58 protein-coding genes and 1 riboswitch (2 of these 59 running past the window's edge) are annotated in these 54634 nt (G+C 70.9%); of the genes, 27 read left to right on the forward strand and 31 right to left on the reverse strand.

Annotation, left to right across the window (positions count from 1 at the left end; genetic code table 11):
• The 4 genes in view from VHD82_RS01855 to VHD82_RS01870 are tightly spaced (at most 2 nt apart) and all read left to right on the forward strand, a layout consistent with a single transcriptional unit that may run on beyond the window.
• A protein-coding gene (locus VHD82_RS01855; protein ID WP_325696266.1) for an AMP-binding protein crosses the window boundary here: on the forward strand, window positions 1-840 show its 3' portion. 774 nt of this gene lie to the left of the window's left edge; 840 of the gene's 1614 nt are visible here — the last part of the coding sequence; its start codon lies off the left edge, out of view; its stop codon occupies window positions 838-840.
• The gene (locus tag VHD82_RS01860; RefSeq protein ID WP_325696268.1) at window positions 837-2273 is read left to right on the forward strand and encodes a helix-turn-helix domain-containing protein; all 1437 of its coding nucleotides are present in this window, start codon (window positions 837-839) and stop codon (window positions 2271-2273) included. Before VHD82_RS01855 ends, VHD82_RS01860 begins: the two co-directional genes overlap by 4 nt.
• Window positions 2270-2980 (forward strand): SDR family NAD(P)-dependent oxidoreductase, encoded by a 711-nt coding sequence (locus tag VHD82_RS01865; protein ID WP_325696270.1) that lies wholly within the window; start codon window positions 2270-2272, stop codon window positions 2978-2980. The genes VHD82_RS01860 and VHD82_RS01865 overlap by 4 nt, the downstream gene beginning before the upstream one ends.
• Before the next feature lie 2 nt (window positions 2981-2982).
• Window positions 2983-3960, forward strand: a complete 978-nt coding sequence (locus tag VHD82_RS01870) for an NADPH:quinone oxidoreductase family protein (RefSeq protein ID WP_325696272.1) — start codon at window positions 2983-2985, stop codon at window positions 3958-3960.
• A 1-nt stretch (window position 3961) separates the two neighbouring features.
• On the opposite strand, the gene VHD82_RS01875 is transcribed toward VHD82_RS01870, so the two are convergent.
• Window positions 3962-4933, reverse strand: a complete 972-nt coding sequence (locus VHD82_RS01875) for an alpha/beta hydrolase (protein WP_325696274.1) — start codon at window positions 4931-4933, stop codon at window positions 3962-3964.
• Entirely contained in the window at window positions 4930-5904 is a 975-nt protein-coding gene (locus tag VHD82_RS01880) for an amidohydrolase family protein (RefSeq protein WP_325696276.1), read from the reverse strand. Before VHD82_RS01880 ends, VHD82_RS01875 begins: the two co-directional genes overlap by 4 nt.
• 123 nt (window positions 5905-6027) lie before the next feature.
• Between VHD82_RS01880 and VHD82_RS01885 the strand changes: the two genes are divergently transcribed.
• The gene (locus tag VHD82_RS01885) at window positions 6028-6822 is read left to right on the forward strand and encodes an IclR family transcriptional regulator (RefSeq protein ID WP_325696278.1); all 795 of its coding nucleotides are present in this window, start codon (window positions 6028-6030) and stop codon (window positions 6820-6822) included.
• On the opposite strand, the gene VHD82_RS01890 is transcribed toward VHD82_RS01885, so the two are convergent.
• On the reverse strand, window positions 6819-7880 hold the full coding sequence (locus tag VHD82_RS01890; protein WP_325696280.1) for an extradiol ring-cleavage dioxygenase: 1062 nt from the start codon (window positions 7878-7880) through the stop codon (window positions 6819-6821). The two genes, VHD82_RS01885 and VHD82_RS01890, sit on opposite strands and share 4 nt — an antisense overlap.
• Window positions 7880-8212, reverse strand: a complete 333-nt coding sequence (locus tag VHD82_RS01895) for a hypothetical protein (protein WP_325696282.1) — start codon at window positions 8210-8212, stop codon at window positions 7880-7882. Before VHD82_RS01895 ends, VHD82_RS01890 begins: the two co-directional genes overlap by 1 nt.
• On the opposite strand from VHD82_RS01895, the gene VHD82_RS01900 reads away from it, so the two are divergent.
• From VHD82_RS01900 to VHD82_RS01920, 5 genes are read left to right on the forward strand one after another with little or no spacing between them, the layout of a single operon-like run.
• The gene (locus VHD82_RS01900; protein ID WP_325696284.1) at window positions 8211-9521 is read left to right on the forward strand and encodes an aromatic ring-hydroxylating dioxygenase subunit alpha; all 1311 of its coding nucleotides are present in this window, start codon (window positions 8211-8213) and stop codon (window positions 9519-9521) included. The genes VHD82_RS01895 and VHD82_RS01900 overlap by 2 nt on opposite strands.
• Window position 9522: 1 nt before the next feature.
• A complete protein-coding gene (locus VHD82_RS01905; protein ID WP_325696286.1) occupies window positions 9523-10005 on the forward strand; it encodes an aromatic-ring-hydroxylating dioxygenase subunit beta in 483 nt (160 codons plus the stop codon).
• Window positions 10006-10017: 12 nt separating this feature from the next.
• Window positions 10018-10338: a non-heme iron oxygenase ferredoxin subunit gene (locus VHD82_RS01910; RefSeq protein ID WP_325696883.1), complete on the forward strand. Its 321-nt coding sequence runs from the start codon at window positions 10018-10020 to the stop codon at window positions 10336-10338.
• A complete protein-coding gene (locus tag VHD82_RS01915) occupies window positions 10331-11086 on the forward strand; it encodes an SDR family oxidoreductase (RefSeq protein WP_325696288.1) in 756 nt (251 codons plus the stop codon). The genes VHD82_RS01910 and VHD82_RS01915 overlap by 8 nt, the downstream gene beginning before the upstream one ends.
• A gap of 24 nt (window positions 11087-11110) precedes the next feature.
• Window positions 11111-12295, forward strand: a complete 1185-nt coding sequence (locus VHD82_RS01920) for an NAD(P)/FAD-dependent oxidoreductase (RefSeq protein ID WP_325696290.1) — start codon at window positions 11111-11113, stop codon at window positions 12293-12295.
• A gap of 34 nt (window positions 12296-12329) precedes the next feature.
• Here VHD82_RS01920 and VHD82_RS01925 read toward each other — a convergent pair whose 3' ends face one another.
• The 4 genes from VHD82_RS01925 to ligD all read right to left on the reverse strand — a co-directional run bounded on the left by VHD82_RS01925 (window position 12330) and on the right by ligD (window position 15952).
• A complete protein-coding gene (locus tag VHD82_RS01925; protein WP_325696292.1) occupies window positions 12330-13214 on the reverse strand; it encodes an oxidoreductase in 885 nt (294 codons plus the stop codon).
• Window positions 13211-13582, reverse strand: coding sequence for a hypothetical protein (locus tag VHD82_RS01930; protein ID WP_325696294.1), 372 nt, complete (start codon window positions 13580-13582; stop codon window positions 13211-13213). Before VHD82_RS01930 ends, VHD82_RS01925 begins: the two co-directional genes overlap by 4 nt.
• 38 nt (window positions 13583-13620) lie before the next feature.
• Window positions 13621-14283, reverse strand: a complete 663-nt coding sequence (locus VHD82_RS01935) for an SRPBCC family protein (protein ID WP_325696296.1) — start codon at window positions 14281-14283, stop codon at window positions 13621-13623.
• A gap of 82 nt (window positions 14284-14365) precedes the next feature.
• Window positions 14366-15952 (reverse strand): non-homologous end-joining DNA ligase, encoded by a 1587-nt coding sequence (gene ligD, locus VHD82_RS01940; protein ID WP_325696298.1) that lies wholly within the window; start codon window positions 15950-15952, stop codon window positions 14366-14368.
• 105 nt (window positions 15953-16057) lie between these two features.
• Between ligD and VHD82_RS01945 the strand changes: the two genes are divergently transcribed.
• Window positions 16058-17764: a hypothetical protein gene (locus VHD82_RS01945; protein ID WP_325696300.1), complete on the forward strand. Its 1707-nt coding sequence runs from the start codon at window positions 16058-16060 to the stop codon at window positions 17762-17764.
• Between the two features lie 18 nt (window positions 17765-17782).
• On the opposite strand, the gene VHD82_RS01950 is transcribed toward VHD82_RS01945, so the two are convergent.
• The 3 genes from VHD82_RS01950 to VHD82_RS01960 all read right to left on the reverse strand — a co-directional run bounded on the left by VHD82_RS01950 (window position 17783) and on the right by VHD82_RS01960 (window position 19036).
• On the reverse strand, window positions 17783-18040 hold the full coding sequence (locus VHD82_RS01950) for a hypothetical protein (RefSeq protein WP_325696302.1): 258 nt from the start codon (window positions 18038-18040) through the stop codon (window positions 17783-17785).
• Window positions 18031-18486 (reverse strand): DUF6292 family protein, encoded by a 456-nt coding sequence (locus VHD82_RS01955; RefSeq protein ID WP_325696304.1) that lies wholly within the window; start codon window positions 18484-18486, stop codon window positions 18031-18033. Before VHD82_RS01955 ends, VHD82_RS01950 begins: the two co-directional genes overlap by 10 nt.
• Window positions 18487-18595: 109 nt before the next feature.
• Window positions 18596-19036, reverse strand: a complete 441-nt coding sequence (locus VHD82_RS01960; protein ID WP_325696306.1) for an Hsp20/alpha crystallin family protein — start codon at window positions 19034-19036, stop codon at window positions 18596-18598.
• A gap of 106 nt (window positions 19037-19142) precedes the next feature.
• On the opposite strand from VHD82_RS01960, the gene VHD82_RS01965 reads away from it, so the two are divergent.
• The gene (locus tag VHD82_RS01965) at window positions 19143-19748 is read left to right on the forward strand and encodes an HSP18 transcriptional regulator (protein WP_325696308.1); all 606 of its coding nucleotides are present in this window, start codon (window positions 19143-19145) and stop codon (window positions 19746-19748) included.
• On the opposite strand, the gene VHD82_RS01970 is transcribed toward VHD82_RS01965, so the two are convergent.
• Complete coding sequence (locus VHD82_RS01970; protein ID WP_325696310.1) at window positions 19745-21988, reverse strand: heavy metal translocating P-type ATPase; 2244 nt, start codon at window positions 21986-21988, stop codon at window positions 19745-19747. The genes VHD82_RS01965 and VHD82_RS01970 overlap by 4 nt on opposite strands.
• Window positions 21989-22121: 133 nt before the next feature.
• On the opposite strand from VHD82_RS01970, the gene VHD82_RS01975 reads away from it, so the two are divergent.
• The 3 genes from VHD82_RS01975 to VHD82_RS01985 all read left to right on the forward strand — a co-directional run bounded on the left by VHD82_RS01975 (window position 22122) and on the right by VHD82_RS01985 (window position 25114).
• A complete protein-coding gene (locus tag VHD82_RS01975; RefSeq protein WP_325696312.1) occupies window positions 22122-23087 on the forward strand; it encodes a cytochrome c oxidase assembly protein in 966 nt (321 codons plus the stop codon).
• A gap of 63 nt (window positions 23088-23150) precedes the next feature.
• Window positions 23151-24509 carry a PepSY-associated TM helix domain-containing protein gene (locus tag VHD82_RS01980; RefSeq protein ID WP_325696314.1) on the forward strand — a complete coding sequence of 453 codons (1359 nt, stop codon included), beginning with the start codon at window positions 23151-23153 and terminating at the stop codon, window positions 24507-24509.
• Window positions 24506-25114 carry a DUF5134 domain-containing protein gene (locus tag VHD82_RS01985; RefSeq protein WP_325696316.1) on the forward strand — a complete coding sequence of 203 codons (609 nt, stop codon included), beginning with the start codon at window positions 24506-24508 and terminating at the stop codon, window positions 25112-25114. The genes VHD82_RS01980 and VHD82_RS01985 overlap by 4 nt, the downstream gene beginning before the upstream one ends.
• Window positions 25115-25133: 19 nt before the next feature.
• Here VHD82_RS01985 and VHD82_RS01990 read toward each other — a convergent pair whose 3' ends face one another.
• The gene (locus tag VHD82_RS01990; protein ID WP_325696885.1) at window positions 25134-26216 is read right to left on the reverse strand and encodes a HoxN/HupN/NixA family nickel/cobalt transporter; all 1083 of its coding nucleotides are present in this window, start codon (window positions 26214-26216) and stop codon (window positions 25134-25136) included.
• A gap of 44 nt (window positions 26217-26260) precedes the next feature.
• A riboswitch (cobalamin riboswitch) is annotated at window positions 26261-26434 on the reverse strand.
• 34 nt (window positions 26435-26468) lie between these two features.
• Window positions 26469-27254, reverse strand: a complete 786-nt coding sequence (locus tag VHD82_RS01995; RefSeq protein WP_325696318.1) for an IclR family transcriptional regulator domain-containing protein — start codon at window positions 27252-27254, stop codon at window positions 26469-26471.
• Between the two features lie 200 nt (window positions 27255-27454).
• Between VHD82_RS01995 and VHD82_RS02000 the strand changes: the two genes are divergently transcribed.
• From VHD82_RS02000 to VHD82_RS02045, 10 genes are read left to right on the forward strand one after another with little or no spacing between them, the layout of a single operon-like run.
• On the forward strand, window positions 27455-28468 hold the full coding sequence (locus VHD82_RS02000; protein WP_325696320.1) for an ABC transporter substrate-binding protein: 1014 nt from the start codon (window positions 27455-27457) through the stop codon (window positions 28466-28468).
• 2 nt (window positions 28469-28470) lie between these two features.
• Window positions 28471-30183 (forward strand): dihydroxy-acid dehydratase, encoded by a 1713-nt coding sequence (locus VHD82_RS02005; protein ID WP_325696322.1) that lies wholly within the window; start codon window positions 28471-28473, stop codon window positions 30181-30183.
• A complete protein-coding gene (locus tag VHD82_RS02010; RefSeq protein ID WP_325696324.1) occupies window positions 30180-31010 on the forward strand; it encodes an ABC transporter permease in 831 nt (276 codons plus the stop codon). The genes VHD82_RS02005 and VHD82_RS02010 overlap by 4 nt, the downstream gene beginning before the upstream one ends.
• Window positions 31007-31783, forward strand: a complete 777-nt coding sequence (locus VHD82_RS02015) for an ABC transporter permease (RefSeq protein WP_325696326.1) — start codon at window positions 31007-31009, stop codon at window positions 31781-31783. Before VHD82_RS02010 ends, VHD82_RS02015 begins: the two co-directional genes overlap by 4 nt.
• An 8-nt stretch (window positions 31784-31791) precedes the next feature.
• Window positions 31792-32583 (forward strand): ABC transporter ATP-binding protein, encoded by a 792-nt coding sequence (locus tag VHD82_RS02020; RefSeq protein ID WP_325696887.1) that lies wholly within the window; start codon window positions 31792-31794, stop codon window positions 32581-32583.
• Entirely contained in the window at window positions 32580-33353 is a 774-nt protein-coding gene (locus VHD82_RS02025; RefSeq protein WP_325696328.1) for an alpha/beta fold hydrolase, read from the forward strand. The genes VHD82_RS02020 and VHD82_RS02025 overlap by 4 nt, the downstream gene beginning before the upstream one ends.
• On the forward strand, window positions 33350-34696 hold the full coding sequence (locus VHD82_RS02030; protein WP_325696330.1) for an FAD-dependent oxidoreductase: 1347 nt from the start codon (window positions 33350-33352) through the stop codon (window positions 34694-34696). Before VHD82_RS02025 ends, VHD82_RS02030 begins: the two co-directional genes overlap by 4 nt.
• Entirely contained in the window at window positions 34678-35958 is a 1281-nt protein-coding gene (locus VHD82_RS02035) for an aconitase X catalytic domain-containing protein (protein WP_325696332.1), read from the forward strand. The genes VHD82_RS02030 and VHD82_RS02035 overlap by 19 nt, the downstream gene beginning before the upstream one ends.
• Window positions 35951-36358, forward strand: coding sequence for an aconitase X swivel domain-containing protein (locus tag VHD82_RS02040; RefSeq protein WP_325696334.1), 408 nt, complete (start codon window positions 35951-35953; stop codon window positions 36356-36358). Before VHD82_RS02035 ends, VHD82_RS02040 begins: the two co-directional genes overlap by 8 nt.
• A gap of 4 nt (window positions 36359-36362) precedes the next feature.
• Window positions 36363-37163, forward strand: a complete 801-nt coding sequence (locus VHD82_RS02045; protein WP_325696336.1) for an SDR family NAD(P)-dependent oxidoreductase — start codon at window positions 36363-36365, stop codon at window positions 37161-37163.
• Window positions 37164-37166: 3 nt separating this feature from the next.
• Here VHD82_RS02045 and VHD82_RS02050 read toward each other — a convergent pair whose 3' ends face one another.
• Together VHD82_RS02050 and VHD82_RS02055 are read right to left on the reverse strand one after the other, a co-directional pair.
• Window positions 37167-38054, reverse strand: a complete 888-nt coding sequence (locus tag VHD82_RS02050) for a 3-keto-5-aminohexanoate cleavage protein (RefSeq protein ID WP_325696338.1) — start codon at window positions 38052-38054, stop codon at window positions 37167-37169.
• A 24-nt stretch (window positions 38055-38078) separates the two neighbouring features.
• A complete protein-coding gene (locus tag VHD82_RS02055; RefSeq protein WP_325696340.1) occupies window positions 38079-38678 on the reverse strand; it encodes a TetR/AcrR family transcriptional regulator in 600 nt (199 codons plus the stop codon).
• A gap of 149 nt (window positions 38679-38827) precedes the next feature.
• Here VHD82_RS02055 and VHD82_RS02060 point away from each other — a divergent pair, with 149 nt between their 5' ends.
• Complete coding sequence (locus tag VHD82_RS02060; protein ID WP_325696342.1) at window positions 38828-40351, forward strand: aldehyde dehydrogenase family protein; 1524 nt, start codon at window positions 38828-38830, stop codon at window positions 40349-40351.
• A gap of 27 nt (window positions 40352-40378) precedes the next feature.
• Entirely contained in the window at window positions 40379-41245 is an 867-nt protein-coding gene (locus tag VHD82_RS02065) for a mycofactocin-coupled SDR family oxidoreductase (protein ID WP_325696344.1), read from the forward strand.
• A gap of 53 nt (window positions 41246-41298) precedes the next feature.
• Here the strand turns inward: VHD82_RS02065 and VHD82_RS02070 are convergent, their stop codons facing one another.
• The 15 genes from VHD82_RS02070 to VHD82_RS02140 all read right to left on the reverse strand — a co-directional run.
• Window positions 41299-42813 (reverse strand): fatty acid--CoA ligase family protein, encoded by a 1515-nt coding sequence (locus VHD82_RS02070; protein ID WP_325696346.1) that lies wholly within the window; start codon window positions 42811-42813, stop codon window positions 41299-41301.
• 28 nt (window positions 42814-42841) lie between these two features.
• The gene (locus VHD82_RS02075; RefSeq protein WP_325696348.1) at window positions 42842-43612 is read right to left on the reverse strand and encodes an SDR family NAD(P)-dependent oxidoreductase; all 771 of its coding nucleotides are present in this window, start codon (window positions 43610-43612) and stop codon (window positions 42842-42844) included.
• Between the two features lie 120 nt (window positions 43613-43732).
• A complete protein-coding gene (locus VHD82_RS02080; RefSeq protein WP_325696350.1) occupies window positions 43733-44878 on the reverse strand; it encodes a thiolase family protein in 1146 nt (381 codons plus the stop codon).
• A gap of 36 nt (window positions 44879-44914) precedes the next feature.
• Entirely contained in the window at window positions 44915-45667 is a 753-nt protein-coding gene (locus VHD82_RS02085; RefSeq protein ID WP_325696352.1) for a crotonase/enoyl-CoA hydratase family protein, read from the reverse strand.
• Window positions 45668-45763: 96 nt separating this feature from the next.
• Window positions 45764-46819: an alpha/beta hydrolase gene (locus tag VHD82_RS02090; protein ID WP_325696354.1), complete on the reverse strand. Its 1056-nt coding sequence runs from the start codon at window positions 46817-46819 to the stop codon at window positions 45764-45766.
• Between the two features lie 152 nt (window positions 46820-46971).
• On the reverse strand, window positions 46972-47688 hold the full coding sequence (locus VHD82_RS02095; protein ID WP_325696356.1) for a TetR/AcrR family transcriptional regulator: 717 nt from the start codon (window positions 47686-47688) through the stop codon (window positions 46972-46974).
• Window positions 47689-47822: 134 nt separating this feature from the next.
• Complete coding sequence (locus VHD82_RS02100) at window positions 47823-48407, reverse strand: CoA pyrophosphatase (RefSeq protein ID WP_325696358.1); 585 nt, start codon at window positions 48405-48407, stop codon at window positions 47823-47825.
• Window positions 48408-48707 carry a hypothetical protein gene (locus VHD82_RS02105; protein WP_325696360.1) on the reverse strand — a complete coding sequence of 100 codons (300 nt, stop codon included), beginning with the start codon at window positions 48705-48707 and terminating at the stop codon, window positions 48408-48410.
• The gene (locus VHD82_RS02110; RefSeq protein WP_325696362.1) at window positions 48704-49897 is read right to left on the reverse strand and encodes an NAD(P)/FAD-dependent oxidoreductase; all 1194 of its coding nucleotides are present in this window, start codon (window positions 49895-49897) and stop codon (window positions 48704-48706) included. The genes VHD82_RS02105 and VHD82_RS02110 overlap by 4 nt, the downstream gene beginning before the upstream one ends.
• The gene (locus VHD82_RS02115; protein WP_325696363.1) at window positions 49894-50091 is read right to left on the reverse strand and encodes a ferredoxin; all 198 of its coding nucleotides are present in this window, start codon (window positions 50089-50091) and stop codon (window positions 49894-49896) included. Before VHD82_RS02115 ends, VHD82_RS02110 begins: the two co-directional genes overlap by 4 nt.
• A complete protein-coding gene (locus VHD82_RS02120) occupies window positions 50091-51011 on the reverse strand; it encodes an SDR family NAD(P)-dependent oxidoreductase (protein ID WP_325696365.1) in 921 nt (306 codons plus the stop codon). The genes VHD82_RS02115 and VHD82_RS02120 overlap by 1 nt, the downstream gene beginning before the upstream one ends.
• The gene (locus tag VHD82_RS02125; RefSeq protein ID WP_325696367.1) at window positions 51008-51433 is read right to left on the reverse strand and encodes a Zn-ribbon domain-containing OB-fold protein; all 426 of its coding nucleotides are present in this window, start codon (window positions 51431-51433) and stop codon (window positions 51008-51010) included. Before VHD82_RS02125 ends, VHD82_RS02120 begins: the two co-directional genes overlap by 4 nt.
• 11 nt (window positions 51434-51444) lie before the next feature.
• On the reverse strand, window positions 51445-52236 hold the full coding sequence (locus VHD82_RS02130) for an enoyl-CoA hydratase/isomerase family protein (RefSeq protein ID WP_325696369.1): 792 nt from the start codon (window positions 52234-52236) through the stop codon (window positions 51445-51447).
• The gene (locus VHD82_RS02135; RefSeq protein ID WP_325696371.1) at window positions 52233-53501 is read right to left on the reverse strand and encodes a cytochrome P450; all 1269 of its coding nucleotides are present in this window, start codon (window positions 53499-53501) and stop codon (window positions 52233-52235) included. Before VHD82_RS02135 ends, VHD82_RS02130 begins: the two co-directional genes overlap by 4 nt.
• 13 nt (window positions 53502-53514) lie before the next feature.
• A protein-coding gene (locus tag VHD82_RS02140) for an NDMA-dependent alcohol dehydrogenase (protein ID WP_325696373.1) crosses the window boundary here: on the reverse strand, window positions 53515-54634 show its 3' portion. The gene runs 2 nt beyond the window's last position; only the last 1120 of its 1122 coding nucleotides appear in the window; its start codon straddles the right edge of the window (only 1 of its three bases is visible, at window position 54634); its stop codon occupies window positions 53515-53517.

The raw sequence follows: 54634 nt of genomic DNA on the forward strand, positions 1-54634 counted from the left end.
TGGCAGCCGGAAGAGGGCCTGCAGCGCATCGCCAAACACGGCTGCACGGCGGCGGTGACCGCCACACCGTTCCTCCAGATGCTGACCGCGGCGCACGATCCCGACCGGCACGACGCGAGCAGTCTGCGGCTGTGGGTGTGCGCGGGCTCGCCGATCCCCGGCACCATCGTCCGCCGTGCCGCCGAAAAGTTCGCGGGCTGCCGGGTGCTGAGCCTCTACGGCCGCTCCGAGAACTTCCTGACCACACTGTGCACCGTGGACGATCCGCCGGAGCGTTCGGCGACCTCCGACGGCAGCGCCGTCGCGGGCGCCTCGGTCAAGATCGTGGACGAGACCGGCGCCGAGGTGCCACGCGGCACCGAAGGGGACATCGCGTACCACGGGCCGAGCCACATGCTGGAGTACTACCGCGATCCGGAGCAGACCGCGGCCCTGTTCACGGCCGAAGGCTATTCCCGCTCCGGCGATCTCGGCGTCATGGACGAGGACGGGTTCGTCCGGGTCACCGGCAGGCTCAAGGACATCGTGATCCGCGGCGGGCTCAACATCAGCGCGCGGGAACTGGAAGATTTGCTGATCGAACATCCCGCCGTCGCCGCGGTGGCGGTGGTCGGGATGCCGGACGAGCGCCTCGGCGAACGCGTCTGTGCCTACGTCGTCCCGGCTCCCGGTGCCGAACCCACGCTGGCCGACCTGACCGGCTACCTCCGCGAGCACGACGTCGCCACGCCGAAACTCCCAGAGCGCCTCGAACTGCTCACCGAACTCCCGATGACCGCCACCGGGAAGGTGCGCAAGCACGTGCTACGCGGCGACATCAAGACCAAACTCGCCCGGTGAGCACGCGGATCCGGGAAGCGGTACTGGCACAGGCACCGGTGATCGCCGGCTTCGGCCGGGCGCGGTTGTGTTCCCCCGGCGAGGCCGGCCACGACGGGACCTCGGTCGTGGTTCCGGTGAGCCCGTCCACCGTGCTGGTGCTGGAAAATCCCGCCCACGCCACGGTCGACGGGCAAACCCTCGAACGGCTCTCCGCGTTCGCGGCACTGGCCGCGGTGGCGCTCGGGGAAAACGAGCAACTGGCCGCCGAAGCCGCGGCGGAACGACGGCTGAGCGGGCTCATCGGCGGGCCCGGCGGACTGCGCGCGCTGGTGTCGGCCTGCGCGGAACTCACCGGCAAGGTCACCGCGCTGTTCGACGCCAGGGAACGGCTCGTGGCCTCCGAGAGCCCGCCCGGCGCCAACCCCGTCCGGCTGCGCTCGCTCGCCGAGATCGGCGAACGCGACGGGATCGCGGCCGCCAGCCTCGACGGGCTCCCCCGGCGGCACCTCGTCGTCCCGGCGGCCCACCGCGGCGAGACGTTCGGCTGGCTCGTCCTCGTCGAGTATCCCTCGGTTCTGCGCCCGGCCGACCGTCGCGTCGCCGAACGAGCGGCCGGTCACGCCGGCACCGAGTTCGCGGTCCAGCGCCGGGTGGCCGCGGTCGCGTGGAACGCCCGGTCCTCCCTGGCACGCCAGCTGGTCCGCGGTTCGTCCACTGTGGACGATCTGCGGGCGAGCGGGGAATACCTGGGCGTCGACACGCAGGCCCGCCGCGTACTCGTCTACCTGATCGGCCCGCAGCCCGACGCCCGGCGGTTCGCCGGGGCGCTCCAGGAGCGCCTCGGTGTGGAAGTGCTGGCCACGCGCGGTTCGGAAGGCGTGCTGTTGCTCGTCGAGGCCGCCGAAGCGGGCATGGCCGCGCGGGTCAAGTCGGCCGTCCGGGCAATCGCCCCCGACGCGGTCGCCGGGGTGTCCACCGCCGCCGAACCCGCCAAGCTGGGCCGCGCCTACCGCGAAGCCAAGGAGGTCGCGCGCTGCGTGGACAGGTTCGTCGGGCCGGGCTCACCACGGGTGCTGGCCGTCGACGATCTCGGCCCCGCCCGGCTGTTCGTCGCCAACAGCACGGTGAGCGCGGTCCGCGAGTACCTGCAGGACATCCTCGGCCCCCTGCTCACCGGGGAACCGCCGGAAGCCGGGCTGCTGTGGACGTTGCAGGCGTTCTTCGACAGCGGGCGGAACATCCGCGTTTCGGCCGCGCACCTCGGCGTGCACGAGAACACCGTCCGGCTGCGGCTGGCCCGCGTCCGCCAGGCCACCGGCCTGGACGTCGCGGCCGATGCCGGGGACCAGCTCAGCGTCCAGACGGCGCTGCTCGTACTGCGGCTGCAGGGCCATCCCGCGCTGCCGTCGTTCGACGAAGGCGAATCCGATCACGGGAGGAAAACAGCGTGACACCGGCAGGGAAGCTGAAGGCACTGGTCACCGGCGCGGCCCGCGAAGGCGGCATCGGGCGGGCCATCGCGGCACGGCTGGAGGCCGCGGGCATGGCGGTGGAAACGCTGGATCGCGAACCGGGCTGCACCTACCAGGCCGACATCGCCGCCGGCGAGCTTCCCGCGCTGGACGACATCGACGTCTACGTCGGCAACGCCGGGCTCACCACGATGTTCGGGTCCGCGCACCGGTTCCGCCTCGACCGCTGGGAAAAGGACCTGGCCGTCAACCTGACCGGCACCTTCCGGGTGCTGCAGGCCTGCCTCGGCGGGATGCGGGACCGTGGGTTCGGGCGGATCGTGCTCGTGTCCAGCACCGCGGGCACCCACGGGCTGCCCGGGCAGGTTTCCTACAGCACCAGCAAAGCCGGGCTGCTGGGCATGATGCGGACGGTCGCGGCGGAGAACGTCACCGCCGGGATCACGGCCAACGCCGTGCTGCCGGGGATGACAGCCAGTTCCGGTGTTCTTTCGATGCCGCAGGACATCGTCGAGGCCTGGGAGGAAAGTATGCCGGGCGGGCTCGTCCGGCCCGAGGACATCGCCGAAGCGGTCGCCTTCTTCGCCTCCCCCGCCGCGGCCCGCGTGACCGGGCAGGTGCTCACGGTCGACGGCGGGGACAGCCTCAACACCCGGTCGGTCACGTCGTCGATGGTGCGGAGCTGATCATGCGCGCTTTTCTGGTGCACGAACTGACCGGTCCCGCCGGGGGCTCCGTCGCCGAGGTCCCCGAGCCCGCCGGCGCGCATCCGTGGGCCACCGGCCGGCTGCTGATCGACGTGCACGCGGCCGGAGTGTCCTTTCCGGACCTGCTGCAGACCCGGGGCCAGTACCAGCACGGCGCGCCGCCACCCTACGTCGCGGGCGGCGAGGCCGCCGGTGTGGTGCTCGAAGCACCCGCGGATTCGGGGCTGCGGCCCGGGGACCGGGTGGCGAGCCTGACCGTCTGGGGCGCGCTGGCCGAGCGCGCGCTGGGCATCCCGCACTACACGGTGAAACTGCCGGACGGGTTCGACTTCGTCGCGGGCGCGGCGCTCTACCTCAACTACGCGACCGCGTGGTTTTCCTTGCGCCGCGCCGGTTTCCAGGCCGGCGAGCAGGTGCTGGTGCACGGTGCGTCCGGTGGGGTCGGCACCGCGACCCTGCAGCTGGTCCGCGCGCTCGGTGGCCACCCGATCGCTGTCGTGTCCACAAAGGACAAGGAAAGGGTAGCGCTCGATTCCGGCGCCGAGGCCGTCGTGCGCCCGGACGAGGGCTGGGCGGCCAAGGTGCGCGAACTGACCGGCGACGGGGTGCAGATCGTGGTCGATCCCGTCGGCGGCGACCGGTTCACCGACTCGCTGCGCTGCCTCGACGTCGGCGGGCGGCTGGCCGTGGTGGGCTTCGCCGCCGGATCCATCCCGACCGTGAAAGTGAACCGGTTGCTGTTGCGCGACCTGAGTGTGGTGGGCGTGGCGCTCGATCCGTATGTCGCGCGTTTCCCGTCCGTGGCCGGGACGCTGGCGCGAGACCTGGAAGAACTGGCCGCTTCGGGCAAGATCCGCCCACTGGCCGGCCACGTGCTGGAACTGGCCGAGGCCCGCCGGGCGCTGGAACTGCTCGACACCCGGCAGGCCACCGGCAAGGTGGTGGTGCGGATCCGCTGACTCAGCCGCGTTTCACCAGCGGCAGTTCGGGCCGCCGGTCCGACACCCCGGCCTTGTCGGCCAGTTCGCCGGACACCGAGCCGTAGGCGAAGAACTCGTGGAACACCGGGTTGAACACCTCGGGCCGGTCGGTCTGGCCCTGGTGGCCGCAGTCGTCCGGGTAGAAGAACTGCACGCCAGGCAGATGGTCCTCCTGCACGTGACCCCATTCGACGGGGGTCAGGATGTCCTGTCGGCCGTAGAGGTAGATGCCGGGGATGTCGAGGCGGTCGAGCCTGCCCTTGGTGGACAGCCGCGCGGCCCGGTTCTGGTCGGTCCACGGCGTGATGTGCCGGTACTGCAACAGAGACGGCCAGAACTGGCGGTGTGCCTCCATACGCTCGCTCGCCGAGAGGTACCGCATTTCGACGAGGTCGTCGCTGACGGCCTCCTTGCGGTGGATGATCGCCTCCATCATGGCGCGCATCCCTTCGCGGGTGCCGTCGTAGGCGGTCATGTGGAACTGCCCCTTCGGCGGCTGCACGTCCTCGGGCACGACGTCGCCGATGTCCCCGGCGATGAGCGCGAAGCTGAGCACCCGGTCCGGGTGCGCCACGGTGTAGTTGACCGTGTTCATGCAGCCCATCGAGTTGCCCGCGAGGTGGAACCGGTCCAGGCACAGCGCAGCGGCGAACGCGTCGATGAAGTCCACGAAGTCCTCCATCCCGCGCGGCCAGTACTCCGGCCGCGTGTCGGACAGGCCGAACGCCGGCATGTCCGGGCAGTACACGCGGAACCCGCGCTCGCCGAGATAGGGCGCCATGAACCGCCAGCCGGCCAGGCCGGACGAACCGGGGAGCCCGCCGTGCAGCAGGATCACCGCGGGACCGGTGTCGCCGGAAGTCATGTAGTGCGCCCTGGCACCGTTGGCGAGCCGGACCCACCGGCTCGCCAGCCCCGGCGTCGCCACGAGGTTCTCACTGGTCAGGGTCATCGATGCGCTCCTTCGTTCACGGTCAGCCCCAGGAAACCGAGTGCACCCGGCGCCAGCAGGTCCTGGCCGGGGAAAGTGCGCCGGACCGCGGCGACGGATTTCGCCATCTGGTCCGGGAAAAACGGTGCGTCGCTGCCCAGCAGCAGCCGGTCGCGGCCGAACCGGTGCGCGAGCAGGCGCAGATGTTCGTCGTCGAAGACGAGCGTGTCGGCGTAGAGGCGGCGGACGTGGGCATCCCAGTCCGCCGGTGCCCCGCCCAGTGCCGCCGCGACCCGCAGTCTGGGGTAAGCCCAGGGAAAGGCACCACCGCCGTGCGCCAGCCCGACCCGCAGGTTCGCGAATTTCCCCAGAACTCCGCCGAAGACCAGCGAAGACGCGGCGATCGCGGTGTCGGTGAGCATACCCAGCCCGAGGTCATAGGGCTGCCCGGCGCGACGGACCACGTCGGCGCCGCCGCCGACCGGGTGCACGAACACCGCGGCCCCGCTCGCGTCACAGGCCGCCCAGAACTCGTCGAGTTCCGGTGCGTCCAGGTCGAGTTCGCCGATCCGGGTTCCGATCTCCACGCCGCGCAGGCCGAGGCGCAGGCACCGGCCGAGCTCGGCGACGGCGGCGGCGGACCCGGTGAACGGCAGACATCCCAGCCCCCACAACCGGCCTTCCGCGGACGCGCAGGCCGCGGCGAGGGAATCGTTCATCGCCCGCGCGTAGGCCGGGTCGCCGGCCGCGTACTCCATGGTGACCGGGACCGGCGAGATGACCTGATGCGAGATGCCGGCCTCGTCCATCGCGGCAAGGCGGCGCGGCACGTCCCACAGCACCGGGGTGACTTTCCGGAACGTGCGTTCCCCGCGCAGGATCCGGCCGCCGTCCGGTCCGTCGACCACGAGCCGTGGCGCGTTCCCGGGAAAGGCGGGGAGATCCGTGCCGAAATGATGGGCGTGCACGTCGACCGCCGTTGTCGCTGGCATGGAACGGACGCTAACGCGGACCCGGCAGCCGCGCGGCGAGAGTTTCGGTGGCCGGAACTCGGGCGGTTCCCGGGCATCCGCCCACTAGACTGGTAGCGCCGGACACGCACGAGGAGGTGCGCCATGACCGCGGCCGAGCAGGATTCGTCGCCGGGATCGATTCTTTCCAAGGCCTTCGACGTACTGGGCGCGTTCGGTCCGCAGCACCGGGTGCTCACCCTCACCGAGATCGCCCGGTCCAGCGGACTGCCCAAATCCACCGTGCACCGGCTGCTGGGCAGGCTCACGGCGCTGGGCGTCATCGAACCGCACGGCGCGGGGTTCAAGGTGGGCCTGCCGATGCGCCGGTTCGCCTCGGCGATGCCGATCGAGAGTCTCCGCCAGTCCGCGCTTCCCCACCTCGGCGCGCTGCACCAGTGGTCCCGCCGCCACGTCCACCTCGGCGCCTTGCGCGGCAGCCGGGTCGTGTTCGTGGAACGGCTGATGATGCCGGAACACGGCCTGCCCTCGGCCGACCCCGGCACGGACCTGCCCGCGCACGCGACGGCGCTGGGCAAGGTGCTGCTCGCGCACGTGACCCCGGAAGAGACCGAGGCCGCACTGGCCGGGCCGCTGGCGGCGCTGGCACCGAACACGATCACCGACGCCGCCGACCTCGTCAAGGAACTGGGCGAGGTACGGCAGAACCAGGTCGCCGTCGCCCGCGGCGAGTCCCATCCCGACGTGACCTGCGTGGCCGCGCCGATCCTCATCCGCGGGCGGGCCGTCGGCGCGGTGTCGGTGTCCACCGGCACGAAGGACGCGGCGGTGGACCGGGCGCTCAAGGACGCCGTCCGCGTCGCCGCGGACCGGGTTGCGCGCGACAACCGGAAAGTGCTCGCGGCCGGGCACGAAAACTGGTTCCCCGGAACCGTTTAACGATACACGGCAAAGGGTTTGTTGGAATTGAACACGTCCGTGGTGACCAACGTGGACCATTCCCGGCGCAGGCTCAGCTCCTGGATCGCGCCGAAGAGACAGAACCAGTTCAGGATCTCGTGCTGGCCGGATTCCACCACCTCGCGGCCGGTCACCTCGGCCAGCTCGGCGAAGCGGTCCTCGACCATCAGCCGGTAAAGCCGTTCGTCGGCCTCGGTATCCGGGCGGATGTGCCACAGCGCGTCCGCCAGGAACGCGTGTGACCAGCTCGACGACGCCACGAACGCGACCCGCTGATCGCGGCCGGCGAAATGCCGCGCGATCGCCCGCCCCACCGCGATGCAGCGTGCCGGGCTGGGGCCGGAGGGATCGAGCTTTTCGTCGGCGATTTCGGCGAACCGGGCCAGCCCGCCCTTCCGCGCGATCGCGTGCTGCCCGTAACAGTTCACCGTGATGGGCAGCAGCCGGTAGGGAAACCGGGCGCCCGCGTCCGGGTAGTCGAGGAACAGCTGCGTGTTCAGGATCGCGTGGGGAAAGTGCGCGCCGGCCCGCTTGCGGTACGAGTACGCCATGTCGACGCCGTCGTTGATCAGCCCGTCGGCGAGTGCCCTCGCCGCCTGGGCGTCTCCGTGCAGCGTGACCCGGAAGTCGTCCGGCAGGCCCCAGGCGTTCGGGCTGCCGCGTTCGTTCATCACCTCGAAGGCCGGCACCTCCAGGTCGTCGTAGGCGAGCACGCAGAACGGCGGGACGACCTCTTCGCGGAAGTTCTCGTACTGGTCGTCGCCCCAGACGACGACCACGTCGGGCTCGAATTCGTCCAGCGCGGCACGGCAGCGCGTGAGGCCCTCCAGCAGCCGGGCCCGGTGCCCTGCCGCCGCGGAACGGCCTTCGTCCTCGCCCCATTCCGCCCGCATCGCGGCCGGCCAGTTCGCCGGATCCTTTTCCCCGGCGGGAATGTCCGGGTCACGCAAGGTCCAGCGGAGCAGGCCGGCCATGTGCTCGTCCGTCCCGGCGAGCAGCGGGTAGTGCGTCATCCCGATACCGAGGAACCGGCTCATCACCGCGCCTTTCCCTCGAGCGGGCCGGGCATGACCACGACGTTCGGGGTGCCGAGCGGGAACCAGCTCACCCCGTCGTCGTCCGGTTCGTGCGGGAGGATTTCCACGGTGGTGAACGGAATCCCGGCCGGGTCGTGCGTGCCGACGATGATGTTGACGTCGCAGCCGACGGAACGGACGTGCAGGATCTTGTCCGGTCCCCCGGCGTCGTGATGCTCGACGATGCGCATCCGGCGACGGTAGCGACCCGCGGCACCCGCCGGGCCCGGCCGTTCCAGCCGCCGGAACAGCGCCCCACCGCCCCCGGCCGTCTTCCTAACGTCAGCGCTCATGTCCTACGTCATCGACGACCGGCAAACCTCGCTGTTCCAGGTCAACCGCGAGGTCTTCACCTCGAAGGAAGTCTTCGACCGGGAGCGCGACCTGATCTTCGGCTCGGCCTGGCTCTACGCCGGGCACGAGTCGGAACTGCCGAACCGCAACGATTTCCGCACCCGGGACGTCGGCGGGCGGCCGGTCATCTTCACCCGTGACCGGCACGGCGAGGTCCGCGTCCTGCTCAACACCTGCCTGCACCGGGGCGCTTCGCTGTGCCGGCATCCCGCGGGCAACGCCAAGATCTTCACCTGCTTCTACCACGGGTGGTCCTACCGCAACTCCGGCGAACTGGTCAACGTGCCCGCCGCCGAGGACTACGCCGGCTCCCCGGTCGAGGTCTACCGGCGCCTGCCAGGGCCGCGGCTGGAGTCCTACCGCGGCTTCTACTTCGTCAACTTCGCCGAGGGCGCCCCGGATCTGCGCTCCTGGCTCGGCACGTCCACGTATCTGCTGGACCTGGCCGTGGACCAGTCCGAGGACGGCATCGAGGTACTGGCGGGCACGCACGACTACACGCTGAACGCCAACTGGAAGCTGCTCGTGGAGAACAGCGTCGACGGCTACCACGCGAAGTCGGTGCACCACACCTATTTCGAGATGATGCTGGAGCTCGGGCAGACCCCGCCGATGCTGGGCGACGCCGGCACCAACGGTGTCCCGCCCGCCGGGATCGGCACGGAGTTCGGCAACGGGCACGCCACCCTGATGTACCCGGGCAACGGCCTGCCACTGGCCACGGAGTCCGTCACCCGCGATCTCGCCGCGCTGCGCGCCAGGGCGGTGGAACGGTTCGGCGAGTCCTACGCCACGGCGGTCTTCAACCTGGCCCGCAACACCGTCTTCTTCCCCAACTTCGTGCTGATCGACCTGAACTTCGGGATGATCCTGCGCACGATCATGCCGCTGGCCCCGGACCGCACCCGGGTTTCCAGCTGGCAGATCACCCCGCGCGGCCTCGACCCCGAGTCGCTGCGGTACCGCATCGACAACGCGCTGACGTTCTGGGGCCCGGCCGGCCTGGCCACGCCCGACGACGTCGAGGCGCTCGAACAGGCGCAGCGCGGCTTCGGCGCGCGGCGCGAGATGGCGTGGTCGGACATCTCCAAGGGGATGGGCAAACGCCGTCCCGCGGCCAACGACGAACTGCAGATGCGCGCGTGGTGGCGGCAGTGGAACGCCGTGCTGACCGGCGAGGAACTACCGCGTGAGGTCGAGGAGTTCGTGCCGTTCGACCAGCCCGCCCGCGAGATCCAGGGAGCCTGAGATGACCGAGTTCACCCGCGCGGCGGTCGAGGATTTCCTTTACCTGGAAGCATCCTTGCTCGACGAGTGGCGGCTGGAGGAATGGCTGGAGCTGTTCACCCTGGACTGCACCTACGAGGTACCCGCCACCGACGCGCCGGAGTCCGATCCGGCACTGACGTGGTCGCTGATCCACGACCGGCGCACGATGCTGGAACAACGCGTCATCCGGCTGAAGAAGCCCGAGGCGCACGCCGAGTTCCCGCATTCTCAGACCAGCCGGATCATCGGCAACGTCCGGATCCGCGAGCGCCGCGAGGATTGTCTCTCGGTCTCCGCGAGCTTTCTGGTGTCCCGCATGAAGGCGGGCAGGTTCGACCAGTACGCGGGCCACTATTTCTACGAGCTGGTGCCGGCCCAGCGATCCCTGAAGATCCGGCGGAAGAAGGCCGTGCTCGCGCACGACCGGCTGGATCCGCAGGGCAAGATCTCCTTCGTCCTTTGAGGAGGGACCGTGATGAAGCGCATCCTGGCCTGTGCGGCCGAGGAGCTCGACGACGGTGACACGATGACCGTGCCCGGCGACCATGAGGCGATCGCACTGTACAAAGTGGACGGTGAGTTCTACGCGACCTCCGACGTGTGCACCCACGAGAAGTGGTCGCTCGGCGAGGAAGGCGACCTCGACGGGTTCGAGATCACCTGCACGCTGCACAACGCCCGGTTCGACGTCCGCGACGGAACCGCCCTGTGTTTCCCGGCGACGGTGAACCTGCGCCGGTACGCGACTCTCGTCGAGGACGGGAAGGTCTATGTGCTGGCGGGCGATCATGAGTGACCGGTTCACCGGCCGCGTCGCGGTGGTCACCGGTGCGGCGAGCCCCATCGGTTTCGGGATCGCCACCCGGCTCGCCCGCGAAGGCGCGACACTCGTGCTGGGCGACGTGGACGAGGACCGGCTGCAGGCGGCCGCGGACGAGCTCGGCGCCAAGGCGCACGCCGGTGACCTGAGCCGCCGGGAAACCGCCGAAGCTCTCATCGGGCTGGCCGGGCGGCCCGATGTGCTGGTCAACTGCGCCGGGGGCGGGGTCATCCTGCCCACGCCCGCGCACACCGAGGAAACGTTGCGGGCGACCATCGACCGCAACCTGTGGACCACGCTCTACTGCACGCTCGCGGCGTTGCCGGTGATGGCCGAAGCCGGGTACGGCCGGATCGTCAACATCGGGGCCGAATCGGTGCGCAACGGGCTCTACCGGCACGCGATCTACAACGCCGCCAAGGGGGGCGTGCACGCGCTCGCCACCGGGCTGGCGCGGGAGTACGCCGGGCACGGGATCACCGTCAACACGGTGGCACCGGCCTGGATAACCGCGCCGGAGGCGGACGCCCGCCTCGCCGCCGCGCCGGAAGCGCAACGCCGGGACATGGCGGGGTTCTTCGAGCAGATCCGCGCGACGATCCCCATGCGCCGCCCGGGAACCGTCGCCGAGGTGGCCGCCGCGGTCGCCTTCGTCGCGTCCGAGGAAGCGTCGTACATCACCGGGCAGACCCTCAGCGTCAACGGCGGCAGCTCGATGCTCTGACGGGCTCGGAAACGGAGAACAACCATGCATCCCCTCCGCTCGGTCACCGTGGTCGGCGGCGGCCTGGCCGGCTTCACCGTGGCCAGGCAGCTTCGGGCGAACGGCTTCGACGGCGCCCTGCGGATCGTCGATCCCCAGGGCCTGCCCTACGACCGGCCGCCCCTGAGCAAGGCGTACCTGACCGGCGCCGCCACGCTCGAACTGGCGCCTGCGGCCTGGTACGACGACAACGCGATAGCGGTGATCACCGGCCACGTCACGAAGCTGTCCCCCGGCACCGGTGGCGTACTTCTCGGCGAAGGCCGGGAAATCACGTCCGACGCGGTGGTCCTCGCCACCGGCGGAAGCCCCCGTGCCCTCCCGAACACGCGGGTCCTGCGCAGCCGGGCCGACGCCGACGCACTCCGCGAAGCATTACGCGCCGGTGGCGAGTTGCTGATCATCGGCGCGGGCCTGATCGGTGCGGAGGTCGCTTCGAGCGCGAGCACGGTGGGTGTCCCCGTCACGATCGTCGATCCGGCCGCGGTACCGCTGGTCCCGGCTGTCGGGCCGGAGCTGGCCGGGTACCTGCACGCCCAGCACGCGAAGCACGGTGTGCGGGTCATCCGGGGCAAACCGGCGCGGATCGGCGGCGGTACCGCCGACATCGAGCGGCACGACGGCACCAGCGTCCGGCTCGATGCCGGCACCGTGCTCGCCGCGATCGGTCTCGGGGTCGACACCGGACTCGCCGAGTCCGCGGGCCTGCCGGTGCACGACGGAATCGAGGTCGATCCCGCCTGCCGGACGAGCAACCCCGCGATCTACGCCGTCGGCGACATCGCCCGGACCCGCCTCCCGGACGGCACACTCCTGCCGCGCGGCGAACACTGGGAGTCCGCCATGCTCGACGGCACCGCGGCCGCGCGATCCCTCCTCGGACTCCCTGCCGTCGCACGGCCCCCGGCGTGGTTCTGGTCGGACCGCTACGGCCAGCACGTCGAAGCGGCCGGCTCCATGTGCACGCCCGGCACGACGGTCCTGCGGGAGACCGGCCCGGGCTCCCGCGTGGCCTTCCGCGTCGACACCGCCGGGAAACTGGTGGGCTGCGCGGCCGTCGACAACGGCAGGACACTGCGAGCCGCCCGCCGCCTGATCGCCCGAGAAGCCGTTGTCGGGGTGGAAGAACTCCGCGATCCGGCCGTGGATCTACGGAAACTCGGGCGCTGACCCCGAATTCCGGCGACAGCCGCCTGCCGCCGGATCAGCCGGGCCCCTCGCCGGCGGCGGCGAGGAGTGGCACCACCAGCTCGCTGATCGGCGTCGGGATGCCGTGGGCCCGGCCGCGGCGCAGCACGACACCGTTGCGGATGTCCCATTCGAGCGGCCGGCCTGCTTCGCGGTCGGCGAGGATGGAGGTGCCCATATCCGCCGGGTAACCCTGGAAGGCGGCCAGGATCTCTTGCGGCACCTCATCTCCCAGTGCCGCGCCCTCGGCCCGCGCCACCGCCAGGCACTCCCGTAGATAGGCCGAAGACAGTTCGGCGATATCGGCTCTGGCGAACATCCCGGCCCGCCGTCCGGTCAGGACCATCAGACCGGCGACCGCGTTCTGCAACAGCTTGCGCCACGCCACGGACGTGAAGTCCGTGGCAGGCTCGACCGAACACCGGGTGCCGCGCAAAGCGTCGAGCACCACAGGGGACGCCGCCGTATCGGGCACGGTGAGGCGCGCTTCGCCGCGCAACCACACCGAACCGTCGGACTGCGCTTCGGCCGGAAACCAGACGACCGAGGGGATGACCCTGGCGCCGGAAAGGTAGGGCCCGACGATCGACTCCTGCTCGACCCCGTTCTGCAGCACGCACAGGACGGTGTCCGCGCCGCACAGCGCCTTCAACCAGGGTGCCGCCGCTTCGACCTGCGTCGACTTGACGGCAAGGAACACGAGATCGACCGGTCCGTCAGCCTGTGCCGGGTCGATCCGCACGGGCCCCGGCACGACGACGCGACCGTCTTCCGCGTGCAGTTCAAGGCGTTCCCGCGCCGTGCGGCCATAAATCCCCGGTGTGCGGCCGGCCTCGTGCAGCGCCGCCGCCACGGTCGTGCCGATCGCCCCCGGGCCCACCACTGCGACGGTCGGATTCATCGGGCGCCGCCCGCTTCCCGGGGCGCGGTCTCGATACGAGTGCGCGCCAGGCGGGTCCGCGGGTCCGCGGCGACCGCGTGCGGCGACGCCGCGAACACCATGCCACGGGACTGCGGGAACTCCCGCTGCGGGTCGAACTCGAACACCAGCCTGCCGGCGGATCCGACGTACCGGGCACGCTCGAGCACCGTCGGCACGCGCCCCAGTGACCGAGCCCAGGACGAACAGGACATCAAGGTGTCAAAGGACCGCGCGGCCGCGTCGGCGCGCACAGTCGAACGCCGCACCCGGCCACCGGAGATGAAGCCTTCCGCGCGCAGCGTCGTCATGCGGCTTTCCGCGATCGTGGCGTGCACCGTCTTGGTCATACCCGCATCTTCCCTTGAATCCGGCTTCGCCGACCAGGCTACTTGGCATGAGAAGGAGCCTGAACCGGAGGACGTGATCGCCCTGCTCGAAAGCCGGTACGACCGGATGCGCCCGCGGTGCGCGCCGAGGCGCGGGTCGGCGGGGAACGCCGCAGCAGGCGCCTTCTGTCCACTTTGGACGAGCGGGGGGGACCGATGCCGAAGCGGCCAAAGGCGATGGCCGGCACGGTGCGCGTCGCGGAAGCGGCCGCGCCGACCCGTCCGCATCCCGGGAGGGAAAAGCGCTGCCGCGAACATGGCGCTGGGCGCACCCGGACCTCGGTGCCACGCCCGCCCGGCGCGGCGCGGAATTCGACCCGGCCCGAGTTGTGCACGCCGGAGTCGCCGACCGTGCGCCGCTCGAGATACTCGCCGACGCTTTCCGCGGTGATCTCGGCGTCCCACTCGACCCCGGCCGCGCGCCAGTGCGTGGTGCCGTCGCCCACCGGCCGCACCGATTCCAGATGCGCCATGAACCGCGCCAGCTCCTCCAGCTTGCGCCAGGCGGCGTAGACCTCGCCGGTCCGCTTCGCGCAGCGCGTCCCGCCGGTCCGGCGCCCGCCGGCGCGGCGATGCACCACGGCGCTCACGACGCCGACGGCTGTCACCCCCGCGACCGCGGCGGGCGCGGCGGCCTGTTTCCGGGAAACGCTCCTGCCCATACGTGTACACCTCGCTGTCGTTTTCCCACGAACCAGTGTTGAGACCCACCGCACCGCGGGCAAACCCGTACACAAAGGACAGTCACAGCTCCGGCAACCGCTGCCCGGCGCCGAGCAGCTCGGCGAAGGGATCTCCCTGGTGGCGCAGGCGTTCCGCCACCGTGTGGATGGTCCAGCGGTCCGGCCGCAGGTCCGGGTCGTCGAGCTCGTCCCAGTCCAGCGGAACCGACACCGGCGCGCCCGGCCGGGGCCGCACGCTGTACGGGGCGACGAGGGTCTTGTTGATGACGTTCTGCGTGTAGTCCAGGCGGGCCAGGCCTTCGCGTTTGTCCCTGTGCCACTCCCAGCTCACCAGCTCCGGCACCGTCCGCCCGATCGTCCGGGAGACCGTCTCGGCCCAGGCGCGGGTCTCGGCGTAGGTGTAGCGCGGTTCGATCGGCACCCACACCTGGATTCCCCGCTGCCCGGTGACTTTCGGTTTTCCCCGCAGCCCGAGATGATCCAGTGCCGTGCGGTGCAGCCGGGCGAGCAGGAGCAGGTCGTCGGCTTCCGTCTTCGGGCCGGGGTCGATGTCGAACAGCAGCCACGTGGGATGCTCCACGTCCGGCACCTTCGAGGTCCAGGCGTGCAGTTCCAGCGCACCGTAGTTCGCGAGCCACGCCAGTGCCGCCGGGCTGTCCGGGACCACGTAGCACTGCGTCTCGCCTTCACCGGCGGCGTCGTAATGCCACTGCCGCAACCACTTCGGCGCGTGCCCGGGCGCTTCCTTCTGCCAGAAGCCGGGTTTGCCGATCCCGTCGGGAAAACGGTGGGTGTTCAGCGGCCGGTCCGCCAGGTAGGGCAGCATCACCGGGCCGACCGTCGCGTAGTAGGCGATCAGCTCCCGTTTGGTGATCGCGGGGTGGCCGCCGGCTGCGGGGAACAGCACCTTGTCCAGGTTCGTCAGGGCGAGCCGGTGCCCGCCGAAGTTCCAGGTTCCCTTGGCGCCCAGCGCATCGAGCGCGGCCAGCTCCGCCGAAGTGGGCCCCTCCGGCCTGGTGCGGACCTCGGCTTCGGCGGCCGGCCGGTCGCTGTGCCACGTCGCGTCGGGGTCCGCGGCCACCTCTTCGTTCGTGCGCCCGCTTTTGACCGATGCCGGGTGCTCCTCGGGGTCCCAGCCCCGCTGCGCGTACTCGTCGTGCTTGTGCAGCAGCAGCCATTGTTCCTTGCCCGCTTCGGACTCCCCTCGCCCCTTCCGGACGAGCACGAACCGGCCGACCAGTTTCTCGCCGAAGAGGTCGAAATGCAGATTCCCGTTCTCGATGGCCTTCCCGGGATCGTCCGTCTCGGCGGGCGCCCAGGTGCCCCGGTCCCAGACGATCACGTCGCCTCCGCCGTACTCCCCGGACGGGATCACGCCCTCGAATCCGGCGTACTCGCGGGGGTGGTCCTCGACGTGCACGGCCATCCGCCGCACGTCCGGGTCCAGCGTCGGCCCCTTCGGCACGGCCCAGCTCACCAGCACCCCGTCGAGTTCGAGCCGCAGGTCGTAATGCCGGCGCCGTGCCCGGTGCCGCTGGACGACGAACTGGTCACCGCTGCCCGCGCCCCCGCTCTCCCCCTTCGGTTCGCCGGTCTTCGTGAAGTCCCGTTTCGCCTGGTACTCGGCCAGACGGCGACGACCTGCCAAGGATCGCTCCCTTCGCTCCACCCGGGACGGGGTTCCCCGCGGCGCCCCCGATTATCCGGCCGGGTGTGCGATCCTCGACCCGATCGAGCACGAAGAGGGGGCAGCGTGGCCGGGACGCCGACGATCGGGGAACTCAGCGAAGCCGGCCGGAGCGGGCAGCTGCTCGACCTGACCGGGGGCGACCCGGAGCACCGCGAACCGGTCGACCCGGCGCTGCTCACCGAGGTGCTCGCCGGGTCACCGCGCGCCCTGCGGCTGCGGGGCGCGCGGTTCACCGCGAATCTCGACCTGGGCGCGACGAGGATCGGCTGCCCGCTCTCCCTGGAGTCGTGCGTCTTCGACGGGATCACGCTGGACGACGCGGAGACGAAGTCGATCAGCCTGCGCGGCAGCCACATGTTCGGGCTCTCCGCGCAGAACCTGCGCGCCGGCGGCAGCCTCGACCTCGGGGCGGTGACGGCGACGATGGGCGTGAGCCTCACGAACGCGCACATCCAGGGAAATCTGCTGGCGAACGACGCCCGGCTGGACGACGGCGGGCACATCGGCCTGCTGGCACACGGCCTCGTCGTCGACCGGGACCTGATCGGTGAGGGCCTCGTGACCGGCGGACCGGTCTATCTGTCGTCCGCGCGGATCGGCGGCACCGTGCGCCTGGACGGGGCCCGCCTGGACGGCGCGGGCCGCCCCGCGATCTCGGCCGAAGAGCTGAGCGTGGACGGCTCCCTGTTCTGCGCGAAGGTGACCGCGACCGGCGAGGTATCGCTGCTCGGGGCCCGGATCGGCGGGGACCTCTCGTTCGATGGCGCGAACCTGTCCAATCCCGGTGGTCCGGCCCTGCACGCCGACGGGATCACCGTGGGCGCCGGCTTTTCCCTGCGGAACGGCTTTTCGGCCACCGGCGCGGTGCGCCTGATCTCCGCGAGTGTCGGCCGGCGGATCGTCTTCGCCGACGCCACGCTGACCAACCCGGAGTCCTTCGCGCTCATCGCGGACGGGCTCAGCGTCGGCCACGATCTGGAGTTCCGCCCGGACTTCGCGACCGACGGCGAGATCCGCTTGTTCGACGCGCGGATCGGGCGCCAGCTCCGGTTCAGCGGCACCAGCGCGGTGCCCGAAGGCCGCGCGGCGTTCACCCTGACGTCCCTGCACGCGGACTCCTTCTTCCTGACGCCGCGGGAACCGTTCCACGGCAGGGTCGAGCTGACCCGCGCGCAGATCAGGGAAATCTACGACGACGAGCGGAGCTGGCCGCCCGACGTGGCCCTGCTCGGCTTGGAATACCAGGTGCTGCAGAACCATTTCGTCCGCGTGCGGGACCGGCTGTCCTGGCTCGTCCGCGGCTCGCTCGACGGCTACAACCCCAGCGGCTACGACCAGCTGGCGGCCGCGTACCGGCGCACCGGCCAGGTCGAAGCCGCCCGGCGGGTCGGCATGGCCAAACAGCGGCACCGGCGCCAGGTGCTCAACCCGTTCGGCCGGCTGTGGAACTGGCTGCTGTACCTGACAGTCGGCTACGGCTACCGCACCTGGCTCGCCGGGCTGTGGCTCGTCGCGTTGGTCGCACTGGGCACCACCCTGTTCGGCGGCGCATACCGGGCGGAGCTGCAGCCGTCCGCGCCGTCCGGCCCGGCGTTCCAGCCGTTCGCCTACACCCTCGACGTGCTCGTGCCGATCGTCGACCTCGGCCAGAAGAAGGCCTGGTTCGCCCAGGGCCCGGCCCAGGTGTGGTCGTGGACGTTCACCGGGGCCGGCTGGGTGCTCACCACGGCCGTCGTCGCCGGAGTCACCAACGCCCTCAAACGGGACTGAGTTCGCCGGCGGCCCGGTTCAGGCGGCCGTCCGGACACGAGCAGGGGCGGAGGCCGTGCGTGCCTCGGCGAGGATTTCGGCGGCTTCGGCGCCGGCCAGGACGAGTATCCACTGAACGCGTGCGCTGACGGCGCCGGGATCGGCCGGGGTGCGGCAGACGGCGTCGAAGCGGGCCGGCAGGGCGGCGCGTTCGGCACGCTCCTGCTCGAGCCGGAGGGCCGCCGTTTCGGCTTCGCGGAGGGCGTCGCCATCGGCCGGGGCAGGCGTCACAGGCACGGCTCCACGGTCGAGGGGGCCGGCAGGTAGGCGAGCAACTGGGCGGCCAGGTCGTCCGGACTCCCGGCCGGGCGGATCGCGGGCGGGACGGTCCCGCGGCCGGCGCGGTCGTCGCTGCGGACGGTGTCGACGAACCGTGCGACCTTCCCCGGCGCGGGCGTGATCGTGGGCCCGCCCAGGTAGGCGAGGACGATCAGGTCCTCGCTGGAGTGCGTTTCGATCGCGATGGCCCAGCCGTGTCTCTCGTCCCACAGCAGCGCGACGTCGCGGTCGGGGTGGCGGGGCAGGCGGATGTCGAGCGCGAGGTAGGCCGAGACCGGAGTGGCGTGGTCGACGGTGACGGACTCCAGCCCCACTCCGAGTTCATCGGCTACCGCGCGCAGGTAGCCGCTCAGCGCGCGAAAGGCGATGTGCTGCTGGAGCGAGATGTCGAGCGACGCGGTCACTGGTACACAACCTTTCTCCCAGGCGGGCGATGAACGGGCAGGGCCCGTTGCGGAGTGCCGCGCCGCCACGGGCGTCCGGCGGCGCGGCACGGACACGGTGTCCGGGCGGTCAGGCCTCGATCTCCCTCGGCTCGCCACCCGCCTGGCCGATCACGATCCGGCGTGGCCTCGCCTTCTCGGCGACCGGAATGCGCACGGTGAGGACACCGGCGTCGTAGTCGGCCTTGATGTGGTCGATGTCCAGGTCCTCGCCGAGGAACAGCTGGCGGGAGAACACGCCCAGCGGACGTTCGGAGAACTGCATCCGGACGTCGTCGCCGGTGGCCAGCGGACGCCGTTCGGCCTTGACCGTCAGCACGCTGTGCTCGACGTCGAGCTCGATCGCGGCGGGGTCCACGCCGGGCAGGTCGAAGCAGACGACGAACTCGTCACCGGCGCGGTAGGCGTCCATCGGCATCACCGCCGGCCTCGACCAGGTCCCCGGCGCACTGCCGAACAGCTGCTGGTTCAGCCGGTCGAACTCACGGAACGGATCGGTGCGCATCAACATCGGGTTCCACCTCCTGTTGCCCTGTCTCTGGTGTCAACACGCGCTTTTGTTGTACCTTGTCATCGCATCGATGACAAGTTGTTCGTCGTCGAAAGGATGACATCACATGAAGGATGATCCGATCACCGCCCTCGGCGACATCCGCGCCGTGGTCGTCGCCGCCCGGAAAGGCGGGGCGGAGCGCGAGCAGCTGCTCGACGCGCTGGCCGCATTGCGTGCCGTACGCGATGAGCTCAGCGCGTGGGAGCCGGAACTGATCAGCGCGGCCCGCTCGAACGGCACCAGCTGGGCGGCGCTCGCCCCGGCACTCGGGGTGGCCAGCCGGCAGGCCGCCGAGCGCCGGTACCTGCGGCTGCAACCGTCCGACACCGGAGAAGCCACCGGCGAAGCCCGGGTCGACGCGCAGCGCGACAAACGCGCCGGGGACCGCGCCGTCGCGCAGTGGGCGCGCCACAACGCCGGGTCCTTGCGGAAGCTGGCCGGGCAGGTCAGCGCCCTCGAAGGGCTCCCTGCCGCGGCGCAGGACAGCGCCGACCGGGTCGGTGACGCGCTCGGCACCGACAACCCCGCCGACCTGCTCGCCCCCCTCGCCGCGTCCCACCCGCACCTCGTCGAACACCACCGGGGACTCGCCGACCAGCTGACGGGCATCGCCGAGCACACCGACCGGCTTCGCCGCGACGCCGCCACCCAGCGACGCGCCCAGCGCTAGGCGGGCCGGCCGCGCTCGAACCCGCGCAGGCGCAGGCTGTTGGAGACCACGAACAGCGACGACAACGCCATCGCCGCGCCCGCGATGAGCGGGTTCAGCAGCCCCGCGGCCGCGAGCGGCAGCGCCGCGACGTTGTAGCCGAAGGCCCAGCGCAGGTTGCCGCGGATCGTCCGCACCGTGGCGCGCGCGAGTCGGACAGCCGCCGGGACCACGGCGAGATCGGCACGCATCAGGATCAGGTCGCAGGCGCCGACGGCGACATCGGTTCCGGTCACCAGCGCCATACCGAGGTCCGCACCGGCCAGCGCCGGCCCGTCGTTGACCCCGTCCCCGACCATCGCGACCGTGCGGCCCTCCGCCCGCAGCCGCCGGACGACGCCGGCCTTGTCCGCGGGCAGCACTTCCGCGATCACCTCGCCGATCCCGGTCGCGGCGGCCACCGCGCGGGCGGTCGCTGTGTTGTCGCCGGTCAGCATCACGGTGCGCAAGCCCAGCGCATGCAGTTCGGCGACCGCCGCGCCCGCGCTCGATCGCACGGTGTCCGTCAGCGCCAGCACCCCGGCGACCTCCCCGCCGATCGCGACGGCCACGGTGGTGAGCCCGTGCGCCTCCCACTCGGCGTGTGCCCGCTCCAGTTCCGGCGGGATCGCGACGCCTTCCGCCCGCATCAGCCGCGAAGTGCCCACCCGGACCTCTTTCCCGCCGACCCGGCCGCGCACGCCGAGACCGGACAGAGCGCGGAAATCCTCGGCTTCCCCGACCGCTCCCAGCTCCGCGCGGGCGAGGTCCACAATGGCGCGGGCGATCCCGTGCTCCGAAGCGTTCTCCACGGCACCCGCGCAACTCAGGACCGCAGCGCGGGAAACACCGTCCGCGACGCGCACGCCGGACACCGACATCCGGCCGGTGGTCAGCGTGCCGGTCTTGTCCAGCACCACGGTGTCGATCGCGCGCGCCGACTCCAGCGCCTGGTGTCCTTTGATGAACACACCCAGCTGCGCGCCGCGCCCGGACGCGACGAGCAGCGCCGTCGGCGTGGCCAGGCCCAGCGCGCACGGGCAGGCGATGATCAGCACCGCCAGCGCGCAGCTCACCGCTTTCTCAACAGGCGCACCACCGAGCAGCCAGCCGCCCAGCGTCAGTCCCGCGAGTACGAGGACGACCGGCACGAACACCGCGGCGATCCGGTCCGCCACCCGCTGCACCGCGGCTTTCCCGCTCTGCGCCCGTTCGACCAGCCGCACCAGCTGAGCCAGCTGGGTGCCGGCGCCGACCTTCTCCGCGCGCACGACCACCCGGCCGCCCAGCGCGACCGTGCCGCCGACGACGGCGTCCCCGGCCGCGACCTCCACCGGAACCGACTCACCGGTCATCGCGCTCGTATCGATCCCGCACGCGCCCGACAGCACCACCCCGTCCGTGGCGACCGTGTCGCCGGGCCGGACCACGAAACGATCCCCGATCCGCAGGTCCGCCACCGGAATCCGGTGTTCGGCACCGTCCTCGTGCAGCACGACGACCTCGCGGGCACCCATTTCGCCCAGCGCGCGCAGCGCTGTCCCCGCCGCGTGTTTCGCCCTCGCCTCGAACATCCGCCCGGCGAGCACGAAAATCGTCACCCCGGCGGCCACGTCCAGGTACATCGACCCGGCGGGCTGGAAGATCAGGCCCCACCCGCCTTCCCCGTGCGCACCGGCGCTGCGGCCGAACATCGTGTAGACCGACCAGCCCGAGGCCGCCAGGATGCCCAGCGACACAAGGGTGTCCATCGAACCGGTGCCACGGCGGGCCGCCCGCAGCGCCCGCACGTGGAACGGCCACGCGCACCACGTCACGACCGGCACGGTGAGCGCCAGCAAAACCCATTGCCAGCCCGGAAAACGCAACGACGGCACCAGCGCGAGGGTGACCGAGAGGTCGGCGAGCGGGACACCGGCGAGCAGGGCGGCCACCAGCCGCCGCCACAGCACGCGGACCCGGTCCCGCCCGTCCTCCCGCCCTGGGTGCCCGATCTTCCGCGCGGTGTACCCGGCGCCTTCCACCTGCTCGATCAGCCTGCCGACCGGCACCGGTGCGGCCAAGGTCACCGTCGCCTGCTCGGTGGCGTAGTTCACCGTCGCGGTGACGCCGTCGAGCTTGTTCAGCTTGCGCTCGACCCGCGCCGCGCAAGCGGCACAGGTCATCCCGCCGATGGCGAGCTCGACCTCTCCCGCGGAACGGGCGGACCGCACTTCGGTCATGACCGGATCAACTTCTTCTTTCGTGCCTATGCCCGGAAACCGGGCTGTGCCGCACCGGCGGCCTGCCGGGCCCAGTATCACCCGGTGCCACAATGGAAATCCGGCTACCCCTTCCAGGAACGAGTGAGCGACCGTGGACGTGCGTCCTGCCCTGACTTGGCAAACGCTGGTGACCGAATGGGACGTGCCCGTCACGGTGGCGGTGCTTCTGCTGCCGGCGGCGGTGCTCTACCTGGTGGGGTTGCTACGAACCGGAAACCGGCCACGCGGCGCCACGGTGTCGTTCTACTTAGGACTCATCGTCTGCGCGATCGCCACCGGCGGCAGCGTGAACGCGTACAGCACGACGTTGTTCACCGTCCACATGGCACAGCACCTGTTGCTGATCATGGTCGTGCCGGCGCTGCTGATCCTCGGGCGTCCACTGGAACTTCTGCGCGCGGCGAGCGGGCGGCTGCGCCCGGCGCTCGGCCGGATGGCACGCGGGCGGATCGTCGCCGTGCTCACGCATCCGGTTTTCGCGTTCGTCTATTACGCCGCCGTGGTGGCCGGAACGCACCTCACCCCGTTCCAGCAGAGCGCCGCGACCAACCCGTGGCCGCACGGCGTGGAGGAACTGCTCTACCTCACCAGCGGCTACCTCTTCCTGCTGCCGATACTGGCGGCGGAGCCCGCCGGCCGCAGGCTCGCCCCGCTGCTGCGCCTGGTGGTGCTGCTGGCCGGCATGGTGGTCGACACGCTGGTCGGGGTCACGCTGCTGATGACCCCGCGGCCGCCGTTCGCGGCGTACGTCGTCCCCGGCCGGGGCTGGGGGCCGGACGCGCTGACCGATCTGCACTGGGGCGGGGCGATGATGTGGGTCGGCGGCGATCTGCTCATGGCCGTGCTGGCGATCATCGTCATCACCGCGTGGGTCTCCTCGTCCGCCGGTGACGGCGATCTCGGTTCCTGGCTGGAATCCGCGCGGCGCTCGGCCCTGACCGGGAACGCCGGCGCCCTCGACGCCTCGGTGAATCTCGACGAGGACGAGGAAGCGCTGCACGCCTACAACGCCATGCTCGCGAGAATGGCGAACCCGCGGGACCGTCGCCGGCCCTGATTCCGGGAACCAGACGCGCCTTCCGGACGACCTGTGCTAGTGGCGGGGAGTGAAGGGAGCGCGATGTCGATCGGCGAACGGGAATTGCCCGGCACCGGCACCACCACGGCGGTGCCGGTGCCGGGCTGGGCGGCGGTCCGGCCACTGTTGCTGCGGCTGCATTTCTACGCGGGTGTGTTCGTCGGCCCGTTCCTGCTGGTGGCGGCGCTGACCGGGATCGCCTACATCTACACGCCACAGCTGGAACAGGCGTTGTACGCGCACGAACTGCACGTGCCGGCGGCCCCGGGGGTGGTCTCGCTGGACCGGCAGGCCCAGATCGCCCAGGGGCTGGTCCCGGACGGGACGATCACGGGTGTGCGGCCCGGCGTGAACGCCACCGACACCACGCAGGTGATCTTCGACCGGCCCGGTCTGGCGGAGAGCTACCACTGGACGGTCTTCGTCAACCCGCACGACGGTGAGGTACGAGGGTCGCTGGAAACGTATGGCTCCAGCCAGGCCTTGCCGGTCCGCGGCTGGATCGACACCCTGCACCGCAGTCTGCACCTCGGCGATGTCGGCCGCCTCTACAGCGAGCTCGCCGCCAGCTGGCTGTGGGTGATCGTGCTCGCCGGGCTGGTGTTGTGGATCGGGCGGCGGCGCAAGCACAAACGGGCCCGCGCGCTGCTGGTACCCGCCGGCGGCAAGGCCGGGCACAGGCGGCTGCTGTCCTGGCACGGCGTAGTGGGCTTGTGGGCAGCCGCCGGGTTGCTGTTCTTGTCCGCGACCGGCTTGTCCTGGTCACTGCACGCCGGGGCGAACATCAGCGACCTGCGCACCGCGCTGGACTGGACAACCCCCTCGGTGCCCTCCACCGTGTCCCCCGCTGTGGCCCCGGGTACCGACATCGGGTACCAGGCAGCACGTGACGCGACCACACAGGCCGGGCTTTCCGGTCCGGTCGAGGTGCGCCCACCGACCGCGGCCGGCAAGGGGTATGTGGTGCAACAGGTCGGGCGCACGTGGCCGGTGAAACAGGACTCGATGGCCGTCGACCCGGCCACCGGACAGGTCACCGGCACCCTGCGCTTCGCCGACTACCCGCCGGCGGCGAAGCTGACCACCTGGGGTATCGCCGCGCACATGGGCCTGTTGTTCGGCCTGGCCAACCAGATCGTGCTCACCATCCTCGCGCTGGCCCTGGTTTTCCTGATCTGCTGGGGCTACCGGATGTGGTGGCTGCGACGCCCCACCCGCGGCTTCGGGCGCGCTCCGGTCCGCGGGGCCTGGCGCCGGGTGCCCGGCAACATCCTCGCACCGTTGCTCATCGCCGCGGCGGTCGTCGCGTATTTCCTGCCCGTACTGGGGGTGCCCCTGCTGGCATTCCTGGCCCTGGACATCAGCCTCGGCCTGCGTGCCATGAAGAAGGCGGCCGCGTGATCCCCGAAACGCCCCTGCGCTGGATCCTCACCCTCGCGTTCGCCGGGGCCGGCGCGTTCTGTGCGTACCGCTTCCTCCGCCACGGATCGGCGGCCCACCGCGTCAGCGACGTGCTGCATCTGGCGATGTGCGCGGGCATGATCGCGATGGCCTGGCCCGCGGCGATGAATCTCGCGCGGGTACCGCAGATCCTGCTCTTCAGCATCGCCGCCCTGTGGTTCACCGGGCTGCTGGTCTTCGACGTGCGCTGCCACCACGGGAAACTCGCGCTCGGCTACCACGCCGTGATGACCGCCGCGATGGCGTGGATGGTGCTGATCATGCCCACCGCGATGTCCGGCACCTCCACGGCCGCGCCGGCCGCGGGTGGCGAACACGCCGGAATGGACATGGGCGCCGGCACCTTGACCATCGACGCGCCGGCGCACGTGGTGGTGGTCGCGATCGTGCTCACCATCGTTTTCGCCGTGGCCGGAGTGCTCTGGCTCGCCCGCGCCATCGACGGCGCCCGCCCCGCCCACGCCCCCTGGCTCCCCGCCGCCGGCCTGGCCACCGACGCGGTCATGGGACTCGGCATGGCCGTGATGACCGGACTGCTGATCTGAGGCCCGGCACATCTCGCACTCAGGCCTCGCCTTCCGGCACGGGTTCGTCCTCCGGGCGGTGGTCGAGGCCCGCCAGTTTCCAGTAGGCGATGGCGATCGCCCACACGAGGACGAACAACCCGACGATGACGAACCCGACGTTGTTCAGGTCGAGACCGGCGATCCAGCTGGTGACCGGATCGGCGAGACCGAGGTCGTCGTGCAGCAGGCTCACCAGCTCGATGCTGCCGATGATCATCGCGACCGCCACGGACAGCCCGGTGATCGTGATGTTGTAGTACACCTTCCGCAGGGGACGCGCGAAAGCCCACTGGTAGGCGAGGCTCATGAACACCCCGTCGAGCGTGTCGAGCAGGCTCATCCCCGCGGCGAAGAGCAACGGCAGCACCACGACCGCGTACCAGGGCAGCCCGCCCGCCGCGCCCGCGCCCGCCAGGACGAGCAGCGTGACCTCGGTCGCGGTGTCGAAGCCGACCCCGAACAGCAGGCCCACCGGGTACATCTGGCCCGGCCTGGTGACCGCGCGGGTGACCTTGCCGAGGAAACGGGTGAAAAAACCGCGCCGTGCCAGGTGTTTCTCCAGTTCCGCCTCGTCGAATTCGCCACGGCGCAACGACCGCCAGACCCGGGTGATCCCCACCAGCGCCACGAGGTTCAGCACCCCGATGAGATACAGGAACAGCCCGCTCACACCCGTCCCGACCACGCCCAGCACCTCGTGCGTACCGGAGCCGTCGCTGGTCAGCGTGGCCACCGTGTGCGCCCCGGCCGCGACCAGGACCGCGAGCACGAGTACCACGGTCGAATGCCCCAGCGCGAACCAGAACCCCACCGAGACCGGGCTTCTGCCGTCCGCCATCAGCTTGCGGGTGGTGTTGTCGATGGCGGCGATGTGATCGGCGTCGAACGCGTGCCGCAGCCCGAGCGTGTAGGCGGTCACCCCGAGACCGGCCCCGAACACCTGCGTCCCGACGGCGAAATGCCGCGGCACCACGAGGACCATCAGCGTGCCCCACGCCAGCACGTGCAGCAGCGCCACCGCGGCGAACACCGCGACCGCCCGTATCCGGTCCGCACGCCGCTCCAGCAACGACGTCCACATCGATCGCGTGCCCACCGGCAACCGCCTCTCCAGCACCTCGTGGAAGGTTCCTCGGTGCCGTGGCCGGTCTCCTGGCTGACGGGTCGGACGGGCCGTGGTCGCCTTCCCGGGTACGAGCGCCCAGTGGCATGGGTGAACACGGACCTTCCCGCTCACAGTGGCGAGGGCCGCGCCGGTCTCACACCGGCTTCCCGAACACCACGGCGAACCACACCCTAGGTCATCGGGGTTGGGCACCGAGGATGCGGTGGATCACGGGCCGGCGACCAGGTGCAGGTCGTTCTCGATCGCGGTGGCGCACTCCTGCAGCCGCGGCACCATGTCCCGCAGCTCTTCGAGGCTGCGCATGCCGGCGCTGGCAGCGATGTTCGCCGCGGCGATGACCGCGCCGTCCCGGTCCCGCACCGGCACGGCCACCGCCCGCAGACCACTGTTGAGCTCCTGGTCCGCGACGCAGAAACCGCTTTCCCGGACCGCCCGGATGATCGTCCGGAGCTCATCGGCGTCGCGGACCGTGCGGTCGGTCAGCGGCTGCAGGTCGGCGCGGCCGAGGTACTTCTCGAAGGCCTCCCCGTCGAGGCCCGCCAGCAGGACCCGCCCCATCGCCGTCGCGTAGGCCGGGAACCGGGCGCCCACGTTGATCGACACGGTGATCACCCCGGCGGTCGGCACGCGCGCGACGTGCACCACATGGTCACCGTCCAAAACGGACAGTGCCGTGGTTTCGCGCACGTCGCGCATCAGGTCCTTGAGGTGCGGCTCGGCGAGCTGCGGCGTGGACAGGGCCCGCAGATACGCGTGCCCGAGTTCGAGCACCTTCGGCGTGAGACCGAAAAGCGTCCCCTCGCCGCGCACGTAACCGAGCTTCAGCAGTGTCAGCAACGAGCGCCGCGCGGCGGCCCGGGACAGCCCGGTCGCCTTCGCCACGTCACTCAGCGAGCGGGACGGATGCTCCGCGTCGAAGACCTTGATCACTTCCAGCCCGCGGGCCAGTGACTGGACGAAGTCCGCGTCCCCCGATTCCTCCGGCAGCTCCATGCCCCATCTCCCGTCCCAGCGCGAACACGGCGACCACTCTCGCACAACCGCCGGACCGGCCCCCCGGTCGGCTGTGCCCGTCATTGTACGCATAGTGAACAGGCGTGCGTGCGACTAGCGCACAGGTGTTCAGAAATGTAGGGTCCGAATCGACAGCACTTCGGTCCCGGTCCGCCGGGCCCCGATCTCGTGGAGGAACGATGGAGTTCCGGACCCTGCGCCGGAGAACGGCGCTGATCGCCGCGGCCGCGCTGGCCCTGCCACTGGCCGGCTGCGGCAGCGGCCATTCCGTGGCCGGGCTGAACCCCACGGCGCGGACACCGGTGACCGTGCAGGCCGGGTTCATCCCGGTCATCGACGTCGCCGCGCTCTACCTCGGCGAGAAGAAGGGTTTCTTCGCCGGCCGCGGCATCGACCTGAAGATCAACACCGCACAGGGCGGCGCCGCGCTCGTCCCGCCGGTGATGACCGGCGAATACCAGTTCGGCTTCAGCAACATCGTCTCCCTGCTCTCGGCCCGCAGTGAGGGCCTGCCGCTGAAAGTGATCGCGTCGGGTTCGAGCTCCACCGCGGTCGCGGGCAAGGACGTGACGATGATCCGCGTCCCACAGAACAGCCCGATCACCTCGGCCGCCGATCTCGCGGGCAAGAAGGTCAGCGTCAACACCCTCAACAACCTGCTGCAGCTGCTGGCCGAAGTGTCGGTCACCGCCGCGCACGGCGACGCGGACTCGGTCCAGTTCGTCGAGCTGCCCTTCCCGGATGCCGTGACAGCACTGGGAAACGGCAACATCGACGCGATGGTCACGGCCGAGCCGTTCGACACCGTCGCCGCGGGCAAGAACACGCGGGTGATCGCGTCGCCCTATCTCGACCTGTCGGCGAGCAGCCTGACCACCTCGGCCTACTTCACCTCCGAGCAGCAGCTGGAGCAGAACCCCAGGCTGTTCGCCACGATCAAGGCCGCCATCGACGAGTCACTGACCTACGCCAACACGCATACCGAGGAGACCAGGGCGCAGCTGGCGTCGTTCATGAAGATCGACCCCGCGGTCGCGCGGAAGGTCATCCTGCCGACCTTCTCCCCGGCGATCCCGCGGGCCTCGATCGACACGTTCGTCAAGGCCGCCAAGCAGTTCCACCTGATCGGCGACGACGTCTCCTCCACCGACGTCACCTACAACGACCTCGTGTGGTCGGGATCGGCAGGCTGACAATGACCTCCGGACTTCGCAGCGACCTGCCCGCCGGCACGTCCCGCTGGGCCGTGCGCCGGGCCGAATGGCGCTCGCTGGGCATCACCGACGAGGAGATGGCCCGCCCCAAGATCGCCATCGTCAACTCCTCGTCGGACCTGGCCGCCTGCTTCGCCCACCTCGACGACATCGTGCCGGTGCTCAAACAGGCCATCCGCGACGCGGGCGGGCTGCCGTTCGAGATCCGCACCGCGGCCCCGTCCGACTTCGTGACCAGCGCCGGCGCCGGCGGGCGGTACATCCTGCCGACCCGCGACCTGATCGTCAACGACATCGAGGTCGTCGTCGAGGGCGCCCTGCTCGACGGGATGGTCTGCCTCAGCTCGTGCGACAAGACCGCACCGGCGCACATGATGGCGGCGGGCAGGCTCGACCTGCCGACGGTGCTCATCGCGTGCGGCTACCAGCGCAGCGCCCTGTACGAGGACGGCGGCGCGGACATCGAAGACGTCTTCCTGCACGCCGGGCATACCGCGCTGGGCCGGACCTCGGCCGAGGATCTGCTGGCCATGTCCGAGAACGCGATCCGGGGCCCCGGGGTGTGCGCGGGGATGGGCACCGCCAACACGATGCACATGGCCGCCGAGGCGCTCGGCTTCGCGCTGCCCGGCACCACCCCGACCCGCGCCAACGGCGAGACCATGTGGAACGCGGTGCGCGCGGCCGGGCGGCAGATCGTCGAGATGGTCCACAGTGGACGGTCGGCACGGTCGGTGCTCACCCCGGCCGCGATCCGCAACGCGGTCACCCTGATGCTCGCGGTCGGCGGCTCGATCAACTCCGTCAAGCACCTGCAGGCCATCGCCGTCGAGTCGGGGCTGGAGGCCGACGTCTGGCGGCTCTACGAAGAACTGGCCGACCGGGTGCCGGTGCTCACCGCGGTGCGGCCCAACGGCCCGCACCTCATCGAACAGCTCGAAGACGCGGGCGGCACCCTGGGTGTGCTCGCCGCGCTGGCACCGCTGCTGGACCTCGGCACCGTCGGAGTCACCGGCCGTCCGCTCGGCGAGATCCTCGCCGAAGCTCCGGCCGCCGACCCGGAGATCATCCGGCCGCTCGCGGACCCGTTCTCCCGCCGCCCGTCGATCGTGATCCTGCGCGGTTCGCTGGCCGCCGAGGGTTCGATCGTCAAGCTGCCCGCCACCGAAGACCGGCCGATCCGGTTCCGCGGACCGGCCCGGTGCTATTCCTCGCGCGAGTCCGCCATCGACGGTCTCGCCGCCGGTGAGGTCCAGGCCGGTGAAGTGGTCGTGCTGCGCGGTCTGGGCCTGCACGGTGGCCCGGGGATGGCGATGGCCTCGGCCCTGGTGTTCGCGCTCGACGGCGCCGGTCTCGGCGAAAAGGTCGCGGTCGTCACCGACGGTCAGCTTTCGGGACTGGTGAACAAGGGCATCGTGGTCGGCGAGGTCAACCCCGAGGCCGCCACGGGCGGGCCGCTCGGGCGGGTCCGCGACGGCGACCTGATCAGCATCGACCTGGACACCCGCAGGATCGATCTCGAAGTCGATCCGGACGAGCTGGCGTCCCGCGAGGTCGCCGCCGCCGAAACCGTCCGCGCGCCCGGCTGGCTGTCCACTTACGACAGAGACGTCAGCAGCCTCGCCTGTGGCGCGGTCCTTGGCAAGCGTGGCTGCGAAGCCGGTTGCCGGAAAGTCACCGGAGGTACCCGATGAAGGTGCTCGACGCGCCACCCTCGCGCGAGAGAACACCCGTCACGCGCACGCGCAAACCACGGATCCGGATCGCGCCCGTGGCCGGGATCGTGATCTTCGCGGTGCTGGCCGAGCTGATCCCCCGCAGCGGCCTGTTCGGCGAAGGTGTGCTGCCCTCGCTGAGCGACGTGCTCGCCGAGCTCGGCCGCGAGGCCGGCGGCAGCGCGCTGTGGGAGGCGCTGGGCCGCACGGTCCGCACCTGGGCGATCGGGCTGGCGATCGCGGTCGCCGCCGGGGTCGCCGCCGGCGTGATCATCGGGCTGGTGCCGCTGCTGCGGGCGCTCACCGCGTCCACTGTGGAATTCCTGCGCCCGATCCCTTCGGTGGCCCTGATTCCCGCGGTCATCCTCATCTTCGGCACCGGTTTCCAGTCCGGGGTCGTGCTCATCGTCTACGCCGGCTTCTGGCAGGTACTCGTGCAGGTTCTCTACGGCATCCAGGACATCGACCCGGTCGCGCAGGACACCGCCAGCTCCTACCGCTTCAGCGTGTGGGCCAGGGTGCGGTACGTGGTCTGGCCGACGACGCTTCCGTTCGTGTTCACCGGAATCCGGCTCGCCGCCTCGGTCGCGCTGGTGCTGGCGATCACCGGTGAGCTGGTGATCGGCACGCCCGGGATCGGCCAGCTGATCTCGGTCGCGCAGAGCGGCGGGGCCACCACCTCGATGTTCGCGCTCGTGCTGCTCACCGGCGTGCTGGGCGTGCTGGTCAACATCGGGTTCCGGATCGCCGAGCGCGCCACGCTCGGCTGGCACCCGTCGGTCCGGAAATCGGCAGGTGCCCGATGAAGATCCTCCGCCGTATCCTGTTCGCGCTGGGCCTTCCCGTCGTGCTCGTGGCGATCTGGTGGTTCACCAGCTCGGGCAGCTACAACTTCTATTTCCCGCCGCTGCCGAAGATCCTGCACTGGTTCGGCCGGCTGTGGTTCTCCCGCCGGTTCGGCGACGATGTCGTGCCGAGCCTGCTGCGGCTGCTCGCCGGGTTCGCCATCTCCGCCGTGGCCGGGGTGGCGCTGGGCATCGCGCTCGGGCTGACCGACGCGCTGCGCCGCGGCGCGGAGCCGGTTCTGGAGTTCCTCCGCGCCATCCCGCCGACCGTGCTGGTGCCGGTGATCGCGATCGTCGCCGGGATCGGGGACGGGTCGAAGATCCTGGTCATCGTGTCCGGCTGTGTCTGGCCGGTCCTGCTGAACACCGTCGAGGGCGTGCGCGCCGCCGACGAGGTCATGGTCGACACCTGCCGCAGTTTCGGCATCACGCGGGCGGCGCGGCTGCGGCACATGGTGCTGCCCGCGGCGAGCCCGCAGATCGCGGCCGGGCTCAGGCAGTCGCTGTCGATCGGGCTGATCCTGATGGTCATCGGCGAGATGTTCGCCGCCACCAACGGTCTCGGGTTCAGCATCGTGCAGTTCCAGCGCAGTTTCGCGATTCCGCAGATGTGGAGCGGGATCATCCTGCTCGGCATCATCGGCTTCGTGCTCTCCGCGCTGTTCACCGTCGTCGAAAAGCGGGCACTGGGCTGGTACCTGGGCCTGCGCGAGTCGCAGAAGAGGAACGGCTGATGGCAGACATGGTCGAGGTGCGCAACCTCAACAAGGTGTACGAATCCTCCGGCCGCCGGGTGGAGGCGATCGGCGACATCACGTTCTCCGTGGCACGCGGGGAGTTCGCCTGCATCGTGGGCCCTTCGGGCGCCGGCAAGACGACCCTGCTCAAATGCCTCGCCGGGCTGCTGCGCCCCACCGCGGGCGAAGTCGTGCTGGACGGCACCCCGGTGACCGGCCCGCCGCCCGGGATGGCCGTGGTGTTCCAGGAGTACGGGCGCAGCCTGTTCCCGTGGAAGACGGTCCGGCAGAACATCGACCTTCCGTTGCGGCAGAAGGGTTTGGCGCGCGCGGAACGGGACCGGCTGGTCGAGGACGCGCTCGCCGCGGTCGGTCTCGCCGAGTCCGGCCGCGCCTATCCGTGGCAGCTTTCCGGTGGCATGCAACAGCGGGTGGCCATCGCGAGGGCCGTCGCCTACCAGCCGCAGGTGCTGCTGATGGACGAACCCTTCGCCGCGGTCGACGCGCAGACGCGGGCCGAGCTGGAAGACCTCGTGCGTTCGCTGTGGCGCGACCGGGGCATCACGACGTTGTTCGTCACCCACGACATCGACGAAGCGGTGTATCTCGGTGAGCGGGTGCTGGTGCTGTCCTCCTCGCCCACCTGCATCCTCGACGACGTCCCCATCGGGCTGCCCGCCGAACGCGATCAGGTCACCAGCCGGTCCACGCCCGAGTTCGCCGGGCTGCGCGCCCGCGTGCACCGCGGCATCCAGGACGCCAAGGCGGGCCGCCGCACGTCCGGAGCCGCCGTATGACGGCGTTCGCCGACGAAGGATCCGGTCCGCCGGTGCTGCTCTCGGCCTCACTCGGCACGACCGCGGCCATGTGGCAGCCGCAGCGGGAACTTTTGCGTGCACGGCATCGCGTGCTCAGCTACGACCATCGCGGGCATGGTGGCTCGCCGGTACCGCCGGGCCCGTACAGTCTCGCCGATCTCGTCGGGGACGTGGTGGCGCTGCTGGATTCGCTGGAGATCGAGGCGGTCGACTTCGCCGGGGTGAGCCTCGGCGGCACGGTCGGACTCGCGCTGGCGGCCGGACATCCCGGCCGGGTGCGCAGTCTGGTGACCGTGAACTCGCCCGTCTTCGCCGGCGATCCCGAGTTCTGGCGACGCCGGGCGGCCGCGGTCCGCGACGAGGGAATGGGCGTCGCGACCTCGGGTCTGCTGGGCCGCTGGTACTCCCCCGCGGTCGCGGCGGCGCCGCCGGTTCTGGTCGCACGCACCGTTTCCGGCGTCGACCGGCTCGACCCGGAGGGCTACGCGGGATGCTGCGAAGCCATCGCCGGAACCGATCTGCGTGCGGTGCTCGCCGGCATCCGCTGCCCCGTGCTCGCGGTCAACGGGCTCGCCGACGCCGTCGTCCCGGCACACCACGCGGACCTCATCGCCACCACCGTGCCCGGCGCCCGCCACGTCGCGCTGCCGGGCGCCGGGCATCTGCTCACCCAGGAAATTCCGGCCGAACTGCACGAGCTGCTGCTCGGGCACTGGGCCGGCGCCACCGAGAGGAAGGCCGACTCGTGAACACCTACGTCGCCGAGCCCGCCCGGCAGACGCCCGTACTCGGCGAATGGGAGGTCGTCGTGCTCGGCGGCGGCCCGTCCGGGCTCGCCGCCGCCACCGCCGCCGCCAGGGCCGGGCGCAGCACACTACTGGTGGAGAAGTCCGGATATCTCGGCGGCGCCGGGACCGGCGGCGGGCTGTCCACGTTCTGTGGCATGTACTCCAACATCCACGGTGAGCACGTGCTGACCGTCCGCGGGCACGCCACCGAACTACTGGAGCGCATCGACCGGCTCGGCGGGCTGCGGGCGCCGCACCTGTCCTTCAGCGACCGCATCCAGGCGCAGGCCTACGACATCCCCGCCTACCGCAGCGCCGCCGACGACCACGTGCTGGCCGCCGGGGCACAGCTGCTCTACCACGCGTTCGCGGTCGGGGCCGTCGCCGGCGAGGACACAGTGGACGGTGTGGTCGTGGAATCCAAGTCCGGCAGGGGAATCCTGCGCGGGCAGGTGTTCATCGACTGCTCCGGGGACGGCGATCTGCTGGCCTGGACCGGAACCAGCCACGAGAAGGCCGATCCGCACGGCGAGATGCTGTTCCCCTCCACGATGTTCCGGATCAACGCGGTGGACGGTGAGCGGGCCGGGCCGGCGTGGAAGATCCTGCCGCGCATGATGGACGAGGCCGTCGCCGCCGGCCGCCCCCGGTTCCCGCGCCGTGGCGCCATCGTCCGCCCGCAGCGCGACGACATCGAATGGCGGGCCAACGCGACGCAACTGCGCAATGACGACGGCAGCGCGCTCGACGGCACCGACGTCTGGCAGCTGACGGCGGGCGAGGTGCAGGGCCGCGCCCAGGCGCAGGAGGTGTTCGGGTTCATCCGCGAGCACGTCCCCGGCTTCGAACGGGCCTACATCGTCGACATCGGACCGGAGATCGGCATCCGGGAGACCCGGCGCCTGCTCGGGAAGTACCTGCTGACCGAGGACGACGTCCGTTCCTGCGCGCGGTTCGAGGACGCGATCGGGGTCAACGGCTGGCCCGTGGAGGCGCATGTGGACGGTGACCTCGACATCCGCTGGCCCTACGGCGAGGACCCGCTGGGCTACAACCAGCTGCCGTACCGGATGCTCGTGCCCGCGAGCGGACCCGGGAACCTGTTGGTGGCAGGGCGTTGCGCGTCGATGACCCACGGCGGGCAGTCCGCCGCGCGCGTCGCCGGCCCGTGTTTCGCCATGGGGCAGGCAGCCGGGACGGCCGCGCACCTGGCACTCAAGGCGCACGGCACCGTCGCCGACGTCGATACGGCGCAGCTGCGCAAGGAGCTGGAAAGTGAGGGCGCATGGCTGACCTCGCACTGAGCCCGGCGGACGAACGGATGCTCGCCGGCGACGAGGGCCCGGCGGTCAAGGCCGCGCTCGAACTGCTGGTGCGCTACGGCGGGCTGATGGGCGCCGAACGGCTCATCGACACCGACAATGTGTGTGGTGCCAACATCTTCGGGCCGCGGCACGCCCGGGTGCTGGGCACCACCGACCCCGCCGCGCTGTTCTCCCGGTTCTCCCTCGACCTGGACGAAAAGGTGGACCTACCACCGTTTCGCGCGCACAGCTGCCAGCTGATCGGGCCGCGGGACTCCGCGCACTGGGACCTGCAAGGCGTCGCGCCCACCGACGCCGCCGCGATGGACGACAGCGAGGCCTACCTCGCCGAAAAGGGGGTGGACCTGCTTTCGACGTGCACGCCCTACCAGGTCGGCAATGTGCCCCGCTTCGGGGAGCACTGCGCGTGGATGGAGTCCTCGGCGGTCGTCTACATCAACTCGGTGCTCGGCGCCCGCACCAACACCGAGGGCCGCGAGTCCTCGGCCGCGTCGATGCTCACCGGCCGGACGCCCTTCTGCGGCTACCACCTCGACGAGCACCGCCGCGCCACGCACCTGATCGAGGTGCGCCATCCGGTCGTCACGACCGAGGACTGGAACATCTTCGGATACTGGACCGGGGACCAGGTCCAGGACGCCGTGCCGGTGCTCACCGGGCCCGGCCTCGACCCGGCACCGGTGCAGCTCAAGCAGTTCGGCGCGGCGGCGGCCTCCTCCGGCGACGTGGAGATGTACCACCTGCCCGGCGTGACACCGGAAGCGCGGACGGTCGAGCAGGCGCTGGGCGGGCGGGCACCGGCGGCCACCTCGGTCTTCGACGCCGCGGCCCGTGCGGAGACGGTCGCTTCGCTGTGCCGGACGGCGAAAGACCGCGAGGTGGACTTCGTGATGATCGGCTGTCCGCACGCGTCCCTGGCACAGGTGCGCGAGGTCGCCCGGCTGCTGGACGGCAAGCGCGTCGCGGGCTCGACGGCGTTGTGGGTGTTCACGCCGCGGGCCCTGCGCACGGTGGCCGAGCGCAGCGGTTATGTTGCCACCATTGAAAAGGCGGGCGGCCGGGTGCTTTCGGACACCTGCCCCGCGATCGGGCAGTTCCTGCCGCCGCGCACGCGCGTGTTCGCGACCGACTCGGCGAAACAGGCGCATTACCTGCCCGCGATCACCGGCGTTCAGGGCTGGTTCGGCAGCGTCGAGGCCTGTGTCGCGGCGGCGCTGAGCGGGCGGTGGTCCGATGCCTGAGCTGATACGGGGCCGCGGGGTCGTCGGCGGCCGGGCGAGCGGGCGCGCGCTGGTGTGCACCGCCCCGGTGTCGGGCTGGGGCGGTATCGATCCGAAGACGGGCACGATCGTGGAGAGCCGCCATCCCCAGCGCGGGCAGAGCTTCGCCGGTGGAGTGCTGGTGCTGCCCGGCGCGAAGGGCTCGTCCGGCTGGTCCGGGCAGTTCCATCTGGCGAAGCTGCAGGGCACCGCGCCTTGCGCCATCGTGTTCACGCGGATGAACAGCAAACTCGCGCTGGGACTGGTCGTGCTCGATGTCCCCGCGGTGCATGGCGAGGAGGCTTTCGGCGCGATCCGCACCGGTGACCTCGTCGAGGTCGACGGGACCGCGGGCACGGTGTTGATACGACGGGAGAACTGATCGGATGGACACTCTGGGAATCCAGGGGCGAGTGGTGCTGGTGACCGGCGCGGCGAGCGGGATCGGCCTGGAGATCGCGCGAACCTGCGCGGCCGAGGGAGCCACGGTGCATCTCGCGGACGTAGCGGACCCGGTCGCAGAAGCGGCGGAGAACCTGGGCGGCACTGCGCACGTGTGCGACGTGACCGACCCGGACGCGGTTCGCGCTCTGGTGGACGGTGTGGCCGGGTCATCGGGACGGCTCGACGTCGCGTTCCTGAACGCGGGCATCAACGGCGTGCCCTCCCCGCTGCAACCCGGCGGGGCGATCGACGAGCTGTCTTTCGAGGCGTGGCAACGGGTTCTGCGTGTGAACCTGGACGGGCTGTTCCTCTGTCTCCAGCAGTGCGCGCGAGTGATGAAGGCGCAGCGGGCCGGCAGCATCGTCGTCACCGCGTCCACCGCCGGGCTCCGCGCCGAGCCCCGGGTGAGTTATCCCTACGTCGTCTCGAAGGCCGCCGTGGTGGGCCTGGTGCGGCAGGCGTCGCTGGAGCTGGCGCGGTTCGGGGTGCGGGTCAACGCCCTCGCCCCGGGGCCGGTGGTGACGAACATCGGCGGTTCGGCACCCCGGCCCGCGTCCGGCGTGGCCGCGTGGGAAAACTCGATCCCGATGCGACGGTGGGGGCAGGCGGGTGACATCGCCGGGCTCGCGCTCCTGCTCGCTTCGGACGCGTCGTCCTGGATGACGGGCGGCATCCACGTCGCCGACGGCGGCGCGTCCGCCCTCACCCAGGTCTTGAGCGAGGACCTGCCCGGTCCTGGGTGAGCTTCAGGAAGAAAGGACGTCCAGCGCGTTGGCCGCGGTGGCGACGGGGCGGCCGACCTCCTCGGCGAGCGCGATGGCCTGCTTGATCATGTCGGTGTTCGTCTGCCCGACCGCGCGCAGCGGGTCTTCGAGCCCGATCCGCAGGTTTCCGCCCCGCTCCACCGCGTAGCGCGCGAGGTCGGTCCGGAGCAGTTCGCCGCCCATGAGCGACACGGTCCACGGCAGGTTCGCGCCCTCGAGCATGCCGAGGTAGATGTCGAGCGCTTCCTTGGTCGGCGGCAGCCCGAACGACGGGCCGGATTTCTTCGCGCCCCAAGCGGATCCGCCGGCGAAGTAGAACTTCACGACCGTGCCAGGGACGAACCGCCCGGCCGCGCCGAGCGAACGGACCCAGTGGATGGCGCCGGGGTTGAAAATGCCCAGCGAACAGGGAACACCGAACTCGTGCGACAGCTCGGCCATCGCGGTGGCCTGCGCGAACGTGGTGCCGCTGACGATGGAGCCGGTCATCAGCCCCGCGTCGTCGGCCCGGCCGTGCTCGGTCACGCCGGGGTCGAAGGCGAACATCGTCATCTGCCCGGATCCGGCCAGCGGCCGCAGGTGCAGCATCTGCTCTTCGACCTTGTGCCCCGGCATGTAGGCCGGATACACCAGCGCACCGGGATACTCCTTCAGTATTCCGCGGTTGACCTCGATCACCTGCGAAATCGCGTCGTCCAGCGACAGCGAGAAATCGTGATGGCAGTGCACGATCCCGGCGCCGGCGGCGAAGCATTTCGCGGCCTCTTCGATGATGCTGCTGGTGCTCAGTTCGTCCCCGCCGGCATTGGCGACGACGGGAGACATGGCGACCTCGATGACAAGGGGCCGCTCGATGGCAGCGGTGGACATGGTTTCCTTCTTTCTCGCCGGTGCTCAGCCCGGCGGCGTGGTGCGGCCTTCCAGCAGATGACCGCACACCTCGTTGTGCTCGCGGATCACGATCATCGGATCGAGATCCGGGTGGTCCGACCAGGCGGCCCAGGACAGCCGGAAGGCGGCGACGACCGCGGCCCCGGCCATCCGGGCCGTCGCGGATCGCGCATCGACGCCGAGCGAGGCGGCGAGCGCCGAGGCCCAGCGTCGCTCGCTGTGCAGGACTTCCTGCAGCAGCACGGCATGGAGCAGTTCGGACCCGGCCAGCACCGCGTGCAGCCTGGCGGCCTCACGGGGATATCTGACCGGCCACGACCGGGCCCAGGCGTCTTCGACCGCCTGCCTGAGCGGGAGCCCAGGCGCGGCTGAGGAGAACATGTCGATGACGCGTTCCAGGCCGCCGCGCAGGAACGGCCGCACCGCATCCTCCTTGCGGGGAAAGTAACGGTGGAACGTGCGCTCCGAGACTCCCGCGTGCGCAGCCAGCTCCGGCACCGGGAACGCGCTCGAGCCCGACTCGATGAACAGCTCGACCGTCGCCCGCGACGCGTCCGCGAGGCCGAGATGCTGCCGGCGGCCGCGTTGCGCATCGTTCGACACGATCCCCACCTCGATTCCCCTTCGGCGGCTATGGCCGAGTATGCCACTATTGGCAGAATCTGCCAACAGTCTGCGACGCGATTCGTCAGATTTACCTGGGCCGGCGGCACTGTTGTCCCGGGCACCAACGCTCTAATGTGGTGTACGACTTGTCAGAAACGGTGCAGCGTCGCGCTGGGCACGGCCCGCGCACGCGGGAAACGAGGACCCGTGGCCGGAGCCGACGTGGCCGGACGCCGCATGCTGATCGACGGGGAACCGTCGGGGCGGCGAGCGGGGCCGGGTTCGACAACATCAACCCCGCCACCGAGGAGGTGCTCGGCCAGGTCGCAAACGGCTCCGCGGCGGACATGCGGCGAGCCATCGCCTCGGCCCGGCGTGCCTTCGACGAATCGGACTGGGCCACCAACCACGGCCTGCGCAAGCGCTGCCTGGAACAGCTGCAGGAGGCACTGGAGTCCGAGCGCGAACAGTTGCGCGCCGAGCTGGTCGCCGAGGCGGGCGCTCCGGTGGCGGTCACGCACCTGGCCCAGCTGGAATGGCCGCTGGCGGACGCCTTACGCTGGCCGGCGAAGATGATCGACGAGTTCCCGTGGGAACGGGAACTGCCCGACGGCGGCCTGATGGGACCCAGCAAGCGCGTGGTGCGCAAGGAACCCATCGGTGTGGTCGGCGCGATCGTGCCGTGGAACTTCCCCTTCGAGGTGACGGCGAACAAGCTGGGCCCGGTGCTCGCGATGGGCAACACGATCGTGATCAAACCCGCGCCCGACACCCCCTTCAACGCGACCCGGCTGGGCAGGCTCATCGCCGAGAAGACCGGCATCCCGCCGGGTGTGGTCAACGTGGTCACCTCGTCGGATCATCTGGTCGGTGAGGAGCTGACCCTCGACCCGCGGGTGGATCTGATCTCCTTCACCGGGTCCACGGCCACCGGCAAGCGGATCATGGAGCGCGGCGCGGCGACGCTGAAGAAGGTTTTCCTGGAGCTGGGCGGGAAATCGGCGATGGTGGTCTGCGACGACGCCGGCTTCGCCGCCGTGCTGCCGATGGCGGGCGCCGCGTGCATGCACGCCGGCCAGGGCTGCGCCCTGCAGACCCGGGTGCTGCTGCCCCGTTCCCGCTACGCCGAGGGTGTGGAGATCCTGACCGCGGTGATGAGCAACATCCCCTACGGCGATCCGACCGACCCGACCGTCCTTTCCGGACCGCAGATCAGTGCCCTGCAACGGGACCGGGTGCAGGCGCACAACGACCGGGCGGTCGCGCAGGCCGCCCGGCTCGTCGTCGGCGGTGGCCGCCCGGCGCATCTGCCCCGCGGTTTCTTCATCGAACCGACGTTGTTCGCCGACGTGGACAACTCGATGGCCATCGCACGGGAGGAGGTGTTCGGCCCGGTGCTGGCGGTACTCGCCTACGAGGACGACGACGCGGTGCGCATCGCCAACGACAGCGTGTACGGCTTGTCGGGCGGCGTGTTCTCGGCCTCGCACGAGCGCGCGATGAACATCGCGAACCGCATCCGGACCGGGTCCGTCGGGGTGAACGGCGGCCTCTGGTACGGCGCGGACTCCCCGTACGGCGGGTACAAGTCCAGCGGTATCGGCCGCCAGAACGGGATCGAGGGACTCGAGCAGTACACCCAGACCAAGGCACTCGCCTGGCCTGCCTGATATTTCCTTACCGCACAAGGAGACTCCATGTCAGAACGACTCACCGGCAAAGTCGCACTGATCACGGGCGCGGCCCGCGGCCAGGGCCGCAGTCACGCGCTGCGGCTCGCTCGCGAGGGCGCCGACATCATCGCGGTCGACCTCTGCGAGAACATCGAGGTCAACGAGTACCCGCTGGCGAACCCCGAGGATCTCGCCGAAACCGCGCGCCTGGTCAAGGATCTCGGCCGCCGGGTGGTCACCCGCCAGGCGGACGTCCGCGAACGCGGCGCGCTGATCGAGGCCGTGGACACCGCCGTGGCCGAGCTGGGCGGCCTGGACATCGTGGTGGCGAACGCCGGCATCTGCCCGCTCGGCGCGAACGTCCCGCCGCGCGCGTTCGTGGACGCGGTCTCCGTCGACCTCGTCGGCGTGATCAACACCGTCGACGCGGCCTTCGCGCACCTGCGGGCGGGCGCTGCGATCGTCGCCACCGGGTCGGTGGCGGGTCTGCTCCCCGGTGGCGCCGACAACCCGCAGAACGGTCCCGGCGGCGCCGGTTACGGGCACGCGAAGCGTGGCGTGGCAAGGTTTGTGCACGATCTCGCGCTGCAGCTGGCGCCGCATTCGATCCGGGTCAACGCCGTGCATCCCACCAATGTGAACACCGGGATGCTGCAGAGCGCGCCGATGTACCGGATCTTCCGGCCGGACCTGGAGAACCCGACGCGGGAGGACGCCGAGCCGGCGTTCCCCGCGATGAACCCGATGCCGGTCGGCTACGTGGAGCCCTCCGACATCAGCGACGCGGTCGCGTTCCTCGTGTCGGACGAGGCCAGGTACGTGACCGGCCTTCAGCTGAAGGTGGACGCCGGCGCGCTGCTCGCGGCGACCACCTCCGGCGCACCGGGCTGAGCACGGCGAAGGGACCGGCCGTCATCGACGGGCGGCCCCTTCGTCATTCCCGGCTAGCGTGTCGTTGCGACCGCGCCGTTCTGCACGTCACGGACGAGCTCCCGGCGCAGGAGCTTGCCCGTCGGGGTGTGCGGAAGCTCCGTCCGGAAGACCACGTTGTCCGGCGTCCGGGAACCGCGAAGCCTTGCCCGCACGAAGTTCCGGATCTCTTCACCGTCCACTGAGGACCCCGGCTCGGGCACGACGACGGCCACGAGCCGCGCGCCCCATTCGTCGTCGGGCACGCCGATGACGGCCGCTTCCTTCACCGCGGGGTGGCCGAAGAGCACGTCCTCGATCTCGGCGGGCGCGATGTTCTCGCCGCCGCGGATGATCGTGTCGTCGGTCCGCCCGGAGATGAACAGGTAGCCATCCTCGTCGAACCAGCCCTCGTCGCGGGTGTGGAACCAGCCCTGCTCGTCGAGCACGGAGCCCGCGCCGAGGTACTCCCCCGACACCTGGCCGCCGCGCACCCACAGCTGCCCGGTCTCGCCCGCGGGCAGCACCTGCCCGAGCTCATCCCGGATCTGCCCTTCCACCCCGGGCACCAGCCGCCCGGCGGACGCCAGCCTGGCCCGCACCGCCGGTTCCGTCGCGGCGAGCGCCTCCCGGTGATCGTCCGGGCCGAGCACCGCGATCGTGGAGCTCGTCTCGGTGAGGCCGTAGGCGTTGGTGAAAGCCGCCTGCGGCAACGCGGTCAGCGCCTGTTCCAGCACCGGCCCCGGCATCCGGGCCCCGCCGTAGGCGATCGCGCGCAGCGTCGGCAGATCCGCCGGACGCCCATCGAGGTGGTCGACGACGCGGGCGAGCATCGTCGGCACCAGCATCGCCTGCGTGATCCGCTCGGCGCGCACCACGTCCAGCCACTCCGGCGCCGCGAAGTTCGGCAGGTACACCATGCGGCGGCCGGAGAAGGTGTTCGTCAGCACGGTGCCCACGCCCGCGACGTGATACGGCGGAACGCTGATGAGCGCCGCGTCCTCCTCGTCCGAGGCCGCGAACTCGACGGTCTGGAGCACGTAGGACACCAGGTGCGAATGCCGCAGCACAGCGCCTTTGGGCTTCGACGTGGTGCCGCTCGTGTAGAGCACGACAGCGGGCCGCTCGTCGTCGACGTCCTCCGGCTCGATCTCCTCGGCCGCCCGGGCCGACGCCAGCCATTCCTCCGTGGTCACCACGACGGCGTTGGGCACCTCGCGCACGGCGTCGGCGTACTGGCTGTCGGCGATCAGGAACGGCCGGGCGCCCAGCCCGGCCGCCAGCTCCGCGAGCTGGTCCGCCTGCAGCCGGTAGTTCAGCGGCGTGAACGGGACACCGGCCAGCGCCGACGCGAACAGCGCCGCCGGGAAGGCCGTGCCGCTCAGGCCGACGAAACCGACCGCGTCCGCGGCACTGGCCCGGACCACGCTCGCCCCGCGGGCGGCGAGCGACGCCAGCCCGCCCGCGGTCAGCCCGCCCTCCCGGCTGCCGACCAGTACCCGGTCCGGCATCGTGGACGCGACCGAGTCCAGCAGCATCGCGATGCTCATCGAACCTCCATTGTGGACTGTCGCCGGATCACCGCGGGGAGAACCGCTGCGCGCCGTCGAGCCTGATCGTCTCGCCGTTGAGGTACGGGTTCTCGAGGATGTGCTGCACCAGCGCCGCGTACTCCTCGGGCTTGCCAAGCCGGCGCGGGTTGGGCACGTTGGCGGAGAACTTGGCCAGTGCCTCCTCACCGACGCGCTCCATGATCGGCGTGCGCATCGTGCCCGGTGCGACGGTGACCACCCGGACACCGAGCGAGCCGAGGTCGCGTGCGGCCACGATGGTCATGCCCACCACGCCGGCTTTCGCCGCCGAGTAGGCGATCTGGCCGATCTGGCCCTCGTACGCGGCGATGCTCGCCGTCGCCGCGATGGCACCGCGCTGCCCGTCGCCGTCCGGCTCGGTCTTCGCGATGGCCGCGGCCGCGATGCGCAGCACGTTGAAGGTTCCGGTCAGGTACAGGTCGATGGTCTTGGTGAACCCCTCGAGCCCGGCCGGGCTGCCGTCACGGCCGACGACCTTCTCCGCGACACCGAACCCGCCGTGCGCGATCACCGCGTAGCGGAACGTGCCGAGTTTTTCCGCCTCGGCGACCGCGTTGGAGACACTGGCCTCGTCGGTGACGTCGGTGCGGACGTACTTCACCTTCTCGCCGAGGTCGGCCGCCAGCTTCTCGGCCTTGTCGTCGGAAAGGTCGGCGATCACGACGGACGCTCCGGCGGCGGCGACACGGCGCACAGCCGCCTCACCGAGCCCGCCGGCCCCGCCGGTCACCAGCACCACGCTGTCCGAAAGCTGCACACTTCCTCCCAAGTTCCTGGTTGAAACAATCCCGAAGTGGTGAACGGGCCTTCACGACGAGGAGATCCCGGAGTCAGGGACCGCCTCAGGTTCGGCCACCCAAACCACTTCCCGAAACCCCTAGACGAGTTCGAGGATGGTGGCGTTGGCCTGGCCGCCGCCCTCGCACATCGTCTGCAAGCCGTAGCGGATTCCGTTGTCGCGCATGTGATGCACGAGGGTGGTCATGATGCGGGCGCCACTGCCGCCGAGCGGGTGCCCGATCGCGATCGCGCCGCCGTTGGGGTTGAGGGCCTTCGCGTCGGCGCCGATGTCGGCCAGCCACGCCAGCGGCACCGGGGCGAACGCCTCGTTCACCTCGAAGGCGCCGATCTCGGACACGTCCAGCCCGGACTTCGCCAGCGCCTTCTTGGTCGCGGGGATCGGCGCGGTCAGCATGATGACCGGGTCGTCCGCGGCGACGACGGCGGTGTGCACCCGGGCGATCGGCGTCAGGCCGAGCTCGGCCGCCTTCTCGCTGGTGGTCATGAGCAGCGCGGACGCGCCGTCGCTGATCTGCGAGCTGTTGCCCGCGTGGATCACGCCGTCGGGCTTGAACACGGTCTTGAGCTTGGCCAGCGATTCGAGGCTGCCGCCGCGCCGGACGCCCTCGTCCACCTCGACCACGGTGCCGTCGTCGAGGGTGATGGGCACGATCTGCGCCTTGAACCGGCCCTCGTCCTGCGCCGTGGCCGCCTTTTCGTGCGAGGCGAGGGAGAACTCGTCGAGCTGCGTGCGCGAAAGCCCCCAGCGTTCGGCGATCATCTCCGCGCCGATGCCCTGGTTCGGCGGCACTCCGCCGAGCCGGGTTTCCAGCGCGGGACCGAACGGGTTCGCGTCGCCGACGGCCTGCGCCATCGGCACTCGGCTCATCGACTCCACGCCGCCGGCCACGACCACGTCGTACTGGCCACTGATCAGTCCGGCCGCCGCGAAGTGAACGGACTGCTGTGACGAACCGCACTGGCGGTCCACCGTCGTGCCCGGCACCGAAAGCGGCCAGCCCGCCGAGAGCACCGCGTTGCGCGCGATGTCGAAGGTCTGCTCGCCGACCTGGCCCACACAGCCCCAGACCACGTCGTCCACGAGCGCCGGGTCGATTCCCGAGCGTTCCGCGGCGGCGCGCAGCACCCGCGCCGACAAGTCCACCGGGTGCACCCCGGACAGTGCGCCGTTCCGCTTGCCCACCGGGGTGCGGACGGCTTCCACGATCACCGCGTCACGCACGACGACCGCCTCCTTCGCTGTTGTCTCGTGTGGTCATCAGGCGCCCGTCCACCGCGGTTCGCGCTTCTCCGCGAAAGCGGTCGCGCCCTCCTTCGCGTCGGCGCTGGCGAACACGGGCGCGGCCGCGGCGGCGACCTCTTCCTGCGCCGCGCCGCGCGCCTGCGCGACCATCAGCTCCTTGGTGACCCGCAGGGCCAGCGGCCCGTTGCGGGCGATGGTGTTCGCCAGCGCGAGCGCCTCGTCGAGGACGCGCGCACCGGGCGCCACGCGGTTGATCAAGCCGAGCTCGAGCGCCCGTGCCGCGTCGAAGGTCTCGCCCGTCAAGGCGATCTCCAGTGCCAGCGCGAGCGGCAGCCGCCGGGGCAGGTTCGTGCCGCCGCCTGCCGCGACGAGGCCGCGCTTCACCTCCGGCAGCCCGAACTTCGCGTGCTCGGCCGCGACCACCAGGTCGCACGCCAGCACCAGTTCGAACCCGCCGGCGACCGCCGTGCCGTTGACCGCGGCGATGAGCGGTTTCGGGTAGACGCGCTGGGTGAAGACCTCCAGCCCCGGCCGGGACTCGTCGATCACCGCACCGCCCGCGGCGAACGCCCGCAGGTCCATCCCCGCGCAGAACGCGCGGTCGCCCGCGCCGGTCAGCACGACCGCCCCGACCCCGGGATCCTGCTCGGCCGCGACCAGCGCCTCGCCGATACCCGCCATCGTCTCGGCGTCGAGTGCGTTGCGGGCCTCCGGCCGGTTGATCGTCACGACGGTCACCGCGTCGCGCCGGTCCACCAGTACGGTCATCAGTTCACTCCTCGACCGGGAAAGTACTTCAATCAACTAGATAATTAAGGACTATACGGGATCCACTGCGCCGCGCCAACGTCTCACCCACTGTCCTCATTGGACAGAAAATCGCCGCTGGAACCAGCTCAGTGCCCGGTCGAAGAACACACCGGCGTTGCGCTGCAGATTCAGGTTGTGCCCGGCATCCGGGATCACCGCGGTCTCCAGCTGCGCGGCCGGGGTGAAGAACAACGCCTCGGAGGCGTGCAGGCTCGCGTCGGTGGCACAGTCGGTGATCGAGCCGGCACCGCCCTGGGCACAGAAGGGGACGTCATAGGTGCCGTTGACCTCCAGTACCGGCACCCGGATCCCGAGCGTGGAGGGGATGTAGACGGGCACCGTCGCCAGCACCCCGGACGGCGACTCGCTGCGGGTCGCCTCGTCCTGGGCGATCACGGCGGGATCGGCGTTGGGCAGGTAGTAGAAGAACTGTGCCCGGGCGCCGGGAATGCTGAGGTAGCCCGGATCCAGCGGCGGCACCCGGCTCGCCGTGACCGGGTCGAGCTGGGCCGGGCGCACGAGCGTGAGCAGCCGGGGGATGACGGTCGGTGCGAGCACGTGCGACGCGCCGGAGACGAGCACGCCGTCCACGTCCTGGTACGTCCCGGCCTCCAGCCACGACGTGAGCGAACCGAACGAATGGCCCACCAGCACCACCTTCGGGAAGGCCGGGCCGAGCCCGCCCGAGCGCGCCGCGGTGACCACGTCGTGCACCGCGTTCGCCGCCGCGAGCTGGGTGGCCAGCACACTGAGCGGATGCGAACTGCGGCCGACGCCCAGCTGGTCGATCGCCAGCGTCGCGTATCCCGCCGACGTCATCGCGCGGGTGTAGGAATACTGGCCGTCCGAACCCGGGAAATCCCAGTAGGTGTGGTCGTAGCTCGCCCCGTGCACGAGGAGCTGCAGCACCTTCGGGGCCGGCCCGGCGGGCAGGCACAGCCGGCCGTAGATCTGCTGGTCGCGGGGCAGCCCCGGCGCCAGCCCGGCCGGCACGCTCACATCGCTGCAGCCGCCCGCCGTCGCGGCATCCACCGTGGCGGCTCCGGCGAACAGGCTGGAGAACAGGACTCCGGCGAGCAGTAACGCGCGGATTCCGTTACCACGTTTCATACTCTGCCGTTCGTTACCGATCCGGCCACGGCCACGGCGGAAACGGATTGCTGAGAGCGAGCCCACCGCGGACGCGTATCCGCCTGCTTCCGGTCGCATTGGTAACCCTCCTGGACAACACTGTCGATAGGAGAATTATTTATATCATTGACCTACCTGTCGCCGAGACTTTCGCCACTGTCGATGACGGTTTCCGCGATCAGCTTCTCGACCAGCGTGTCCGGCGGGTACACCGGCCCGTCCCCCGGTTCGGCGGCGACGAGCAGATCCACCAGCCCGTCGGCGAGCCCGTCCAGCACCTCGGGCGAGGTGTCCATCGCCAGGCTGTGCTGCATCGAAACGATGCCGTGCAGGCCGGTCCACAATGTCTGGGTCGCCTGGTGCAGCGGCAGGGACAGCCGGTAACCGCCCTCGGCGCACCGGGCCAGCGCCGCGCGCAGGCCCCGCGAAACCAGCCGCGCCGGGTGCAGGCCCAGCCTGCCCGGTTCGACGGAGGGCTGGCGCACCTCGTACATCAGCCGGTAGTGGCCACGGTTCTGCACCGCGAACCGGCAGTAGGCATGCACCTGGGCGCGCAGCCGCTCGCGCGGCCCGCCCGCGGCCGCGGCGAGATCGGCCGCGCGCATGGTGGCGGCGAGCTGCTCGTACTTGTCGGTCAGCGCCGCCCAGACGAGCTCGGCCTTGTCGGTGAAGTGCAGGTAGATGCTGGGCGCGGCCACGCCGACCTCCTTGGCCACCGCCCGCATCGTCAGCTTCTCGTCGCTGCCCCATTCGTCGAGCAGGCGGTTCACCGCTTCGAGCACCTCGGCCCGCAGCCGGTCGCCCTGCCCGCGACGGCTGCGCCGCCTGCCCGCGCCCTCTTCCGCCACCTTGTCACCCCTTCCTGCGACCTGTTCACGATAGGCCGTTCCACGCGGGAGTGGCGCCGGACACACTCGGTCCGATGTGGACGATCGATCTTCCCGGAGCGGGGGCTCCGGTGCTTCGCACCGGCCCGGTCCGGCTACCGCCAGGCGAAAACGGGCTGTTCCAGCTCGGCGACGCGGGTCTGCCTGCCATGCAGCGCCAGCTCGCGGAACTGGAACAGCACCGCGGCGGTCGGCGCGTGCAGCAGCCTGCCCAGCAGCGGCAGCTGGATCACCGGCCGGTCCGACTCCGGAATGGTCAGGTAGCGCGGTTCGACATCCAGGTCCCCCAACGGGATCCGGTGCACCTCGGCCACCTCCGCTGGGTTCGGCTCGGGCCGCTGACCGTCGTCGCAGCGCAGCACCACCGGCGTGATCACGTACCCGGACCGGGTGGCGTAGTCGTCCAGCAGGCCGAGACACCGCTCGCGGCCGACGATGATGCCGAGCTCCTCGCGAAGCTCGCGCACCGCGGCGTCCACCGCGTCCTCGCCGTCGTCGAAACGCCCGCCCGGCAACGCGAACTGCCCCGGGTGCGCGCGGAGTTTCGGTGTCCGGCGGGTCAGCCACATCCCCGGCTCGCCGTCGTCGGACACCACGATCGCGACCGCCGACGCGCGCCGGCCCGCCAGCGGGATCGGCACCCGCTCGAACCGCTGGAATGCCTCGGCGAGGCCGTCCACCTAATCGCTCGCAGGCAGCGGCTTGGCTTCCTTCAGCACGAGCGGCTCGCCGTCCGCGGCGAGGCCGTGGGCGCCGGGTTTGGTCACCAGCAGCTCCATGTCCCGCGCCGTGTAGCGCTTGCCGAGCTTGGTCGCCTCACCCGTGCCGGCGGCGGCCAGGCCCGCGGCGGGCTGCTCCTTGGCGTCGATCATCGGGTGGCCGCCGCAGGACACCACGATGTCCTCCGCGGGGGCCCGCACGACGATGATCTCGGTGCCGTCCACCTGGCTGCGCAGTCTGCTTCCCGGCTTGAGTTTCATACCGGCACTCCTCCTTTGTCGACGTTGACGTTCTTTCCGGCCGCCGCGAACGCGAGCCCCTCGGCCCAGGATGCCCCGCGCTGGATGAGGCCGCGGTATTTCATGACCTTGGCGCGCCCGTTGAGGGTGAGCGCGCCGGCCAGCCTGCCGCCCTCGCGGTAGAGCGCGACCAGGCGCCCGGGGCCGTCGTCCACCACGCGCACCTCGTCGGCGGCGGGCACCCCGGCGAACTGGATACGGTCGCCGTACCAGTCCGACCAGAAGTACGGCACCACCCGGCAGACGGCGGCGCCCGCCGGGTCGATCGCGTTGCGGGCCGCGACCCGCGCCTGTTCGGCGGCGGAAGTCCAGTGCTCCAACCGCATCGAGCGGCCGAACGCCGGGTTGTGCCAGCGCGCGACATCGCCCGCGGCGTAGATGCCGGGCCCGGCTCGCAGGGTCTCGTCGCACACCACGCCGTCGTCGAGCGTGAGGCCGGAGCCTTCGAGCCAGCCCGTCGCGGGCACGGCTCCCACACCGGCGACGACCAGGTCCGCGGGCAGCACCACGCCGTCGGACAACGTGACGCGGCCCTCGTCGAACGACGTGACCTGGACACCGCAGCGCAGGCCGGTGCCGTTGCGGCGGTGCAGGTCCGCGCAGATCTCGCCCATCTGCGCCCCGACCGCGCGCACGAGCGGCGTCGGCAGCGCCTCCACGACCGTGACGTCGAGGCCGCGGGCACGGGCGCCGGAGGCGATCTCGGAGCCGATGAACCCGGCACCGATCACCACCGTGCGGGCCCCGGCATCCAGTGCCTCGCGGACCGCGATCGCGTCGTCCAGGGTGCGCAACGTGCGCACTCCGGGCAGCGGGGATTTCCTTGCTGCGGCACCGGTTGCGAGCACAAGCCCGTCGTAGCGCACCGCCTGTCCGCCCACGAGGACCGCGCGCCCGGCGACATCCAGCCCGGTGGCGGCGGTGCCGAGCATCAGCTCGACGCCGAGGTCCTCGCGCAGCGCTTGCCCGGTGCGGTACGTCGGCACCGTCGGCTCGGCGTCCTCCAGGAACGCCTTCGACAGCGGCGGCCGGTCGTAGGGCAGGTGTTCCTCCGCGCCGATCAGCACGATCCGCCCGGTGAACCCCGCCTGCCGGGCGGCCTCGACGGCGCGCAGCCCCGCCAGCGAGGCACCGACCACGACCAGGGTCATGACGACAGCCGCAGCGCTTCGTTCGGGCAGCACGCGACGGCCTGCTCCACGTCGTCCAGCCTGCCGTCCGGCACGGTTTCGGCGGACAGCGACAGCATTCCCTCGTCGTCGACCTGGAACAGGTCGGGCGCGATGGACTCGCACATGGCCTGACCGGTGCACCGGGTCCGGTCGACGGTGATCTGCACGGTCATCAGCTCCCCAGCCGCAGGCCCGGGGTCCGGGTCTGGAAGATCTCGGTGGCCATGACCGTGCCGAGCTTGGTCGCGTCCCAGCGCCGGCCGCCGTTGGACGTGGTGACCCGCTTCGTCCACCCCTGCATGAGCGACAGCTCCTCGCCGAGCGCGCGGACGACCTGGCCGCTGACGTGCCCGGCCTGCTCGCTCGCCAGCCACGCCACCACCGGCGAGGCCAGCGACGGGTCCTTGGGGTCGAACACGTCCTCGGGCCGCTCGTCGGGCTCGACGGCCTCCTGGCCGGAGACCGCGCTGGAGAGCCGGGTGACCCCGCCGGGGCTGATCGCGTTCACGGTCACCCCGATGCTCGCCAGCTCCAGGCTCAGCGTCTGGGTCAGCCCGGCGATCGCCGCCTTGGCCGCGCTGTAGTTGCTCTGCCCGAAGTTGCCGAGCAGGCCCGCGCCCGAGGTGGTGTTGATGATCCGGCCGTACACCGAGCCGCCGTCGCTCTTGGCCAGCGCCCGCCACCGCTTCGCGACGGCGCGGCTGGTCAGCCAGGTGCCGCGCACGTGCACCCGCATGACGAGGTCGAAGTCCTGCGCGGTCATGTTCCAGATCGCCCGGTCACGCACGATGCCGGCGTTGTTCACCACGATGTCCAAGTGCCCGAACTCGTCGAACGCCCTGGCCACCATGGCCTCGACCTGGTCCTCGTCGCCGACGTCGCCGTAGTCGGCGATCGCCTTGCCGCCGCGGGCGGCGATGATGTCCACGACCTGGTCGGCGTCACGGCCCTGTCCTTCGCCGGACACCGAGGAGCCGAGGTCGTTGACGACCACGGTCGCGCCGTGGCGGGCCAGTTCCAGCGCGTGCGCGCGGCCGATGCCGTGCCCGGCGCCGGTCACCACCGCGATCTTGCCTTCGAGCAGGGAACTCATCGGATCTTTCCTTCGTCGGGGGCGGGACGGAAAACGGGGGCGGTGAGCTCGTCGGTCAGCGGCTGGAAGTCCACCACCAGCGGCATCCCGATCTCCAGCTCGGCGGGCTCGCAGCCGATCACGGTGCTCATCACCCGCGGGCCTTCGGCGAGCTCGACCATGGCCGCCACGTACGGCAGCCGCTCTTTGAACGGCGGCAGATCGTTCACGTACACGGTCGAATACGTATAGAGCGTGGCGTTGCCGGAGGCGTCCACCGGGAAGACGTCCTCGCTCCAGCAGAACGGGCAGGACGGTCTCGGATAGTGGTGCACCCGGCCGCAGGCGCCGCATTCCGCGATGAGGAACCGGCCTTCGCGGTAGGCCTCCCAGTAGACGCGGCTGTCATCGTCCACTGTGGGCAGATCGGTCCTTGTCGCCATCGGATCTCCTTTCACCAGCCCCGGAACTCGGCGGGCCTGCGTTCGACGAACGAGCGCACGCCCTCGCCCGAGTCGTGAGCGTGGGACTGGAGCTCCTGTGCCATGCCCTCGGCCAGGAAGGCGGCCGCCCTGTCCCCGTCCGGGGAGTCGTTGAGCAGGCGCTTGGTGAGGGTGATCGCGCTGGTCGGGCCGGTGGCCAGGCGCTGCGCGAACTCCTCGGCCGTCTTCGCCAGCTCGGTCGCGGGCACGACCCGGTTGACCAGTCCCAGCGCGAGTGCTTCGGCGGCGGGCAGTTTGTCGCCGAAGAAGGCCAGCTCCTTCGCCTTCTGCATACCGAGCCGGCGCGGCAGCAGGTACGCGCCGCCACCGTCGACGACCAGCCCCCGCCGCACGAACGACTCGACGAAGGTGGCCTCCTCACTGGCCACCACGAGGTCCGCGGCCAGCGCCAGGTGCGCGCCGATGCCGGCGGCCGCGCCCTGCACGACCGCGATCACCGGTTTGCCGCAGTCCAGCACCGCCGCGATCAGCCGCTGCGCCCCGTTCATGATCCGGCGCATCCCATCGGTGACGCGTTTGTCCCCTTTGGACTTCGCGATTCCGCCGACGTCCGCGCCCGAGCAGAAATGCCTGCCGGCCGCGGCGAGCACGACCACCCGCACGTCCGGATTCCCGTCGGCGTCGTCGAGCAGTTCGATGACGCGGTTGCGGTCTTCGGGCCGCAGCGCGTTCGCCGACTCCGGCCGGTTGAGCGTGATCCGGCGGATGCCGCCTTCGTCTTGGTGCAGAACGGATTCGCTCATCGGACCGCCTTCGGGGTGAACTCGGCGCGCAGGTGCTTGATGCCGTGCAGGAAGTTCGAGCGAAGCAGGTCGGGCTCGCTGACCGCGCGGATGTCGGGCAGCAGCTGGAACAGCGTGCGGAAGGCGACCGAAAGCTCCAGCCGCGCGAGGTTCGCGCCAAGGCAGTGATGTGGCCCCGGCGATCCGAACGTCACGTGCGGGTTGGGCTCGCGGGTGATGTCGAACCGCGTCGGGTCGGTGAAGTACTGCTCGTCCTGGTTCGCCGAGCGGTACCACAGCACGACCTTGTCCCCCTCGGCGAACTCCTGCTCACCGAGCCGGACGCCGTCGCGCGTGACGGTGCGGCGCATGTGCAGCACCGGGGAGGACCAGCGCACCAGCTCCTCGACGGCGCGGCCGGTGTGGGTGTCGGGGTCCTGCTGCCACAGCGCGCGCTGGTCCGGGAACTGGGTGAGCGCGAGCAGACCGTGCGCGATGGCGTTGCGCGTGGTTTCGTTGCCGGCGCCGACCAGCAGCACGAAGAACGATGAAAGCTCTTGCGGCGTAAGGTTTTCCTCGGCCCTGGCCGCGACGAGCGCGGAGATCAGGTCGTCGGTCGGGTTCTTGATCCGCTCCCGTGCCAGCTCCTCCAGCAGATCGGCCAGGCTCTCCCCCGCGGCCATCACCGCGCGGGCGACGCTGCGCGGCGTCTGGTCCGCGACGTACTCCGGGTCGCTGGCGGCCATGATCACGTTGGTCTGGTCGAAGATGAACCGCTCCTGGCTGCGCGGGATGCCCATCATGTTGTTCACGATGCGCAACGGCAGCAGCGCGGCGACGTCGGTGACGAAATCGCATTCACCGCGTTCCGCGACGGAGCCGACGATCTCGTGCGCGGTGCGGTCCACGTCCTCCTGCAGCGCCGCGAGCGTCTTCGCGGTGAAACCACGGGACACGATCCGCCGGTGGCGCGCGTGCTCCGGGTTGTCCATGTCGATGATCGAGCCGCGGTACTCCTTCAGCCGCGGCGGCTGGTCGAAGATGTTGATGCCCTTGCCCGAGCAGAAGTCGTCCGGGCGCTTGCTGACCTCCTTGACGTCGTCGAGGCGGGTCAGCGCCCAGAACCCGCCGCCGCGCGGGGTGCCGTTGAGGTCGAGCTCGGGCACGAACGGGCGGGGGTCCTCGGCACGGAGCCGGGCGAACAGCGCGTCCCGCTCGGCGACCGGCCGCGTCCACCAGTCCAGGTTGTCGAGCACGTCCGCGGAGGTACTCTCGGTTGTCGTCATCGCTGGGTTCTCCTCACCCGGCCGCCGGGTAGCGCAGCACGCCACGCAGGAACCGGCCGGTGCGCATGTCTGCGTAACCGTCGTTGATGCCTTCGAGCGGATAGGTCCGGGAGACGACCCCGTCGAGGTCGACCTGGCCGGCGCTGTAGAGCTCGAGCAGTTTGGGAATGTCGGCACGGGGGTTGGCCGAGCCGTAGAGCGTGCCGACGATCTGCTTCTCGGTCAGCGTCAGGTCCATCAGGTTGACGTTGACCGAGTTCTCGGCCATCGGGTGGATGTTGGTGACGACGAGGCGCCCGCGCTTGGCCGTCATCGCCAGCGCCTTGCCGACCAGCGCGCCGTCCCCGACGCCCATGGTGCAGATGAACCTGTCCACGCCGCGGTTCCAGGTGGCGTCGGCGACCACCGAGGGCGCCTCTTCCCACGAGGAGGCGACGTGCGTCGCGCCCATCGCGAGCGCGTGTTCCTTCTTCTCCGCGGCCGGGTCGATCGCGACGATCACCCGCGCCCCGGCGAGCTTCGCGCCCTGGATCGCGGCGGCGCCGATCCCGCCGATGCCCGCGACGGCCACGGTGTCACCGGGCCGGACGCCGGCCGCGTAGACGGCGGAGCCCCAGCCGGTGACGAACCCGCAGCCCAGCAGGCAGGCCCGGTCGAGCGGCACCGACGGATCGACCTTGATGCAGCTCGCCTCGTGCGCCACCGTGTGGTATGCGAACGAGCCGACCAGGCAGGCGGTGGACAGGTCCTGGCCGCGGGCGTGGTGGCGGGCCGTGCCGTCGGCGATCTGGCGGCCCGAGTACAGCCGCGCGCCCAGGTCGCACAGGCTCTGGTGGCCGGTGGAACAGGAGGGGCAGCGGCCGCACGAGGGCATGAAGCCGAACACGACGTGGTCGCCCGGCTGCACCGAGCTGACCTGTGAGCCGACCTCCTTGACCACCCCGGCGCCCTCGTGCCCGCCGATACACGGCAGCCGGAAGGGCATGTCGCCGGTGACGATGTGCTCGTCGGAGTGGCACATGCCCGAGGCGTGCAGTTCGACCAGCACCTCCTGCGGGCCGGGCGGGTCCAGCTCGACGGGTTCGATCGACCACTTCCCCCGGCGCTCCCAGAGCACCGCGGCGAGAGTCTCC

This window comes from Amycolatopsis sp. (assembly GCF_035546795.1).
GTDB lineage: Bacteria > Actinomycetota > Actinomycetes > Mycobacteriales > Pseudonocardiaceae > Amycolatopsis_E.

Bases quoted from the DNA above. Each gene is read 5' to 3' on its own strand.
- VHD82_RS01870 (WP_325696272.1), top strand. From the start codon at position 2,983: ATGCGCGCTTTTCTGGTGCACGAACTGACCGGTCCCGCCGGGGGCTCC.
- VHD82_RS01875 (WP_325696274.1), bottom strand. From the start codon at position 4,933: ATGACCCTGACCAGTGAGAACCTCGTGGCGACGCCGGGGCTGGCGAGC.
- VHD82_RS01880 (WP_325696276.1), bottom strand. From the start codon at position 5,904: ATGCCAGCGACAACGGCGGTCGACGTGCACGCCCATCATTTCGGCACG.
- VHD82_RS01885 (WP_325696278.1), top strand. From the start codon at position 6,028: ATGACCGCGGCCGAGCAGGATTCGTCGCCGGGATCGATTCTTTCCAAG.
- VHD82_RS01890 (WP_325696280.1), bottom strand. From the start codon at position 7,880: ATGAGCCGGTTCCTCGGTATCGGGATGACGCACTACCCGCTGCTCGCC.
- VHD82_RS01900 (WP_325696284.1), top strand. From the start codon at position 8,211: ATGTCCTACGTCATCGACGACCGGCAAACCTCGCTGTTCCAGGTCAAC.
- VHD82_RS01895 (WP_325696282.1), bottom strand. From the start codon at position 8,212: ATGAGCGCTGACGTTAGGAAGACGGCCGGGGGCGGTGGGGCGCTGTTC.
- VHD82_RS01905 (WP_325696286.1), top strand. From the start codon at position 9,523: ATGACCGAGTTCACCCGCGCGGCGGTCGAGGATTTCCTTTACCTGGAA.
- VHD82_RS01910 (WP_325696883.1), top strand. From the start codon at position 10,018: ATGAAGCGCATCCTGGCCTGTGCGGCCGAGGAGCTCGACGACGGTGAC.
- VHD82_RS01915 (WP_325696288.1), top strand. From the start codon at position 10,331: ATGAGTGACCGGTTCACCGGCCGCGTCGCGGTGGTCACCGGTGCGGCG.
- VHD82_RS01920 (WP_325696290.1), top strand. From the start codon at position 11,111: ATGCATCCCCTCCGCTCGGTCACCGTGGTCGGCGGCGGCCTGGCCGGC.
- VHD82_RS01925 (WP_325696292.1), bottom strand. From the start codon at position 13,214: ATGAATCCGACCGTCGCAGTGGTGGGCCCGGGGGCGATCGGCACGACC.
- VHD82_RS01930 (WP_325696294.1), bottom strand. From the start codon at position 13,582: ATGACCAAGACGGTGCACGCCACGATCGCGGAAAGCCGCATGACGACG.
- VHD82_RS01935 (WP_325696296.1), bottom strand. From the start codon at position 14,283: ATGGGCAGGAGCGTTTCCCGGAAACAGGCCGCCGCGCCCGCCGCGGTC.
- VHD82_RS01960 (WP_325696306.1), bottom strand. From the start codon at position 19,036: ATGTTGATGCGCACCGATCCGTTCCGTGAGTTCGACCGGCTGAACCAG.
- VHD82_RS01965 (WP_325696308.1), top strand. From the start codon at position 19,143: ATGAAGGATGATCCGATCACCGCCCTCGGCGACATCCGCGCCGTGGTC.
- VHD82_RS01970 (WP_325696310.1), bottom strand. From the start codon at position 21,988: ATGACCGAAGTGCGGTCCGCCCGTTCCGCGGGAGAGGTCGAGCTCGCC.
- VHD82_RS01980 (WP_325696314.1), top strand. From the start codon at position 23,151: ATGTCGATCGGCGAACGGGAATTGCCCGGCACCGGCACCACCACGGCG.
- VHD82_RS01990 (WP_325696885.1), bottom strand. From the start codon at position 26,216: ATGTGGACGTCGTTGCTGGAGCGGCGTGCGGACCGGATACGGGCGGTC.
- VHD82_RS01995 (WP_325696318.1), bottom strand. From the start codon at position 27,254: ATGGAGCTGCCGGAGGAATCGGGGGACGCGGACTTCGTCCAGTCACTG.
- VHD82_RS02000 (WP_325696320.1), top strand. From the start codon at position 27,455: ATGGAGTTCCGGACCCTGCGCCGGAGAACGGCGCTGATCGCCGCGGCC.
- VHD82_RS02005 (WP_325696322.1), top strand. From the start codon at position 28,471: ATGACCTCCGGACTTCGCAGCGACCTGCCCGCCGGCACGTCCCGCTGG.
- VHD82_RS02010 (WP_325696324.1), top strand. From the start codon at position 30,180: ATGAAGGTGCTCGACGCGCCACCCTCGCGCGAGAGAACACCCGTCACG.
- VHD82_RS02015 (WP_325696326.1), top strand. From the start codon at position 31,007: ATGAAGATCCTCCGCCGTATCCTGTTCGCGCTGGGCCTTCCCGTCGTG.
- VHD82_RS02020 (WP_325696887.1), top strand. From the start codon at position 31,792: ATGGTCGAGGTGCGCAACCTCAACAAGGTGTACGAATCCTCCGGCCGC.
- VHD82_RS02025 (WP_325696328.1), top strand. From the start codon at position 32,580: ATGACGGCGTTCGCCGACGAAGGATCCGGTCCGCCGGTGCTGCTCTCG.
- VHD82_RS02035 (WP_325696332.1), top strand. From the start codon at position 34,678: ATGGCTGACCTCGCACTGAGCCCGGCGGACGAACGGATGCTCGCCGGC.
- VHD82_RS02040 (WP_325696334.1), top strand. From the start codon at position 35,951: ATGCCTGAGCTGATACGGGGCCGCGGGGTCGTCGGCGGCCGGGCGAGC.
- VHD82_RS02045 (WP_325696336.1), top strand. From the start codon at position 36,363: ATGGACACTCTGGGAATCCAGGGGCGAGTGGTGCTGGTGACCGGCGCG.
- VHD82_RS02050 (WP_325696338.1), bottom strand. From the start codon at position 38,054: ATGTCCACCGCTGCCATCGAGCGGCCCCTTGTCATCGAGGTCGCCATG.
- VHD82_RS02065 (WP_325696344.1), top strand. From the start codon at position 40,379: ATGTCAGAACGACTCACCGGCAAAGTCGCACTGATCACGGGCGCGGCC.
- VHD82_RS02070 (WP_325696346.1), bottom strand. From the start codon at position 42,813: ATGAGCATCGCGATGCTGCTGGACTCGGTCGCGTCCACGATGCCGGAC.
- VHD82_RS02085 (WP_325696352.1), bottom strand. From the start codon at position 45,667: ATGACCGTACTGGTGGACCGGCGCGACGCGGTGACCGTCGTGACGATC.
- VHD82_RS02090 (WP_325696354.1), bottom strand. From the start codon at position 46,819: ATGAAACGTGGTAACGGAATCCGCGCGTTACTGCTCGCCGGAGTCCTG.
- VHD82_RS02105 (WP_325696360.1), bottom strand. From the start codon at position 48,707: ATGAAACTCAAGCCGGGAAGCAGACTGCGCAGCCAGGTGGACGGCACC.
- VHD82_RS02110 (WP_325696362.1), bottom strand. From the start codon at position 49,897: ATGACCCTGGTCGTGGTCGGTGCCTCGCTGGCGGGGCTGCGCGCCGTC.
- VHD82_RS02115 (WP_325696363.1), bottom strand. From the start codon at position 50,091: ATGACCGTGCAGATCACCGTCGACCGGACCCGGTGCACCGGTCAGGCC.
- VHD82_RS02120 (WP_325696365.1), bottom strand. From the start codon at position 51,011: ATGAGTTCCCTGCTCGAAGGCAAGATCGCGGTGGTGACCGGCGCCGGG.
- VHD82_RS02125 (WP_325696367.1), bottom strand. From the start codon at position 51,433: ATGGCGACAAGGACCGATCTGCCCACAGTGGACGATGACAGCCGCGTC.
- VHD82_RS02130 (WP_325696369.1), bottom strand. From the start codon at position 52,236: ATGAGCGAATCCGTTCTGCACCAAGACGAAGGCGGCATCCGCCGGATC.
- VHD82_RS02135 (WP_325696371.1), bottom strand. From the start codon at position 53,501: ATGACGACAACCGAGAGTACCTCCGCGGACGTGCTCGACAACCTGGAC.